The organism is Peribacillus sp. Bi134, from assembly GCF_918698065.1.
Classification (GTDB): Bacteria; Bacillota; Bacilli; order Bacillales; family DSM-1321; genus Peribacillus.
Genome location: NZ_CAKKLN010000011.1, coordinates 1 through 57,671 on the forward strand (window position 1 = coordinate 1; position 57,671 = coordinate 57,671).

Annotated in this window: 58 protein-coding genes and 2 pseudogenes; 24 read left to right on the plus strand and 36 right to left on the minus strand. The window is 41.0% G+C overall.

Annotated elements, in window-relative coordinates; translation table 11 throughout:
* The 6 genes and pseudogenes from LQ188_RS22755 to LQ188_RS22780 form a co-directional block, all read right to left on the minus strand.
* Positions 1-777: pseudogene (locus tag LQ188_RS22755) on the minus strand (hypothetical protein); the annotation flags it as partial.
* A 168-nt stretch (positions 778-945) separates the two neighbouring features.
* A complete protein-coding gene (locus LQ188_RS22760) occupies positions 946-2,142 on the minus strand; it encodes an MFS transporter (protein WP_230178422.1) in 1,197 nt (398 codons plus the stop codon).
* 138 nt (positions 2,143-2,280) lie between these two features.
* Positions 2,281-3,243, minus strand: coding sequence for a sensor domain-containing diguanylate cyclase (locus tag LQ188_RS22765; protein WP_230178423.1), 963 nt, complete (start codon positions 3,241-3,243; stop codon positions 2,281-2,283).
* 240 nt (positions 3,244-3,483) lie between these two features.
* Positions 3,484-4,278: a DUF4097 family beta strand repeat-containing protein gene (locus tag LQ188_RS22770; RefSeq protein WP_230178424.1), complete on the minus strand. Its 795-nt coding sequence runs from the start codon at positions 4,276-4,278 to the stop codon at positions 3,484-3,486.
* Positions 4,271-4,825, minus strand: a complete 555-nt coding sequence (locus LQ188_RS22775) for a DUF1700 domain-containing protein (RefSeq protein WP_101225494.1) — start codon at positions 4,823-4,825, stop codon at positions 4,271-4,273. The genes LQ188_RS22770 and LQ188_RS22775 overlap by 8 nt, the downstream gene beginning before the upstream one ends.
* Positions 4,822-5,142 (minus strand): PadR family transcriptional regulator, encoded by a 321-nt coding sequence (locus tag LQ188_RS22780; RefSeq protein ID WP_101225495.1) that lies wholly within the window; start codon positions 5,140-5,142, stop codon positions 4,822-4,824. The genes LQ188_RS22775 and LQ188_RS22780 overlap by 4 nt, the downstream gene beginning before the upstream one ends.
* A gap of 236 nt (positions 5,143-5,378) precedes the next feature.
* Between LQ188_RS22780 and LQ188_RS22785 the strand changes: the two genes are divergently transcribed.
* The gene (locus LQ188_RS22785; RefSeq protein ID WP_101225496.1) at positions 5,379-6,437 is read left to right on the plus strand and encodes a DUF2157 domain-containing protein; all 1,059 of its coding nucleotides are present in this window, start codon (positions 5,379-5,381) and stop codon (positions 6,435-6,437) included.
* A complete protein-coding gene (locus tag LQ188_RS22790; RefSeq protein ID WP_230178425.1) occupies positions 6,430-6,966 on the plus strand; it encodes a GDYXXLXY domain-containing protein in 537 nt (178 codons plus the stop codon). Before LQ188_RS22785 ends, LQ188_RS22790 begins: the two co-directional genes overlap by 8 nt.
* A gap of 82 nt (positions 6,967-7,048) precedes the next feature.
* On the opposite strand, the gene LQ188_RS22795 is transcribed toward LQ188_RS22790, so the two are convergent.
* From LQ188_RS22795 to LQ188_RS22810, 4 genes are all read right to left on the minus strand, one after another.
* Entirely contained in the window at positions 7,049-7,528 is a 480-nt protein-coding gene (locus LQ188_RS22795) for a C40 family peptidase (RefSeq protein ID WP_101225498.1), read from the minus strand.
* A 198-nt stretch (positions 7,529-7,726) separates the two neighbouring features.
* Complete coding sequence (locus tag LQ188_RS22800; RefSeq protein ID WP_101225499.1) at positions 7,727-7,999, minus strand: phage holin; 273 nt, start codon at positions 7,997-7,999, stop codon at positions 7,727-7,729.
* Between the two features lie 430 nt (positions 8,000-8,429).
* On the minus strand, positions 8,430-9,608 hold the full coding sequence (locus LQ188_RS22805) for an LL-diaminopimelate aminotransferase (protein ID WP_230178426.1): 1,179 nt from the start codon (positions 9,606-9,608) through the stop codon (positions 8,430-8,432).
* A gap of 61 nt (positions 9,609-9,669) precedes the next feature.
* Positions 9,670-10,560, minus strand: a complete 891-nt coding sequence (locus tag LQ188_RS22810; RefSeq protein ID WP_230178427.1) for a TIGR01777 family oxidoreductase — start codon at positions 10,558-10,560, stop codon at positions 9,670-9,672.
* A gap of 219 nt (positions 10,561-10,779) precedes the next feature.
* Here LQ188_RS22810 and LQ188_RS22815 point away from each other — a divergent pair, with 219 nt between their 5' ends.
* The 8 genes from LQ188_RS22815 (at position 10,780) to LQ188_RS22850 (ending at position 17,644) form a co-directional block, all read left to right on the plus strand.
* Positions 10,780-10,980 (plus strand): hypothetical protein, encoded by a 201-nt coding sequence (locus LQ188_RS22815; protein WP_230178429.1) that lies wholly within the window; start codon positions 10,780-10,782, stop codon positions 10,978-10,980.
* Between the two features lie 117 nt (positions 10,981-11,097).
* The gene (locus tag LQ188_RS22820) at positions 11,098-11,511 is read left to right on the plus strand and encodes a GNAT family N-acetyltransferase (RefSeq protein ID WP_230178430.1); all 414 of its coding nucleotides are present in this window, start codon (positions 11,098-11,100) and stop codon (positions 11,509-11,511) included.
* A 275-nt stretch (positions 11,512-11,786) separates the two neighbouring features.
* The gene (locus LQ188_RS22825) at positions 11,787-12,257 is read left to right on the plus strand and encodes a DinB family protein (protein ID WP_230178433.1); all 471 of its coding nucleotides are present in this window, start codon (positions 11,787-11,789) and stop codon (positions 12,255-12,257) included.
* A 399-nt stretch (positions 12,258-12,656) separates the two neighbouring features.
* Positions 12,657-13,241: a YjgB family protein gene (locus LQ188_RS22830; RefSeq protein ID WP_230178435.1), complete on the plus strand. Its 585-nt coding sequence runs from the start codon at positions 12,657-12,659 to the stop codon at positions 13,239-13,241.
* Between the two features lie 234 nt (positions 13,242-13,475).
* On the plus strand, positions 13,476-15,065 hold the full coding sequence (locus tag LQ188_RS22835) for an S-layer protein (RefSeq protein WP_230178436.1): 1,590 nt from the start codon (positions 13,476-13,478) through the stop codon (positions 15,063-15,065).
* A 299-nt stretch (positions 15,066-15,364) separates the two neighbouring features.
* Positions 15,365-16,189: an amino acid ABC transporter substrate-binding protein gene (locus LQ188_RS22840; RefSeq protein ID WP_230178438.1), complete on the plus strand. Its 825-nt coding sequence runs from the start codon at positions 15,365-15,367 to the stop codon at positions 16,187-16,189.
* Positions 16,173-16,877 carry an amino acid ABC transporter permease gene (locus LQ188_RS22845; protein WP_101225507.1) on the plus strand — a complete coding sequence of 235 codons (705 nt, stop codon included), beginning with the start codon at positions 16,173-16,175 and terminating at the stop codon, positions 16,875-16,877. The genes LQ188_RS22840 and LQ188_RS22845 overlap by 17 nt, the downstream gene beginning before the upstream one ends.
* A gap of 29 nt (positions 16,878-16,906) precedes the next feature.
* On the plus strand, positions 16,907-17,644 hold the full coding sequence (locus LQ188_RS22850; protein ID WP_101225508.1) for an amino acid ABC transporter ATP-binding protein: 738 nt from the start codon (positions 16,907-16,909) through the stop codon (positions 17,642-17,644).
* 74 nt (positions 17,645-17,718) lie between these two features.
* Here the strand turns inward: LQ188_RS22850 and LQ188_RS22855 are convergent, their stop codons facing one another.
* Entirely contained in the window at positions 17,719-18,894 is a 1,176-nt protein-coding gene (locus LQ188_RS22855; RefSeq protein ID WP_230178440.1) for an MFS transporter, read from the minus strand.
* A gap of 329 nt (positions 18,895-19,223) precedes the next feature.
* On the opposite strand from LQ188_RS22855, the gene LQ188_RS22860 reads away from it, so the two are divergent.
* Together LQ188_RS22860 and LQ188_RS22865 are read left to right on the plus strand one after the other, a co-directional pair.
* Positions 19,224-19,934 (plus strand): response regulator transcription factor, encoded by a 711-nt coding sequence (locus tag LQ188_RS22860; RefSeq protein WP_101225511.1) that lies wholly within the window; start codon positions 19,224-19,226, stop codon positions 19,932-19,934.
* Positions 19,931-21,319 (plus strand): HAMP domain-containing sensor histidine kinase, encoded by a 1,389-nt coding sequence (locus LQ188_RS22865; protein ID WP_101225512.1) that lies wholly within the window; start codon positions 19,931-19,933, stop codon positions 21,317-21,319. Before LQ188_RS22860 ends, LQ188_RS22865 begins: the two co-directional genes overlap by 4 nt.
* Positions 21,320-21,364: 45 nt before the next feature.
* Here the strand turns inward: LQ188_RS22865 and LQ188_RS22870 are convergent, their stop codons facing one another.
* From LQ188_RS22870 to LQ188_RS22890, 5 genes are all read right to left on the minus strand, one after another.
* Entirely contained in the window at positions 21,365-21,718 is a 354-nt protein-coding gene (locus tag LQ188_RS22870) for a YxeA family protein (protein WP_101225513.1), read from the minus strand.
* Between the two features lie 5 nt (positions 21,719-21,723).
* Positions 21,724-23,643 carry an ABC transporter permease gene (locus tag LQ188_RS22875; protein ID WP_230178442.1) on the minus strand — a complete coding sequence of 640 codons (1,920 nt, stop codon included), beginning with the start codon at positions 23,641-23,643 and terminating at the stop codon, positions 21,724-21,726.
* Positions 23,630-24,397, minus strand: a complete 768-nt coding sequence (locus LQ188_RS22880; protein ID WP_230178443.1) for an ABC transporter ATP-binding protein — start codon at positions 24,395-24,397, stop codon at positions 23,630-23,632. Before LQ188_RS22880 ends, LQ188_RS22875 begins: the two co-directional genes overlap by 14 nt.
* 158 nt (positions 24,398-24,555) lie before the next feature.
* The gene (locus LQ188_RS22885; RefSeq protein ID WP_034305497.1) at positions 24,556-24,846 is read right to left on the minus strand and encodes a DUF3817 domain-containing protein; all 291 of its coding nucleotides are present in this window, start codon (positions 24,844-24,846) and stop codon (positions 24,556-24,558) included.
* A gap of 203 nt (positions 24,847-25,049) precedes the next feature.
* Complete coding sequence (locus LQ188_RS22890; protein ID WP_230178444.1) at positions 25,050-26,114, minus strand: C45 family peptidase; 1,065 nt, start codon at positions 26,112-26,114, stop codon at positions 25,050-25,052.
* A 157-nt stretch (positions 26,115-26,271) separates the two neighbouring features.
* On the opposite strand from LQ188_RS22890, the gene LQ188_RS22895 reads away from it, so the two are divergent.
* Positions 26,272-27,663: a hypothetical protein gene (locus tag LQ188_RS22895; protein WP_101225517.1), complete on the plus strand. Its 1,392-nt coding sequence runs from the start codon at positions 26,272-26,274 to the stop codon at positions 27,661-27,663.
* Positions 27,664-27,830: 167 nt separating this feature from the next.
* Here LQ188_RS22895 and LQ188_RS22900 read toward each other — a convergent pair whose 3' ends face one another.
* The 3 genes from LQ188_RS22900 to LQ188_RS22910 are packed head-to-tail and all read right to left on the minus strand — an operon-like array spanning position 27,831 to position 29,757.
* Complete coding sequence (locus LQ188_RS22900; RefSeq protein WP_230178445.1) at positions 27,831-28,619, minus strand: ABC transporter permease subunit; 789 nt, start codon at positions 28,617-28,619, stop codon at positions 27,831-27,833.
* Complete coding sequence (locus tag LQ188_RS22905) at positions 28,616-29,521, minus strand: ABC transporter ATP-binding protein (protein WP_230178446.1); 906 nt, start codon at positions 29,519-29,521, stop codon at positions 28,616-28,618. Before LQ188_RS22905 ends, LQ188_RS22900 begins: the two co-directional genes overlap by 4 nt.
* Positions 29,518-29,757, minus strand: coding sequence for a PLDc N-terminal domain-containing protein (locus LQ188_RS22910; RefSeq protein WP_230178447.1), 240 nt, complete (start codon positions 29,755-29,757; stop codon positions 29,518-29,520). The genes LQ188_RS22905 and LQ188_RS22910 overlap by 4 nt, the downstream gene beginning before the upstream one ends.
* 221 nt (positions 29,758-29,978) lie before the next feature.
* Between LQ188_RS22910 and LQ188_RS22915 the strand changes: the two genes are divergently transcribed.
* A complete protein-coding gene (locus tag LQ188_RS22915) occupies positions 29,979-30,524 on the plus strand; it encodes a helix-turn-helix domain-containing protein (protein ID WP_101225521.1) in 546 nt (181 codons plus the stop codon).
* Between the two features lie 144 nt (positions 30,525-30,668).
* On the opposite strand, the gene LQ188_RS22920 is transcribed toward LQ188_RS22915, so the two are convergent.
* On the minus strand, positions 30,669-31,229 hold the full coding sequence (locus LQ188_RS22920; protein WP_230178448.1) for a thioredoxin family protein: 561 nt from the start codon (positions 31,227-31,229) through the stop codon (positions 30,669-30,671).
* Positions 31,230-31,432: 203 nt separating this feature from the next.
* On the opposite strand from LQ188_RS22920, the gene LQ188_RS22925 reads away from it, so the two are divergent.
* Both LQ188_RS22925 and LQ188_RS22930 read left to right on the plus strand, forming a co-directional pair.
* A complete protein-coding gene (locus LQ188_RS22925) occupies positions 31,433-32,293 on the plus strand; it encodes a GRP family sugar transporter (RefSeq protein ID WP_230178449.1) in 861 nt (286 codons plus the stop codon).
* 18 nt (positions 32,294-32,311) lie between these two features.
* Positions 32,312-33,097 (plus strand): glucose-1-dehydrogenase, encoded by a 786-nt coding sequence (locus LQ188_RS22930; protein WP_230178521.1) that lies wholly within the window; start codon positions 32,312-32,314, stop codon positions 33,095-33,097.
* Between the two features lie 386 nt (positions 33,098-33,483).
* Here LQ188_RS22930 and LQ188_RS22935 read toward each other — a convergent pair whose 3' ends face one another.
* Entirely contained in the window at positions 33,484-34,974 is a 1,491-nt protein-coding gene (locus tag LQ188_RS22935) for a peptide MFS transporter (protein WP_230178450.1), read from the minus strand.
* Between the two features lie 324 nt (positions 34,975-35,298).
* On the opposite strand from LQ188_RS22935, the gene LQ188_RS22940 reads away from it, so the two are divergent.
* Positions 35,299-35,523: a hypothetical protein gene (locus LQ188_RS22940; RefSeq protein ID WP_054399041.1), complete on the plus strand. Its 225-nt coding sequence runs from the start codon at positions 35,299-35,301 to the stop codon at positions 35,521-35,523.
* Positions 35,524-35,609: 86 nt separating this feature from the next.
* On the opposite strand, the gene LQ188_RS22945 is transcribed toward LQ188_RS22940, so the two are convergent.
* Together LQ188_RS22945 and LQ188_RS22950 are read right to left on the minus strand one after the other, a co-directional pair.
* On the minus strand, positions 35,610-36,479 hold the full coding sequence (locus tag LQ188_RS22945) for an anti-sigma-V factor rsiV (RefSeq protein WP_230178451.1): 870 nt from the start codon (positions 36,477-36,479) through the stop codon (positions 35,610-35,612).
* The gene (locus tag LQ188_RS22950) at positions 36,464-36,979 is read right to left on the minus strand and encodes a sigma-70 family RNA polymerase sigma factor (protein WP_230178452.1); all 516 of its coding nucleotides are present in this window, start codon (positions 36,977-36,979) and stop codon (positions 36,464-36,466) included. The genes LQ188_RS22945 and LQ188_RS22950 overlap by 16 nt, the downstream gene beginning before the upstream one ends.
* Positions 36,980-37,164: 185 nt before the next feature.
* Between LQ188_RS22950 and LQ188_RS22955 the strand changes: the two genes are divergently transcribed.
* The gene (locus LQ188_RS22955) at positions 37,165-38,571 is read left to right on the plus strand and encodes a polysaccharide deacetylase family protein (RefSeq protein ID WP_230178453.1); all 1,407 of its coding nucleotides are present in this window, start codon (positions 37,165-37,167) and stop codon (positions 38,569-38,571) included.
* 100 nt (positions 38,572-38,671) lie between these two features.
* Here the strand turns inward: LQ188_RS22955 and LQ188_RS22960 are convergent, their stop codons facing one another.
* Positions 38,672-39,391 (minus strand): YebC/PmpR family DNA-binding transcriptional regulator, encoded by a 720-nt coding sequence (locus LQ188_RS22960; RefSeq protein ID WP_053536610.1) that lies wholly within the window; start codon positions 39,389-39,391, stop codon positions 38,672-38,674.
* 262 nt (positions 39,392-39,653) lie between these two features.
* Here LQ188_RS22960 and LQ188_RS22965 point away from each other — a divergent pair, with 262 nt between their 5' ends.
* The gene (locus LQ188_RS22965; RefSeq protein WP_230178455.1) at positions 39,654-40,379 is read left to right on the plus strand and encodes a DUF4261 domain-containing protein; all 726 of its coding nucleotides are present in this window, start codon (positions 39,654-39,656) and stop codon (positions 40,377-40,379) included.
* Between the two features lie 68 nt (positions 40,380-40,447).
* On the opposite strand, the gene LQ188_RS22970 is transcribed toward LQ188_RS22965, so the two are convergent.
* From LQ188_RS22970 to LQ188_RS23000, 7 genes and pseudogenes are all read right to left on the minus strand, one after another.
* The gene (locus LQ188_RS22970; protein WP_230178456.1) at positions 40,448-40,627 is read right to left on the minus strand and encodes a hypothetical protein; all 180 of its coding nucleotides are present in this window, start codon (positions 40,625-40,627) and stop codon (positions 40,448-40,450) included.
* A gap of 237 nt (positions 40,628-40,864) precedes the next feature.
* Positions 40,865-41,590: pseudogene (gene eutC / locus LQ188_RS22975) on the minus strand (ethanolamine ammonia-lyase subunit EutC); the annotation flags it as partial.
* Positions 41,591-41,622: 32 nt separating this feature from the next.
* A complete protein-coding gene (locus LQ188_RS22980; RefSeq protein ID WP_230178457.1) occupies positions 41,623-42,987 on the minus strand; it encodes an ethanolamine ammonia-lyase subunit EutB in 1,365 nt (454 codons plus the stop codon).
* An 18-nt stretch (positions 42,988-43,005) separates the two neighbouring features.
* A complete protein-coding gene (locus LQ188_RS22985; protein ID WP_230178458.1) occupies positions 43,006-44,412 on the minus strand; it encodes an ethanolamine ammonia-lyase reactivating factor EutA in 1,407 nt (468 codons plus the stop codon).
* A gap of 18 nt (positions 44,413-44,430) precedes the next feature.
* Positions 44,431-45,702: an ethanolamine utilization protein EutH gene (gene eutH / locus LQ188_RS22990; RefSeq protein ID WP_230178459.1), complete on the minus strand. Its 1,272-nt coding sequence runs from the start codon at positions 45,700-45,702 to the stop codon at positions 44,431-44,433.
* Between the two features lie 146 nt (positions 45,703-45,848).
* Positions 45,849-46,433 (minus strand): response regulator, encoded by a 585-nt coding sequence (locus LQ188_RS22995; RefSeq protein WP_230178460.1) that lies wholly within the window; start codon positions 46,431-46,433, stop codon positions 45,849-45,851.
* 9 nt (positions 46,434-46,442) lie between these two features.
* Complete coding sequence (locus LQ188_RS23000) at positions 46,443-47,816, minus strand: sensor histidine kinase (protein WP_230178461.1); 1,374 nt, start codon at positions 47,814-47,816, stop codon at positions 46,443-46,445.
* Between the two features lie 286 nt (positions 47,817-48,102).
* Here LQ188_RS23000 and LQ188_RS23005 point away from each other — a divergent pair, with 286 nt between their 5' ends.
* Positions 48,103-48,222, plus strand: a complete 120-nt coding sequence (locus LQ188_RS23005; RefSeq protein WP_048686276.1) for a DUF4023 family protein — start codon at positions 48,103-48,105, stop codon at positions 48,220-48,222.
* Between the two features lie 49 nt (positions 48,223-48,271).
* Here the strand turns inward: LQ188_RS23005 and LQ188_RS23010 are convergent, their stop codons facing one another.
* The 4 genes from LQ188_RS23010 to brnQ form a co-directional block, all read right to left on the minus strand.
* Positions 48,272-48,970, minus strand: a complete 699-nt coding sequence (locus LQ188_RS23010; protein ID WP_230178463.1) for a hypothetical protein — start codon at positions 48,968-48,970, stop codon at positions 48,272-48,274.
* A 218-nt stretch (positions 48,971-49,188) separates the two neighbouring features.
* On the minus strand, positions 49,189-51,105 hold the full coding sequence (locus LQ188_RS23015) for a VWA domain-containing protein (protein WP_230178465.1): 1,917 nt from the start codon (positions 51,103-51,105) through the stop codon (positions 49,189-49,191).
* Positions 51,106-51,120: 15 nt separating this feature from the next.
* On the minus strand, positions 51,121-51,987 hold the full coding sequence (locus tag LQ188_RS23020) for a MoxR family ATPase (RefSeq protein ID WP_230178466.1): 867 nt from the start codon (positions 51,985-51,987) through the stop codon (positions 51,121-51,123).
* A 441-nt stretch (positions 51,988-52,428) separates the two neighbouring features.
* Positions 52,429-53,760, minus strand: a complete 1,332-nt coding sequence (brnQ, locus tag LQ188_RS23025) for a branched-chain amino acid transport system II carrier protein (protein WP_230178467.1) — start codon at positions 53,758-53,760, stop codon at positions 52,429-52,431.
* Between the two features lie 349 nt (positions 53,761-54,109).
* Here brnQ and LQ188_RS23030 point away from each other — a divergent pair, with 349 nt between their 5' ends.
* Positions 54,110-54,676 (plus strand): sugar O-acetyltransferase, encoded by a 567-nt coding sequence (locus LQ188_RS23030; RefSeq protein ID WP_230178468.1) that lies wholly within the window; start codon positions 54,110-54,112, stop codon positions 54,674-54,676.
* A 43-nt stretch (positions 54,677-54,719) separates the two neighbouring features.
* Here the strand turns inward: LQ188_RS23030 and LQ188_RS23035 are convergent, their stop codons facing one another.
* Positions 54,720-55,364 (minus strand): SDR family oxidoreductase, encoded by a 645-nt coding sequence (locus LQ188_RS23035; protein WP_101225542.1) that lies wholly within the window; start codon positions 55,362-55,364, stop codon positions 54,720-54,722.
* A 358-nt stretch (positions 55,365-55,722) separates the two neighbouring features.
* Between LQ188_RS23035 and LQ188_RS23040 the strand changes: the two genes are divergently transcribed.
* The 3 genes from LQ188_RS23040 (at position 55,723) to LQ188_RS23050 (ending at position 57,460) form a co-directional block, all read left to right on the plus strand.
* The gene (locus LQ188_RS23040; RefSeq protein WP_230178469.1) at positions 55,723-55,986 is read left to right on the plus strand and encodes a CD3324 family protein; all 264 of its coding nucleotides are present in this window, start codon (positions 55,723-55,725) and stop codon (positions 55,984-55,986) included.
* A gap of 145 nt (positions 55,987-56,131) precedes the next feature.
* Positions 56,132-56,767, plus strand: coding sequence for a FusB/FusC family EF-G-binding protein (locus LQ188_RS23045; RefSeq protein WP_230178470.1), 636 nt, complete (start codon positions 56,132-56,134; stop codon positions 56,765-56,767).
* A 123-nt stretch (positions 56,768-56,890) separates the two neighbouring features.
* Entirely contained in the window at positions 56,891-57,460 is a 570-nt protein-coding gene (locus LQ188_RS23050; protein ID WP_230178471.1) for an MEDS domain-containing protein, read from the plus strand.
* Positions 57,461-57,671 lie beyond the last annotated feature (211 nt).

Genomic DNA, 57,671 nt, shown 5'->3' on the forward strand with positions numbered 1-57,671 from the left:
CCCCAAAAGCCCCCGCCCCCCACCATTAAGTGAAAGGTACTCTCCAAAAATCCGATAATATGAAGCTGATAAAATCGTAATCGGAATGAATAAACCCGCTAGCGTCAAGAATGCAAAAGAGGTCTGTTCAATTTTCAGTTTCGAAGCGATGAAGGCCATCCCTGCAAAAATGACGGATACCATTCCAATGAAGAGAACTTTCAGGACCGCATTCAGATCCCCCCATGAAGTGGTTGCTAAAATCAACCCGCCAAACAGAAGCAATATGACCCCAGTGAGCAGGATGACAGAAATATTCCGTTCCCTGATTTGCTCAGGTGTTTTCTTCGGCCTTGCCGGTTTTACCGGTTTCTCCCGCTTGATGGCCTGCTTTTGAATAACCGGTTTCCTATCAGTGATCTCCTTGACAGGTTCAAGGCTCTCCTCTAAACCGGATTCAATGTGAGCATACCCGGCCTTCTCATCTTTCATTATCGATTCGTTCAATCCACTGGATTCCTGAAATTGCAATGAAGATTCTTCGATCAGGCTATCCTGAATCCTCTTATCGGCACTTTCACCGATTACCGTTTCAGTTCCATGGGTGGATTTCTTCTTTTCTTGCTCTAAGCGCTTTTGTTTATGGAGGGCTAATTGGAAATGCCGATTGTATGCCCTGCTAATCCGGATATATTCTGATTTAGGGATGAGCCGCCTTTCCCATAAAACATCCAGCTCTTCTTGGAAAATACGCTTCCTTCTTTCTAATGTCATTTCTTCGTTTGAAGAGTCATTCATTCCAAGCTTCCCCTTCCTTCAAATAGACCTTCTATCATCTTATGTATAATCTCTTTTCGATAATAACAAAGTTTTTCCATTTTTAAAATATTTAGGATAATGCACCAAGGGTGTTCCTACTGACTCAAAAAAAAGAATGACTTCCATTGAAGCCATCCAACGTTTCTATTATATTGATTTTACTTTATCCTCGCTCCTGATAATGCATAAATAAACGATCATTGAAATGAAAATCGAGGCGGCTGCAGTGATATAGATGCTCCTATATCCGAAGAGGAAGCCAATCTGCCCGAACACGATGGCACCTATGCCCACTCCAAGATCGAAAAATGAAAAGTATGTGGCATTCGCCATCGCCTTCCGATTTGGTGCCGTCTTTTCAATCGACCATGCCTGCAGCGCCGGCTGGACAGAGCCGAATCCAAATCCATAAAGCACTGCCGCAATGTAAAGGACCGCTTCACTCGGCATCCATGCAAGCAGGAGCATCCCAGCCATGATGAGTACTGTTGAAGGCACGAATATGGCTCGATGTCCCCTTCGGTCATATAATCGACCCGCAAATAATCTCGTGACCATGAGGGCCATTGCATATACTAAAAAATACCACTGAATTCCATCCACACCTTTTTCCGCTGTATACAGGGGAAGGAAGGTTGCAATTCCACCGAACGTAACGGAAATGAAGAAAATGAGCAATGATGGCTGAAGGGCACTTTTTTCATATATATCAAACCTTTTGGCTCTGACAGCCGCGGAAGGATCACTTTCCACTTTTTGATACCGAATAAGTGATGCTGTAACAATGGCGAAAAATCCCAATAATGAACAGATCAAAAATAACTCTTGAAACGGAAGGACCGTAACTAGAAAAAGACCCAATGATGGCCCGAATGCCAGCGCTAAGTTACCCGATAATCCGTAATACCCCATCCCCTCACCACGCCGTTTCGCAGGGATTATATCGGAAGCAATCGTTCCTGAAGCCGTTGAAGAAAATCCCCAGCCGACGCCCTGTACAATCCGCATCATGAATAACAAGCCGATGCTTCCCATAAAACCGAAGGAACCCACTGACAATGCAAAAATGGCTAAACCGGCAAGAAAAACCATGCGCCTTCCCTTCGTCTCCAATAATCTGCCGGCAATCGGCCGAACGAGCAAGGCCGAAAAAGTGAAGATTCCAAGGACAGCCCCCACCAGGCGATCGTCACCGCCAAGCTGTTCCACAAACAGCGGGAGGGTCGGCATCGTCATTTGAAAACCCATGAAGATGCACATATTTGCCAAACAGATCATGATGAAATCACGTGTCCAGATTTTATCAGTCCCTCTTACCCGTTCATCCACTAAGGTTTCCCTCATATCCCTTCACCTTCTAATTATTATAGTCATTGCCAGTTTACTAAAATTGGTTAAAATAAGCGAATGATTTATTTCGGGTACCTAAATATATATATATAAATAAAAGCCCAGTATGACACTGGACTCCCCCTATATCTTTCATCTACCGGTCCGAACAAGTTTCTGTTCTTTTCTTCGCCGTTTATCTTGAAACATTTTTTGATCCGCTTCCATGAATAAACTATCCATATTTCCTTTTGAATTCGAACGGTAAGCATGCCCAAATGACATACTGATGTGAGGGCCTTTTTTTAGATCGTTTTGCAAAAGGATTTCTTCCATTAATAATTCACAAAGAGATTCCACTTCTTGCTTGCTTCTATCAATTAGCAGAATGGCAAACTCATCTCCTCCCACTCTCGCTAAAACAGCGATGTCAGAGAATATCCGTTTCAATAGATTTGCCGCTTCTTTAATCAATTCATCCCCTTTCTTATGGCCATGCGTATCATTCATATATTTCAGCTCATCTAAATCACACAAAATCATGGCAACCGGAGTATCAAAATCCAGATTGGATTTGGCAAATATATTATCAAAAAACTGTCGATTATGGATATTCGTTAATGGGTCATGGGACATTTGATACTCAATATCCTGTATGAATCTCACTCTTTCATCGATATTGCGAATGATTCCTTGAACGGCTACCAATTCATCTTTTTCATATATAGGTGTAGCATATTCCTCGAACCACAAAAAATCCCCCTCGATATTTTTCCAACGTTGAATGACCGGCTTAGTATAATCAATCCCACCATATATCTTTTCATTTAGGATTTCAAAGTCATCAGGATGAATCCTTCCGAAAGGGGAGGAAGGGTCATTGTATGCTTCTTCCAAGACGCCATGACCTAAAAGTGTATTGATGGATGGACTTAGATACCTGAACTTGGAACTTGGGTTTGTTTCGTAGCAGTAGATAATATCCTTAGTACTTTCCACTATATTAAAAACCTTTTTTTGCACTTCGAATCCTTTCTTCCGATAGTCCTTTTCCCTTTTCTTGCGAGTGAAGATCGTACGTTTAAATATATCCAATGACAATTTATTGAATTTCATTCCACAGCCCCCATACTTTTGAAGTCATTTTCATTAAAATCTTTCCTTAGATTTGATGGCGGACTTATACTCATTACTTTTAACATAATTATCCTTTATATATTATAATTCCAAAACATCTAAAGGAAAAACTTTAAATGTTTTTCCTTATCTCCTTAAGTAAATGGGAAAGCTTCTAGCAATGGCCGCATAATTGAAAAAAGCCGATTCCAATTGAATCGGCTTTTTCATGCTTCATGACTATTTCGTTATCTCGATTTTTCCATTATTCGTTTCCAATTTCACTAAGTTTTCACCTTTGCCAATGACAGTATCTCCCTCATACTTACCAAGGATATCCACTCTCCCATTGTCAACATGAACATCGAAAGTTGTATTTGTCGGTTCATTCTCCGTTTGGATCATGATTTTACCATTATTACTTTCGAAATCGATCTCCCTATCCAAGTCTTTCGTGACCAATGTGATTTTACCGTTATTCGATGACCCAACCAGTTTTCCCTCCACATTATTAAGCTCTACTTTTCCATTAGCAGATTTCACTTCAACTTTTTCGGTTATTATATCATTTAATTCTACCCGGCCATTTTGAGACCTCACATTTAGATCTTCACTTTTCAATCCTGATATTTGCAATTTTCCATTATCGGATTCGACGGCAAAGGATTTATAAGATTCATCAGGCACATACACCTTTAAATGTAAGGATTGAATATGAAAACCAAAGCTAAAGGTACGTCGATCTTTTAATTGTACCGAAAGCTTCTTCCCTTCCACATCTGCGGTGAAATCCAACTTGGAAACATCCATCCCTTTTGAAACCGACTCTATCCTTGTCTCCTTATCCTTGGTTGGAACGATCTCTACAGCTGCATTGTCAGTGTCGATCTGAATGTCCGTTACGATTTCCGAAATCGTTTTTTCCTCTGTAGTCGTTTCCTTATCCGTCACTTGGGAAAACGTAAACAGACATCCTATTACTCCGATCAATAACAATACAAGTGCAATGATCGATAATTTTTTCACATTAATCATTTTTCAAACCGCCTTTCACAAGAGAAGCGTTAAATTTTAAATAGCGAATGAATCCTTTAGTTAAAGCACTAGTAGCGACAAACATTCCCATGGCAATGAAAATGCCAATCCCGCATAATCCCAATGCGAAGAAAAGATCGAATAATTGAAAGTTACCTATCGCAAGGTTAAAAAGAACGCCAAACGGAGCTAGAATGAACGCTATCGCCGAAGCCCATCCTGCAATGACAACTCCGATCAATGCTATAAATGGTCCCAAAACGATCACTAAATTAAAGAATCCCAAACCAATGACTGCCCAAACTGCCCGCATTACATTACCTGCTGAAGTAGTTTGCTCGACCTGACCAAGACGATAGGATGCCATCAGTTCCTTGGAAATCTGTTTAGGATTCCCAAGAGATTTGGAGATTTCCTGCTCTGACTTCCCTTCTTCCATTCCAATTTCGAAATACTCTTCGTAATCTTGAAGGATATCTTCCCGTTCCTCTAAGGAAAGTCTGGTTAAAGAGGCATTCAATTGTTTTAAAAATTGTTCTTTATTCATTGGTTCACACCTTCCTTGATTAATTGATTGACCCCATTGGAAAATTCATTCCATTCCGTCAACAGCTCTTGAAGGTATCTCCGGCCTTTGTCGGTTAAAGTATAATACTTGCGCGGAGGCCCTTCTGTTGATTCTTGTAAATATGTCGTAAAATACTCTTCCTTCGTCAATCGTCGTAAAAGTGGATATACCGACCCTTCCGATATTTCAATTTGATCCGAAATCTTCTGTACAAGTTCATATCCATAACGATCCTGCTTATCCAATAAGACCAGGACACACAGCTCCAGAACACCTTTCTTAAATTGCACATTCATAGCACCATCACTCCTTCCAAGAGTCCTTCAGTATAGTTCAATAAACAGTACTGAACACCGAACAATACATCTTATGTAAATAATTTACCACACGGTACTGTTCATTGCAAGGTACTATAAATAATATTTTTTTGGTACTACATGCGTTCCAATAAGGGTAGAAGAAAATTAGCATTATATTCAAAGCGGCAAGAGAATACGATGTATAATAGTAAAATGTGGAAGGAGGAGTTACTTTGGCCAACAAAGAAATAACGAAAAAGCAATTCGAGTTTCTTGAACATGAATTTAATTACCTTGAAAAGGAAGGAGTCATCTCCCAGCAAGAGAAAGTGAGGATGTTAGATTCCTATGACGTAAAAGGTAATTTGAGCTTCATCACTATTTTATTATCCATTGGGGCACTTCTTTTAGGTTTAGGCGTATTGACCTTCGTAGCCAGCAACTGGATTTATTTAAGTAAAGCGGTTAAATTCCTGCTTATCATTGCATGCCTAATCGGAGTGAACTTTGCTGGCGTGAAGGTGCAGGTACGCTTTCCCAAAACGTCACGAAGTCTGCATTATGCAGGTATTCTGATCTTTGGTTCAGGGATTTTTCTAATTGAGCAGATGTTTAATATCAGCATCAACTTCAACAGTTCCTTTTTATTATGGGCGATCGGTACGGTATTCATTGGATACTATTTGAAGGATGTCTTCGTTCTCCTTTTTACATCTTTCCTGCTTTTCATTTATATTAACGGAAGTATATTCGTTGATGAAACAGCTTATCCGCTTGCCATTCTTGTATTTCTGCCGGCTTTATACATTCTGTTAAAGAAATTCGATTACCCTAAATATCTGACCTTTTTCATTAACGCTTTAGCCATCAATACAATTGCCTTATTTCTTATGGAATTCGTGCCTAAGCTGGAGTTTGAAAATTCGAATACGATTGTCCTTTCCATTCTGTTTGTTCTGGGAATCGTGCTTGCCTATATTCCGGTAAGAGCCAAATTACAAAACATCACCCACATACAAGGGCATATCTTACATGGTATTACTGCACTCTTCCTTACCTTTGATTTTTCAATCTGGTTCCCTTTAGCTTATTTCGTTTTTCTGCTTTATCTCATTCTAAAAGGCAGTTTGACCAGCATCGTGATAATATGTGTACTGATCTTCAGATATTACATCTATTCTTTTGACTTCCTGCCAAAATCACTTACATTCATCATCGGCGGAATCATGCTTATCGGTTTTGGCTTCTTCTTCGAAAATCAACGAAAAAAAGGAGGGGAGCTCAATGAATAATCCATTATTCCGGCCACTTATCGTATTTTCCATTCCAGTCTTGATTCTGTTAGTCTTGGCGTTTCCTCCGGTCTGGACAACAATGACAGGAGATGTAATCAAGATCAAAACAGCCCCGGTCGACCCGACTGACTTGTTTAGGGGAAGCTATGTGGCTTTGAAATACGAAATTGAATCCGTTAAGCCATCACAGGTCGATGACTCGATTAAAACCGAGTTCCATACAAGAAATATGGGGGATTTTAAAAAGGTATATGTACGTTTAAAACAAAATAAGGATGGACTTTACGTTGTCGATTACGTAACGAAAGAAAAACCCGGCAAAGGCGTTTACCTTAAAGGGAAATTGGAAATCCCATATGACCTGCACAATGCTGAAACCATTCAGATCAGATACGGTTTGGACAATTATTTCGCATCCGAAGAAAAGGCAAAGGAAATGGAGAAGGAAGCATTGACCAATCCTTCAGTCGCCGTCGTAAAGGTTCGTAATGGGAATGTTGTTTTAACGGATATCATCATTGAATGAACCCGGAAATGACTAGCAAAAAGAGCATCGGTTTTACGATGCTCTTTTTATTGCTGGACTTTTTTCATATGAACATCAGATGTTACTTAATGACTCGCTTTGCCCCTATATATTTTTCTTTCCAATACTTATCACTCATTTTGACGACCTTGACCCCTTTGGTGGTGGTCCCGATAAATGTACCATTTCCATAATAGATTCCTACAAAAGAAACCTGCCCTTTCTTACCTGTCGCATAGAAGACCAAATCTCCCGCTTTTAAATCTTTTTGCTTAACGGCCTTTCCGATTTTATACTGTTCCGCACTCGTTCTTGGAATCTTCATTTCTGTCGCGGCATTTTTATATACATACTGGGTTAGACCGCTAGCATCAAACCCTTTTGGGGTCGTCCCCCCATATTTATAATTGCTTCCCACCTGCTTCTTTGCCAAAGCGGCAACTTCATCGCCATAATTGATAGAGGCTGAAGCATTAGCCGGATTGAATATGAATGCCATCAATAATGCTCCGATCAAAACTATGGCTGCAAGCCATTTTGAAACTGGTAAACTATAACTCATCCTTTTTCCTCCCCAAACTGAAAATGAACCACAATTTTAAATGTATGCTGCATTTCGGTTTTCAGACCAAAATCATTTTAATTGGTGTGATCATCATTTCTGCAAAAAAAAACAAATAAACAGATAACGCCGTTGTGTAGCAAGTTACGGTGTTATCTGGTATATTCTACTCTTCAATAGATGAAAGAATAGTGCCCATTACTTAGGCTCATCGTATTGTCGTGCATTCTCACTATCGCTTAGACCTTTAGTAGTATGATCGACCACACCGCCGACCCCAAAGAATGTAAGCGCTATGAAGTTAATGATGCCTAAAGCCCCGTTCAATGCATCATCAGTAATGGTAAAGCCTATAGGGGTAATGAAATTGTTTATGAACGCGGCAACCATCTGCGCCAATAATAAAAGCCCAGGAAGGAGTACCGTGAATATAAACGTTGGATTCTTAAAACGCACTTTCCAGTTGATCATTGCTTTTCCCCCTCTCTATCATATTAAGTCCGAAATAGTTGCAGACTTACTATATATTATGCGGCTTGTCCTTTTTACGTTCGGAAATTCCATAAATAATCTATCTCTCTAGTTTCCCATTAACATGAAAAAGCCCATCAGTGGATGGACCTTCTCTTAAACTATCAAATAGTTTTAAAAAACGATAGAGCGCCTCACTTTAACAAGTAAGTAACAACTTTCTCAAGCTCTATATACTCCTTTGCGTGCCAGTTGATTCCTTCCTTTACTTAAATAAGCTTCTGCCTCTATAGGTAATTTGGAAGTCACCGTCCGCTTACCTTTTCTCTCAATCTCCCCCGGAAATGATACTGGCGGCAAGTCCTCTGCCAGCCAAAACCGTTTATACTGCTGAGGCAATTTATAACCTGATTATATTGAACGCTTGATCTCAAACTCCAATTTTCCCCTCCAAAAACAATCCGATCCGTTTTGCAGCTTCTGTCAATCTTTCGGCCGGCTGGACCAAGGCCATCCGAACATACCCTTCACCCTGCTTCCCAAAAGCATCGCCTGGAACGACCGTGACCCCTGCTTTTTCAATCAATGCATAGGAAAAATCACGTGATTTCCAGCCAGCAGGAATTCTGGCCCAAATAAACATGGTAGCTGAGGTTTTCGGCACATGCCACCCCCCTCTAGCAAGACCTGATATCAATGCATTACGTCGGGACTCATATTCCTTAACCTGTTCGGACAGCAGCGAAAGATTGGAAGTCAGTGCCATCACGGCAGCTTTTTGGATAGGATAAAAAACTCCATAATCGATGTGTGATTTCAACGTTCCCAGGATGTTCAGCACCTCTTGATTACCCACCGCATACCCAATGCGGCAGCCGGCCATGTTAAAAGTTTTGGAAAGTGAGTTAAACTCGATCCCCACTTCCTTGGCACCAGGAATGGACATAAAACTAATTTGCGGATGATCATCAAAAATCAATTCGGAATAAGCAAAATCGTGAACCACCATGATCTCGTTCTTTTTCGCAAACGATATGACTTCCGCAAAGAAAGCTTCATCAGCAAGGGCGGTGACAGGATTTCCTGGATAACTGATGATCATCATTTTGGTCTTTTTCAATATTTCTTCCGGAATTCCGTTGAGCTGCGGCAGGAATCCATTTTCGGCAGTAAGCGGCATCGGATAAATGATTCCGCCGGCAAGCTCTACACTCGCTTCATAAATTGGATATCCCGGATCTGGCACCAACACATAATCTCCAGGGTTTATCATCGCCGTTGCCAAGTGTGCAAGGCCATCCTGCGATCCCATCAGTTGGAGGACTTCCCTTTCTGCATCCAGCTCCACCCCATAACGCTTCCGATAAAAATAACCGACTGCCTCATGGAATTCAGGCGTACCTTTTAACGTATACCCATAGGAACTCGGATCCTGCGCATACTTCACAAGCGTATCCACTACGAAATCAGGCGGTGGTAAATCCGGACTTCCTACACTCAAATCGATAACATCCAGCCCACGTTTCATTGCATCCTGCTTGCGTTCCGCCAACTCTGAAAATATCCCTGTTGTGAATCTTCCGACTTTTTCAGATGGAGTCATATTCATTCTACAATTCCCCTCCATTAATGATTTATATCTATCATTATAGCAATCAATCTCGAGTACTTTAAGAATTCATCAGTATCTGTTCCAGAGCCTCATCAAGATGAGGGAATTTAAATGCATACCCCGCCTTTTCCAATCTCTCAGGTATGACCCACCGGCTTTTTAATATCAATTCTGTTTCGGTACCCATAAAGAAAGCCCCCATTTCAAGCATGGGTGTTGGACAGGGCAGTCCAATCCTAATATTCATGAGCTTTCTCAAATGAGCCATCAATTCACGATTTGTAACTGGATTCGGAGATGAACAATTAAACACCCCGCTCAAATCCTGATTCTTTCTCAGAAAAAGGACAATGTTAAATAAATCTTCTAAATGTATCCAACTGAATTTCTGATTTCCTGATCCTTGATGGCCCCCCAGACCAAATTTAACCAAATTCCTATATGGGGTCATCACTCCCCCATCTCCCAATACAATGGCGATCCGTAAAGCAATTTGTCTCGTCTTGGGTAATCGGAAATCGAAAAATGAGCGCTCCCACGCTTTCGCCACATCTACGGAAAAGCCTGAACCGATTACACCATCCCCCTCTGTCATTGGTTTATCCTCAGCATGCCTGTATATCGTTGCAGTACTCGAGTTTATCCATAATGAAGGAGGATTTTCACATTGTTCAATCGCCTTACCTAGCACTTCAGTCGTATCGGTTCGTGAATCCAATATTTCTTTCTTATTCTTGGCATTGTAGCGGCAATTGACCGTTTTTCCTGCTAGGTTTATTAACATATCCGAATTATCGATCGTTTCCCTTATTCCTTCTATATCTTCCCAGCCAGTATGCGGGGTTTGCCTGGAGATGATCCTTACCTCATACCCCAAATTCCTGAAATGCTTTTCAAAGTATTGACCGACAAAACCAGTCCCGCCAGCTAGAACCACTTTCTTTAGCATATATCCAACCCGCTTTCTTTTATGAGTGAATAGGTCCAATGATAACCAGTTCAGCCCTTATTGTGAATTACTTCACAATTATACCATATTATTACATCGACTGGTATCACCACTACATAACGTAAACGTGTTCAACAAATGGTGTACTTGTCCAAGCACAAAGGAATAATACACATAAATTAGTAATGTGAAAATTTATTAAACAAAGGGATGATTGCAGTGTCAAACAAAAAACTAAGAAGAACTGGTGAATCCGATAATGCTGGTTCCACAACTGGCGGTTCAGGTAATGGCAATTCAGAAAATGGAAATAGCAGTGTTAGGACTGCCTTGAGAAGAATCTTAAAAGATTTATTAAACAATAATGGAGGTACTTCAATCAAGGAACCTATTTCAATCAAGAAATTCAGAAAAGATTAAGAGATTTCTTTTTTGAGATTAACATGGAAACCCTTTGGAATATTCTAAAGGGTTTCCATATTAATAAACAATAATATGATCTCCGCTTTTTGGTTTAATAGAGAAAAAGGAGAAGTTATGATGTATTTTCGAGACTGGAAACCTAAAAAAGATATCAAGACTTTAACGGATATTACAATAAGTAATTTTCGGGTTTCGTCTGATACAGTGCATGAAATTTTGCAAAAGTCCCATAAGGTACTTGTAATTTGTAATGATAAAGGTAAAATAATGGGATTTCTTTGTTATAATCTTTATTTATATAAATTCGCTCATGTTAATTATGTAGTCCTTGACAAGAAATATAGAGGAAAGGGAATTCTGCAATCCCTTTTACCGAAATTAGTGGCTCATGCGAGAGAAAAAGGAATCCTTGCAGTGTCCGGTTTGGTAAACAGAAATAACCCTGAAGCATTGCAGAAATTTAAAGACTTTGGCTTTAAACCAATTTTAACTTATCAAGATGACATTCTAATTCAATCCTTTTTATAACAAGGGCCTCCTGCCCCAGCTTTGCGTAATTAAGAAGATAGATTGTGAAAACATGGATTAAATATGAAGCATGTGTTCCTCCATACAAAACTAATGAAACCGCCTGTAAATTCTGCACGAACTCATGGGCATTTTCCCTGTACTCTCATAAATAATAGTAAAAAATTCGCTACCTCAAGTAGTTCATTGAATTTTCTATTTTTTCAAATGAATCCCATTATTTTCACCATCCATTCGTGTATAGTGAATGTATACCTGCAAAAAGGGGGATCTTTATGAAATCGATAGAACTTATCATCTTGAATCTGGAAGAGGTTAGAAGAAGAAACATTAAACTATGGACTTCAATACCTAAAGGCACACTACATTGGAAGCCAGACGACAAGGCAATGAGCTGTTTAGAAATGGTTAGACATGTCCTTGATAGTGAGCATTACTACCATTTATCCATTAAAAATCAAGGCAGCTTACCCGTTTATGAATCACCATTTGAAAAACAGCCGCTTATCTCTGTCGAAGCCGAATTAAACTTTGCGGAACCTTACAGGCGTGACTTTTTGGAAACAATCCTATCCTTCAGCGAGGACGACTTATCCACTATTAAAATTGACCGCTCCGATATTGGGTATATCAGGGATTTAGGAGATATGTTGCTAAGGATCGCTTATCATGAGTCTGTACATACTGGTCAATTATTGGACTACTTAAGAACTGCTGGAGTTCCTAGAATTAGCGTTTGGGATTAACTGCATCATTTTCATAGGGTAATTCATCACGGTGAAGCACCCAGACTGTAGGCAAACTCGATGAAAATCGTGTTTGCCTACAGTTTTTTTATTGCTTGTACAATTTGGACATTGATTTTCACTCCAGGCACTTGCTCCAATTAACTTAGTTTTAAATTCCCCTGTACTTTATTGTTTTAAAATAGACTGGATTGTTTGATTATCGTGGAGCATCAGGGAACATATGAGCTGCATCTGCGGCAAAGGCTTCCGGTTTTCCAACTTTCTCAATCAATTGTTCAACAAGTGGCTCTAAGTTTGACTGTCATGTGTATTTCCAGGTGTTACAATCATTGATCATCAAGAAAATGTTTCATGTAAGAAAATTGTGGAAAAGTAATGGTATAGGAGGGATAAGAAATGTTATCTAAAAAACCAGCGGCCAGAATGGTTAGCGCCGTTATTCTAACCGGCTCCCTTTTAGGGGCAGGTGCATCGTTTCCAACAGAACCGGTTGGGGCTGCATCCACAATGGATTCCGCTTCTGGCATAGCTAAGGAACACGCTCTTACCACCTTACACGAAATCTACAACAAAGCTTTTTCAGGGGAAATGCCTTATACTGCCTTGGGTTTGAAAATTGATGAAAACACCCAAAAAGAAGTATATGACACATTTGGTCCTCCCCCTGAGCCAGGTAACACAGATGAAACTTTTGACTATTACCATGCAGAAATGGGGCATCCAGGATTTGCATTTGCCTATAACGATGACAAAACCATCTCACAAATCCGATATTTTGGGACAAATGTAGAACGGGACCATAATCTAGGAAGCATCACTCCTAAAGTTTTAGGAAAACAACTCGGCAGTGCTGACGAAATACGCCATATTTCCAGTACGAATGAAGACAACTACATTTACAAGACAGGGAACTATGAACTGCAATTCATTGTCGGTGAAGATCAAACTGTGGATCATATCAATCTACTCGAAGCTAAATAATATAATTGTCGCAGGCTGTAGAGAAAGAAAATTTTCTCTACAGCCTTTTTTGTTTCATGCCCTCCCCTTCTTTCTTCTTCTTCCAAACCGCTGTCAGCTTCCCGTAACATATTATGGAAGCAACCCGGCCATTTAATTTACAAAATCCATACTCCCCCCAAACGGGCTCTTAATATTTTCACAATAAAATTAGCTTGTTCAACATTATTTCAATATATGGAGGGTGTCCGAAAGATGATTAATAAGTTCAGGGCTTTCACAGGAACGGTTCTAAGCATAGCCATCCTATTTCAGGGTCTTCCGGTCGCGGTTGCTGCAAATGATTCAGCAGACACTCAGACAAATCCGGGAGGCAGATGGATGAAGGGGGAATATCATGCCCATACCACTCAGTCCGATGATGCCGAGGGCTCACAGAGCCTTGAGAGCTTGCTAAATAACGCATTTGATAAGTATGGTATGGATTGGATGGGAATTTCCGACCACTTGAGGATGTCTTCAAGGGATGCTGAGGGAAATTTGATTACAGGCGGGCCGATACCGCTATCTCAGGGAATCATACAATATCAAACCCCGAAAATGGAGCAATTGCAAAAAGAGGGCAAATTTAAAAGTAAAGTCATCTTTTCAGGCTTCGAATGGGATATGCCCACATACGAGCATGTCGGCATAGGAATTTTGGGAGACAAGCCGGGCTCACCGAAAAGTCTGAAAGCTGGCAATCAGTTCGAATATCTGTTCACCAACCAGGATGAAAAGATGTTTGATCCTGATGATGTAGCCGTCTGGAAAGCACAGGATCAAAGAGCCAATAAGACATCCAAGGATGCTCGAACAGCATTGGCATGGCTCGAGAAAAATTATAAGAATACAAGTTATGCCATATTGAACCACCCATCAAGAAAAAGGGTGTACAACATATCTGATTTTCGCGACTTCAACAATATAGCCCCGGATGTCATGTTCGGGTTCGAAGGTATGCCAGGTAACCAGATGGAGCCGGATAGAGGCGGTTTAAATCTGACAACACCGGAAAACAGGACCTACGGCGGTTCCGATCACATGCTCGCTAAGGTAGGAGGTGCTTGGGATGCCCTTCTTGGGGAAGGTCGTAAGTTCTGGAACTTTTCCAATTCAGACTCCCATTTTGAAATCAGTGAAAACCGCCTTTACTCAAGCGGCTACTGGCCAGGTGAATATTCCAAGAATTATACATGGGTAAATGGTTCATCGATGCAATCCGTCCTTGATGGCATGCAATCAGGGAAATCCTTCTCCGTTTTTGGTGACTTGATCGACGCCCTTGATTTCCAAGCTAAAAACGGAAACAACAAGGCAGATATGGGCGGGGATCTTAAAGTTAAGGAAGGACAGATGGTCAAGATCACCATCCGATTTAAAAGCCCCCAAAAGAACAATAACGGGGACCAGGTCAAGGTGGATCACGTGGATCTAATTTCCGGGGAAGTAACCGGGAAAGCAGTACCTGGAACACCTGCTTATAATAAAGCCACCAATGATACGACAAAAGTGGTTAAACGCTTTACAAGTAAAGACTGGAAAACCGATCGCGATGGTTTTCATACCATCACTTACAAGTTCAGAGCAAATAAGGATCAATATTTCCGTTTGCGCGGCACGAATCTCGGGGAAAATGTCTCTGGAGAAACGATGGACGGTGAACCGCTGATCGATGCAAAGACTGAAATCGAGGATAACGAAAAACGCTTTTCAGAAATAAACAAACGTAACTATAAAGACCTTTGGTTCTATTCGAACCCTATCTTCGTTAGTGTAGAGGATAAAAATCATAAAAAACGTTAAGTTAAAAAGAATCCTGAAATAGTTCTGGACAGTCCAAAAAGCCCCTCTCCGCTTAGCTAATAGTTGACGTGGATAAGGGGCTTTTTGTCTCCTTAGAATGGATATCGGTTCAGCTCCTTCCCTGGTTGACGATACACCTTTCTTTTACTTTTATTTTCACTTTAATGCGTGAAAAACCGTATAATTCACCAAGTTTCATTAACACTAATGATATAAGTTATTTTCATTGACTTTTTTCCTTTTCTTGTATAGTATCACAGAGTATCAATCCCTATCAGATTACTAGGAGGTTTACCCAAATGAAAAAAATGGTTGCACTTTTATCGCTATTGTTAGCTTTCACGGTTGTACTTACCGCTTGTGGTACCGATACAAAAAATGAGGCAAACGATACCGACAATAAATCTTCTTCACAAGAAAGTCTATATGATAAAGTCAAAAAAGATGGCGTATTAACTGTTGGAACAGAAGGTACATATCCTCCTTTCACATTCCACGATGATTCAGATAAACTAACGGGGTTTGATGTTGAAATTGCTAAAGAAGTGGCAAAACGCCTTGGAGTGAAAGCTGAATTCAAGGAAACACAATGGGACGGCATGTTTGCAGGCTTGGATGCAAAACGTTTTGATATGATCGCAAACCAAGTGGGCATCGATGAAGACCGTCAAAAGAAATACGATTTCTCTGACCCATATATTCAATCAGGGGCCGTATTACTGGTACACAAAGATAATACGGATATTAAATCCTTCGATGATTTAAAAGGCAAGACCTCTGCACAATCTTTAACGAGTAACTACAATGACTTAGCCAAATCTCATGGTGCTGAAGTTACAGGTATTGAAGGATTTTCTCAATCCGTACAGCTTATTGGTTCTAAACGTGTAGATGCCACGATCAATGACAAATTATCGTACCTTGATTATAAAAAGCAACACCCGGATGCACCTATCAGAGTGGCTGATGAGGAAGAAAGCGGAGTTGCAAGTGGTTTAATGTTCAGAAAAGACAGTGGCAAATTAGTGGAAGAAGTAAACAAAGCACTTAAAGCAATGAAAGACGACGGCACGTACGCGAAAATCTCGGATAAATGGTTTGGTGAAGATGTTTCTCCTAAGTAATATTTTCACCGACCCCGAGCGTATGAACCAGCTTGTTTCCATCGCTCAAACCTCCCTCTATCCTATGATAGAGGGAGCTATTCAATATACGATTCCACTAACATTGATCACATTCGTTCTCGGCCTTATTCTTGCTGTACTCACAGCATTGGCAAGATTATCTTCCATAAGGATTCTTCAAATAATTGCGCGTGTATATGTGTCAATCATCCGCGGGACACCTTTACTTGTGCAATTATTTATCATTTTCTATGGACTTCCAAATTTAGGTGTAACAATCAATCCTTTCATATCGGCCATTATAGGATTCTCTTTAAATGTGGGAGCATACGCTTCAGAAATTATCCGAGCAGCCATTTTATCCATACCAAAAGGGCAATGGGAAGCAGGCTATTCAATCGGGATGACATATACCCAAGCTTTAAAGCGCATCATTTTGCCTCAAGCTGCGCGGGTATCCATTCCCCCATTATCCAATACGTTCATTAGCCTTTTAAAGGATACATCGCTTGCCTCACTCATTCTGGTAACGGAATTGTTCCGTAAAGCTCAAGAAATCGCTGCAAAAAACTATGAATTTCTACTACTTTACATAGAAGCAGCTGCTTTATATTGGATTTTGTGTACCATACTATCTTTCATTCAAGGAAGTTTAGAGGACAGACTTAATCGTTATGTAGCAAAATAAGAACCGCAGTAGTTAAAGGAGATTTTAAAATGATCAACATTAAGAATCTTCATAAATCGTTTGGTGACCTTGAAGTATTAAAGGGCATCGATTTGGAAGTGGAGCAAGGTAAAGTCATTGTATTGATCGGTCCTTCGGGTTCAGGTAAAACAACCTTTCTTCGGTGTTTGAATCTCCTTGAGGTACCCACGGACGGGACGATTGAAATTGATGAAACCATAATGGACTTCAAAAAATCCGTTAAAAAAAATTCAATTACATCTTTTCGCAGTTTAACAGGGATGGTTTTCCAAAGCTATAACCTCTTCCCCCACAAAACAGCATTGGAAAATGTAATGGAAGGACCCATCATTGTAAAAAACATAGCCAAACATCAAGCAAAGGAAACGGCTGCTGCCCTGCTTACAAAAGTCGGCTTAGGTGAGAAAATCGATTTTTATCCGTTTCAATTGTCCGGCGGACAGCAGCAACGAGTCGGAATTGCAAGGGCCCTGGCCATGGAGCCAAAGGTCATGCTATTCGATGAACCCACTTCCGCTTTAGATCCCGAACTAGTTGGAGACGTGTTACAGGTCATGAAAGACCTGGCGAAAGAAGAAGGCATGACAATGATCGTGGTAACCCATGAAATGCGTTTCGCCCGTGAAGTCGCCGACGAAGTCATTTTCATGGATGAAGGAAAAATAATGGAGCGGGGAACACCCGAGCAAATCTTCACAAACCCTAAAGAAGCGCGCACACGTAAATTCCTCAATCTGATTCAATAAAAAAACGGTGCTATTAAAGCACCGCTCGCAGCCCCCCCATTTTTTGAAATGGGGTTTTTTTGCCCACCATCAAATTAATGAGATGCTGGGACCTGTCTAGTCTGTGTCCGTGCATGGTATAACTGAAAAAGAAGCAAAGCAAAAACGGAAAGGATCGCTCCCGATATAAATGGTAAATCAATCGAAATTGAAAATAACCAACCGCCGATCGGAGGACCTGCAATCCTGCCGAACGAGTCGAAGGAAGATAACAGTCCAGTGACACTGCCATGGCCCGTCATGGAACTTTTGGTCAGTAACGCCGAAATTGCCGGACGGATGAACCCATTTCCCACTCCGAAAATCGTCAGGAAGATCGCCGATGTCCAAAAGCCGGAAGAAAACAGGATGAGTATGAACCCAGCTGCCGAGATGATGATTCCCATTCGGATGACTGCTCCTTCTCCATATTTCTTTGTCATCCTACCCACTAATCCACCTTGAACGATTGCACTGCCAACTCCCATGATCATAAAGATATAGCCTAATTGGACAAGACTTATATCAGCCTTTTTGGCTGCAAAATAAGCAAAAGTCGTTTCTAGTCCTGCCATAGAAAGAGTGACGATCAATTGCAGAAAGAACATGGTTTTAAGTGGCCCTCTAAAGGCTTTCCACATTGATTCTTTATTTTTTGACTGCTGGGCCCTCTTTTCAACTGTATGTGATTCCTTCAGTATCGCAATCACTAAGAATAAAGTAATCAAAGAGGTAATTCCAGCAATGTAAAAAGGTAAATTCAAACTTGATTTGGAGAATACCCCTCCAATCGCCGGACCAAAGATGAAACCAAGCCCAGTAGCGGCCCCGATGATCCCCATCCCTTTTCCGCGATCTTCCGGCGTCGTGATGTCAGCCACATACGCCATTGCGGTTGGCATGTTTGCCGATGACAATATCCCGCCAATAATCCTTGCTACAAATAATACCCATAAGGAATCTGCCGAGGCCGTGATAAAAAACGAAAGAGCCAAGCCAGCAATCCCGATTATCATGACAGGCTTACGTCCTATCCGGTCAGATATACGTCCCCACACCGGGGCAAAAAATAATTGCATTAATGAATAAACAGCCATTAAAAGTCCAAGCTCAGTAGGACTGCCACCAACCTTTTCTGCAAGAAACGGAATGATGGGAATAATGATCCCAAATCCGACCATGACTAAAAACATCACTAAAAAAAGAACGGGTAACACTTTTTTTGTTTCCATTATTTTTTTCTCCTTTTACTCTTCCACATTCGCTGCATAAGCAATGAATTCCTGAATCATATTACTTAGCATAATCTTCCTAACAATACTTTAAACAGTTTATCATACAACCTTTACCAAATCAGTATGAAGCACGATCTTCTTACCCAAACCACCTTAACTAAATACAGAACAGATAACAGGATTCCTGATCTGAACATAAATTTTTCATGTAATCGCACTTTCGTGAAAATAATGGATGGGTTCGTTAAAAAACTTTCCCTCCCCTTATTTTTTGTTAAAGGGTACTCTATACTGTAGGGTATGATTGATGTTTAGGAGGTAAAAGAATGTCTAATGATCAGTGGATTTTAATTATTGACGATGAAGAAGATTTGGCACGTCTCATGGAGACGGTTTTACATAAAGAAGGTATGCCGAATATTGTTACGGCGGGGACAATTGCGGATGGGTGGGCAAAGTTTCAGGAGTTCAATCCATCACTAGTCTTGCTAGATATTATGCTGCCTGATGGTGAAGGCTATGATTTATGCAAGCAAATTCGGGAAGTGTCGAATGTGCCCATTTTATTTTTGTCGGCAAAGGATGAGGAAATTGATAAGCTTTTAGGGTTGGCGATTGGCGGGGATGATTATATTACCAAGCCATTCAGTCCGAAGGAAGTGGCATATCGGGTAAAGGCGCAGCTGAGGCGTGCGGGCTTTTCAGAGGAAAAAGCTGCTCCGAAAAAATTTCAAGTTGGTCCTTTTGAGCTTAGTGCAAATGAAAATGAAGTGAAAAAGGATGACAAAACGCTAGAGCTCACAGCTAAAGAAATCGGACTGATGAGCTGTTTTATGCATCACCCAAATCAGATTTTGAGCAAAGAAACTTTATTTGAACATGTATGGGGCGATGATTACTTTGGCTCTGATAATACAGTTATGGTTCATATTCGCCGTTTACGCGAAAAAATCGAGGCAGATCCTTCAAACCCTTCTTTTTTAATAACCGTTAAAGGACTTGGTTATAAATTACAAACCAAGGGTGAAACAAGATGAAGTGGAAATTGACACGGCGCTTTTTAGGATCCGTTGTGACAATTGTTGTAATCGTAGGGATAGTAAATACAATTTTACTTTTATGCTTACTCTTTGTTCATTTCGACACGGAAGAGGAATCTGCGGAAAACTTTAGCCGATCTTTTTCACAATATGTAGAACTGATAGATGACAAACCAATGGTAAATGAAGATGGGCTGGAAAAACTGCGGAACAATAACGCCTGGATACAATTTTTGAATGATAAGGGTGAACAAGTTTCTGCCTATTACACACCTCAAAAATTGCAAACCGTATATTCTCCTGTTGAAATCGTCCAAATGTATAAGTATAAAGAAATTGATGCAGAGACGACTGTTTTCGTCGGCGAAGCTCATGATTTCAGCTATTTTGTAGGGGTTAAAGATCGAGGAATAGGCCGATATGTAATGTCCTATAATTATGTTCACATTTTAAAGTACATCAACATCATACTTTTACTGTTTTTAACCGTGGATATTATTATCGCCCTAGTCATTGGACTATTATTTGGTAAAAGATTAACGACACCACTTAACACTTTAATAGAAGGAATACAGCAGCTTCGCGAAAGACGTTTCAAAAAGATGAGTATACCAAAAGGCGTTTATGAAGATGTATTTCACAATATGAATGAACTATCTATAAAGTTGGATCAGTATGAAAAGGAACGTGATCAACTCGACCAAATGCGTGAGGAATGGATTAGCAATGTTTCTCATGACATGAAGACGCCTCTTGCTTCCATCCATGGATATACAGAATTGATGAAAGATAATGCCACTGAATTAACACCACAGGAATTGTATGAGTTTACATCCATTATTAATAGACAGTCCGTATATATGAAAGATTTATTGGATGACCTCAATTTAACGATGCGTTTGCGCAACCAACGACTTCCTTTGCAATTTGAAGTTGTTGATATCGTTGGGTTTATAAGAGAAATGACGATCGAGCTTTTAAATGATTCACAATTTGGTGATAAACAGGTTGAGTTTGTGGCAAATGTGGATAAAGCAACACGTAAAGTGGATAAAAAATTACTGAAACGGGCGATTTTTAACTTTATCTACAATGCGCTCGTACATAATGATGAAAATGTCGTCGTGAAAATACAAATTGATGATATTGGTCCACAATCGGAACTTCATACCAAAATTACCATTGCTGATAATGGCCGCGGTATTCCCGACAAAGACTTGGAACAGGTTTTTGAACGCTACTATCGAGGTACGAATACTGCCAGTACACATGGGACCGGTTTAGGAATGGCCATTGCAAGGGACATTATTCTGGCTCATAAAGGTAAACTTGATTTGACTAGCGTTGAAAATAAGGGAACCACAATTACGATACTTTTATAATTATTTAAAGGGCTGTCCATAATTTACAGACAGCCCTTCTTTCATTTATTTTGTTCGTGCTTTTTTTGGAATATCCTCAAATTTCACTTCATCATATGACGAAACCTCATCACCATTTTTCACGTACATCTTTAAGTAAGCGTCTTTTCGAAGATTTTTTTGTGCCGTGAATTCAAGTGGTATCGTTTCACCATCTGCATTTTTGGCGTCCAGTTTATAAGAATAGTAAGTCATCACTGAACCATCATCCAGTTTGGTTTCATGTTGTACCCCATCCTCTGTAATTTGCAAATAATAATTATCGGCATTCATGCGGTTAAAGTCCATTTTAGTAAGTGCGAAGACACCTGCCGCTCCCAATATAAACAAAATGCCAACTACCATAATAAATTTCTTCATCTCGATCATCCTTCTGTTTTATTATTTTGTGTGATAATACGATTATAGGAAGCTACCGTTAAGATATAATACAGACCGTAAATGACCGTATAGGCGATCATCCAGATCAACACAGGTTTTTCCAGGTCCATCATCAATAAGCCCGAGAAGGCTTTTAAAGCAACCGCACTGTGTAATAACCCCACTGCCAGTGGAACGAAAAAGATTACAAACACTTGTGATGCAATGGACTTCCGCATTTCTTTTGCGTCAACGCCCATCTTATGGAGCATATTGTATTGTGATTTATCTTCCTCAGCTTCCGTTAGAACTTTAAAGTAAATGATACTGCCTGTTGCCGCTAAAAAAACAAGACCAAGGAAACTTCCGATAAAGAGCAATGAGCCTACACCTTCAATGCTTGTTTGAAAATCTTGAGGGGCACTGGAAAATAGCGCTTCTTCAGGCAATTGTTTTGCAATTTCCCCCGATAAATCAGTGGAAGCTTGATCAACTCCGATAACACGATAGTTTAGGGCTTCCCCTTCTTTTTGCAATGATTTAAATTGATCATTCGATACAACCACTGCAATGCCTGCTGTTTTGGCATTTAAAACTGTTTGTGTTTTAAAGCTTTGGAATGTGATTGCCGTGTTGTTTTCTGTCCTGATCGTCTTGTCCCTGTATTCAGGTGAAAATCTTTTGTCATATCCAATATCTAAAATGACTGCTTTGCCATTATTCACAAGCAATGCATCCTTACCTTGTACTTCTGCTAATTTGTTATATGTTCTTTCATCGATTATCGTGTAAATCCTTTTATCAGAGCTATCGAATGCTGATCCCTCGCTAAGTTCTTTTGTATTAAATGTGACAGATAGTGCTTCGACATTTTCATCATACTTTGTATCTGGCAATATAGCGCTGACTTGCTGATCGCTTTTTGCATCCGTTTGCTGATACATGAAGGTGTTCGGATCAACGGTCATAACTTGGTCATTCGCGTTATAATAAAGGCCATAAACCGCACCGCCAGCCGTTACCGTTGTAGCACTTAACACTGCAATTACGGTCAATGTCCGTGCATTACCCCGAATACGATATAGCAGCTGCGAGATCGTCATCAGATGCAGGCCTTTCCATAGCCATTTTTCATTTTTCTTAATCACCGCTAACACATAGCCTGTCACGCTATGAAACAATAAAAACGTACCGGCAATAACAGTTGTCAAAATGATGAGTGCCGTCATCAAAAAGCCGACTTTTTCCCATACTTTAGAAGTAAATAGATCTTGCATCGCCAACCAATAACCCATGACAATCAGAAAAATTCCCAGAATGGCTACAATCATCGATGGCTTCGGAGCCGCTTCCCCTTTTTTCGTTGCATGGAAGAGATCGATTAGTTTAAATTGATAAATCAACCGATAGCCCTGGAATGATGTCACCAAGAAAATAATCAGAAATACGATTGAGGTGTTCAAAGCAGCAGATTCCGAAAATGTAAATGGTGCTATGACATCATAGCCCATTAAATAGATCAAAATCGTCATGAACCCTTTTGAACAAAGAAATCCAAGTAAAATCCCCACAACCAATGAAACCAAGCCTAGCAATAGGTTTTCAAAGAAGAGCATAAAACCGATCTGACGATTACGTACGCCAAGCAATGCATATAATGCCACTTCTTTTTTACGTTTTTTCATGAAGAATGAATTGGAATAGGCAATAAAAATGGCAACGAAGAAAATCAGGATGACCGCCGCACCACTCATTAATGAATCCAATTTCTGTGATGAAGCCGTTTGTTCTGCAACTGTGTCACTATATTTTAATGTTACAAATGTAAAATAGATGATAATGCTAAATACCATGGATGCGATATATAAAAAATATTGGGAGAGGTTTCGAGCAATATTCTTCCTCGCCAGACTAAATAACGTCATCTACCTCACCTCCAATTGTTGCAAGGACATCCATAATTTCTTGGAAGAAAGCTTTACGTGATTGGCCACGACGATATATTTCTGTTGAAAGCGTACCATCCTTGATGAAAATGATCCGCCGGCAGAAGCTTGCGGCATATGCATCATGTGTCACCAACATGATGGTGGAATTATTATTTTCATTTAGTTCACTTAAGCTTTCCAGCAGACCTGTTGCTGATTTTGAATCAAGTGCACCTGTGGGCTCATCTGCCAGGATCAATGCAGGCTCTGTCACAAGTGCCCTGGCTGCAGCTGTCCTTTGCTTTTGCCCGCCGGAGATTTGGTATGGATATTTAGCTAATAAGCTTTCAATCCCAAATACTTTAGCAATACGATTCACCAAGTTAGTAATTTCTTCCGCTGGAATTTTTGCAATCGCCAGTGGTAATAATATATTTTCCTTAACAGTCAATGAGTCAAGCAAATTGTAATCCTGGAAGATGAAACCAAGATTATCACGTCTGAAATCCGTTAAGTCTACCCCTTTCATATCGTGAATGCTCGTATCATTCATGAAAATTTTCCCTTCAGTCGGCGAATCAATGGTTGCCAACATATTGAGCAACGTCGATTTCCCCGCTCCAGAAGGTCCCATGATTCCTACAAACTCCCCTTCATGAATCTCAAAAGATATATTTTCCAACGCTGTGAAGGCAGCGCTTGATTTACCATATGTTTTTTTTATATTTTCCACTTTTAATAATGGTCCCATTTGTTTCACCTCTTCAGTATTGTTGATACTTATACTTTACATGCCCATTCTTACAGCATCTTTGTGCCAACCTTACAGCAAGCTTAAATCCATAAAAAAAACGCCTGCCATTTAAATAGGAAGACGTTTTTTTATGGATTTTTTGAAAGTAAAAGTATTTAACTTTGCTTCAGAAGCCTGCGATCGATTACAAAATTACCAAATGGAATGAATGAAACGATGAAAATCATCGCCATTTTTAAAAAGGACCATTTTGATATGATGCTCACATAAAGTAATAAAAGTCCAAATACAACAAATAAGAAACCATGGATGCTGCCTAAAATGAGTGTTGCTTCCCCAATATCCAATATGTACTTAATGGGCATACCAATGGCAAGCAATAAAACATATGAGATTCCCTCAATTATTGTAATAAACCGAAACCAACCAATAGCTGTCGAAAACATTCGCTCATCCCCTTATTCATTGTACAAGTACGGCACACAAATCCAGCTTCTTGTCCCCAATCCAAAATCTGTTACTTCATCATATTATATTACTGTGCCATCCACTAATAAATAGTACCAGGTTTGCCTAAAAATAGAACAACAAAAGCCCAATCCAAGGATTGGGCCTGTTAACAACAAGGTTCAAATTTACTTAAAGACGTTCAATTTCGAAACCAATTCGCTCCCTCATCCATATGCACGAAGGGAATATCCGTATCAATTACACCGTTGATTCGTTTTAACTCAACATCTTCCCCTTCGAGCCATTTTGCAAAATCTATTGAAGTCGGCTCCTGGTTCCCTCCCAAGGCAATCCAAGCTTTCATCTCCTTAGGTAAATAAGCGGATGTATGAATCGTTCCTGCCCAGCTGCTATATAAATCCGAGAAGACACCTTGATTGGTATCATTAAACAACCTATAAGCATCGTAGGCAGATGAAAGTCTTCCCTCCTGATCTTGGATGATCTCCAATCGGCGTTTTGAATCGATAAGATGGTTACGGTTTTCATTTTTCATGATTTCAAAGTGATTTGTACAGGCATTTGACGTGCGCACCTCTACATTTCTCGGGGAGGTTTCAACGATATAGGTACTTCCGCTTTTATCATAGACGACGTAAGTGAAAGAATGACGATGCGGGATTTCCTTCAACATCGCGACCGCTTCCTGAACGTTCGCACAAGATTCAACAATCAGTCTGCCAATCATGCAACAGATGAAACCATCTCCAGGGTTCTTGCGATTCATGAAGTTATAGCCTATCACCAAACCTTTTTCATTCATTCCATCCATTCGACCAGTCCCTCGCTGACTCGGGCCGATGCTTGAATACCCTTGATCGGTTGGCTGGAATAAGACATAGCGTCCTTCATAGGTCTTTGGGTGGTAATCATAATTGCGAATGAGATAATCATCGCCTGTCATGATGGAACAGCCCGAACGAACATAATCCAAACGGTATCCACCAAACTCTTGCAGCACGCGGTCAATTGGCCATTTCAGCGCTTCTTGCAACCCCAGTAATTCTTCCCAAACTCCAGGGGCGAATTGTGTAATGGCTTTCTTGACCTCTTCTTCTTCAACCGTAAACCGAGGCTGCCTGATCTTCCACTGATCTTCACGATTTTTTACCGTTAGTGAATCTTTTAATTCCTCCCCTTGCATGTATCCAAACTCATAATGTGTACCCCGAAATTGTATGACATCACTATATATTTGCTTCACGGCTTATCCCTCATTTACAGTAGTTGCTATTCAAGTTAAGAATACTTGAAGTATTGTTGAAAATAAAGAAGATAAGCCTTTAAATTTATGAAACAACTCACCACCCCGTACCTCCCTCATAATCTGTAACTAGGCACATTTATGAGGGGGACGGATCATGGAGATGGAATTAACGGCACTCCATTGGATTTATGTTGTATTCATTGCATTGATAATCGGGTTTATGGTAAAACGTCGTGATACTACCCTCATCTGCATAATTGGTATTTTCCTTTTGGCTTTAGTGGCTACAGGCAGTTTAGCCTCTTCCATAAGCGGGATATTCAACAGCTTCATTTTCGCAATCACGGAATTAATGTCCACGATATTAATCATTTCAATCATCGTTGCCATGAGCACGGTTTTAACGAAGTCGGGCATTAATGATGTCATGATTGCACCGTTTGCGAAATTCATTAAAAATCCTACACTTGCCTTTTGGGTAATCGGAATCGTCATGATGATGATATCCTGGTTTTTCTGGCCATCACCTGCCGTTGCCTTACTTGGGGCTGTTCTGCTCCCTGTTGCTTTACGGGCTGGTTTACCTGCTCTTGGTGTAGCGATGGCGATGAACCTATTTGGTCACGGAATAGCATTATCAGGGGATTTCATCATTCAGGCTGCCCCTAAACTAACGGGCGATGCGGCTTCCATACCAGTCGGTGATGTCATCGCTGCGAGCATCCCACTTGTCATTACAATGGGGGTCGTCACCACCCTCTCCGCGTTTATCCTTTTAAAGCGGGATATGAAGCTGGGAAAAATCAATGCGGCGGATAATGAGGGGATCGTCCAAGATCAGACAATGAATGAAGATTTGCTTACATTGAGACAAAAGAGGTTTTTTGCCATTTTCATTCCGATTGCCTTTCTGTTGGATGTTGTGGCATTGTCGATTTTGAAGTTGCAAGGCGGAGATGCAACGGCATTGGTTGGGGGTACTGCCGTTTTCATTTTGCTGATTTTATCCCTTGTCGCACATAAACAACAAGGTCTTGAAAAATCAACGGCCTATTTGATTCAGGGTTTTCAATTTGGCTTTAAAGTATTCGGACCCGTCATTCCGATCGCCGCATTCTTCTATCTAGGTGATTCTGGATTCAATCAGATCATCGGTGACTACTTACCAAAAACATCCCTCGGCATCGTCAATGACCTTGGTGCCGCCTTGGCAGCCTCCGTTCCTTTAACGAAAGAAATAGCCGCCGTCACATTAACGGGCATCGGTGCCATCACTGGCTTGGATGGATCGGGCTTCTCAGGCATTTCTTTAGCGGGATCTGTCGCCAAACTTTTTGGCACGGCAATCGGTGGCGGAACCGCCACCTTGACTGCACTCGGGCAAATAACCGCGATTTGGGTTGGCGGAGGTACCCTGATTCCATGGGCACTGATACCTGCAGCTGCCATATGTAACGTCAGTCCCTTTGAACTTGCCCGCCGGAATCTGCTTCCGGTAACCATTGGTTTAGCAGTGACTACAATTGTCGCGATGTTTCTCATTTAATCGATTTGCGCCGATTTGTGTGGACTTTACATTGAAAAAGGACTGAGTAAAAAATCAGTCCTTTTTCATTTCAATCATCGATATAACTGTGGAAGTCCGTCGATATATTCCTATTTTCTGAGGTATAACTGTAGATTTCGTCGATATATTTTTCCTTCATACCCAACTTATTCGTTATTGAATTTCTTTTTTGAAATCCATATGTTCGTTACCAATATCGCTACTGCCGTCAACTCAAGTGCCGCTAATGCACCCCAAATCGCTTGTGAATTGACTGTGCCTAAAATCAGTACTTCCATGGCATGTTTACTCATGCTTGCTGGATTCACATTGTCCATTACGGGACTTAATCCAACTATGATTCTACAGCCGAGGAGAAATACTATCGAAATTAATGCAATAATACCCTGACTATTAAAAATGGTACTGATCATCGTCGTGAATGAAACGATAAATAGGATCCACAGCAGATAGAACAGCAAAGCCACTATTAAATCCGCAAAATCAACACTCGTAAACAAAAAAACTGCATACAGATATGAAACCAAATATCCCAATGCTACACTGAAGGCAACAAACAGATAATTGGAAATGATTTTCCCGCTTATATATGATCCAACCGTCACGGGCCTTGTAAGAATGAAAGCCAGCATACCATTTGCTTTATCGGATTGTACGACTCCCATCATGGAAACGATGATGATCATGACCCCTAGCTGATCAAATTGAGACCCTAAGGTACTGGCAAGAACTTCGCCGCCTTTTTGGGCTGCCATGCTTGGATCAATGGTGATTCCTTGGGTCCCGCCCAGTGCCTCTAATATTGAAGGTAAATAATAACTTACGACTGGTTGAGTTATTCCTAAAAATATAAATACAAGCGGCAGCCAAATCACTTTATATTCACGTACCATCTGAACAAATTCCTTTTTAGCTAAAACGGCAAAATCACTCATCTTTCCACCACCAATTTTAAGAAAATCTCTTCCAATGTATCGTTATCTATTTCGAACCTTATAAGATCAACATTATGCTCCAGAGCATTCGCAAGTAACATATTCTTGTTTGAATCAATATTTTCCACTTCTATCTTCAATTTATTTCCCATCACCTCTACACCTTTGACAAAGTTCAAGCTTTTAACATGTTCAATCCATTTTTGACTTCTTGAGGTTATGTCGACATTGATTTTATTTCCGCTATTCCTGGTTAATAATTCAGACATTGTAGTATCCTCAATTTTTTCACCACTTTTTATAATGACAAACCTCTCACATATCTCTTCTGCATCGCTTAATATATGCGTCGATAATAAAATGGTCGTATCTTTCTTTATCTCTTTTATGATATTTAACACTTCTCTCCGGCCGATCGGATCTAATGCCGAAACCGGTTCATCCATGACAATCAAAGCTGGTTTATGTAACAGCGCCTGTGCAATTCCAAGCCTTTGTTTCATTCCGCCTGAAAAAGTCCGCACCTTTGAATTCTCTTCCCCGCTCAACCCCACTTTCATCAATATCTCTGGAATGCCGCTTAATAATTCTTCCCTCTTGATACCCGAGAGCTGCCCCATGAATGTAAGGGTTTCTTTGGCAGTCATCCATTGAAAGAAGTTGGGATATTGTGGTAAGTAACCTATTTCCTTTTTCATTTTTGAAATTTCCTTACCATCAAGCAATACTTCTCCCCTAGTTGGATCAATAATATCTGCAATGACTTTTATTAGTGTCGACTTACCAGCCCCATTGGGCCCAATCAATCCAACACATTCCCCAGATTGCAGTTTCATTGAAAAATTATTGACCGCTGTTTTTTCTTTGAATTTTTTTGTAACATTTTTAATCTCTAATTTCATATTCTGTCACTGTCCTTTCTACCAATAACGAAGTACAGAATTGGACCGATAGTATTTGCAAAAATAATGATGAGTGTCCACAATAAAACATTTTTCCGCATCTTTCGATTTCTGTATAAATCAATTAATGCAATAAGGATTAAAATCATCCCAATAGCAATTACCGGTAAAATAATCGGCAGAATAGGCATGAAATCAATATCTTTCAATTCGTTCCATCCATAATGCAATTTCATATATACCACTCCTTAATAACAAATTTTATTATCATTATCAGTAATGATAACATTTAAATTGGTATTTTTCACCTATTTTTTTCTTGATAAAATATTGTTTGAGGTTTTATTGTTATTTATAATGATAATATTATCATGTTAGATAATATATGATATTTATTAAGCTTTATTGCATGAAGACATTACAATTGAAATTTCATTTCCAATGTGAGGAGAATAAGATGATTAATAAAGCCGAAATTTTAATGCATCCTGTAAGAATGAAGATTACCCAAGCTTTAATGAGAAACAGGGAAAATGGTTTAACACCATTAGAAATGTTAAAAATCATTAAAGATGTACCCCAAGCAACATTATATAGACATATACAGGTTCTATTTGATTCAGGGGTCATCCGAATTGTAAAAGAGAAAAAAGTGAGATCCGTTTCCGAAAAATACTATGTTTTAAATGAAGAAGAAGCGCGACTTAGCGGGGAAGAATGGAAAAAATATTCTAATGAGAAAAAGGTGAACTACTTTTCTTATTATCAATTATCCCTTATGACTCAATATCAAAACTATCTTACTAAATTAGAAGAAAGAGATTGTGCTGAAGATGGTTCAACCTTTTCCCTTTTAGAACTAAAGCTTGATGATGAAAGCTTTATTAACTTTCAAAATGAATTGAACGATTTAATGGTAAAATACTACAACGCTACGAATCAAAGTGCTAAACAAGACTCTCCTATTCGAACAATCGGCGTTACAATCATTCCGGAATCATAAGTAAATGAAAAGGCTGTTCTCAAACCTTGGACTAAAAGAACCATGAATACTATAGATTCACCAACCAAAATGGTTGCAGTCTCCGTTTTGAAACAGCCCTTCATTATGGAAGAAACTCCAAGGTTAAAAAGGATATCCCCGCTGTCAGCAGGTTCCCAATGCTTCCTTGATACTGCTGTACACTTCGTCCCACAGGTGTTTTTCTTCAGCAAAAGCCGCAGTTATCTTCTTGATGACTGCTTTTTGCGCTGCCTCGAAACGTTCATCATCCTTGGCCGGCAGGTCTGACCTTAACTCCATTACATACTCTTGTACCTTTGGTGCACGTGGTCCCCAAACAGCTTTTTCTTCACCATTCTTATCAATGAATATAAAAATGGGAATTGAACGCGCTGTTCCATTCGTTAAATATTGATCCATCAGTTCAAGATTTTGGTCTCGTAAAACCATCCGAGTTTCAATATTTGCCTCTTCAGCTATATTCAGCAGTATTGGAATGTTCATCATTGCGTCTCCGCACCAGTCTTCAGTAATGACAATGGCTCGAAGTTCCTTCGTCTTTAATTCATCGAAAAAACCTTGGTCCTCTGCAGAAACGGAAAAACCCTCCTGAATCGATTGTAAGTTTTCTTTATGAACTTTCATCGAAGATACAAATTCTTTAGCGGGAATCCCCTTTTCAAACCATTCATTCAGTGTCGTCATACTATTTCTCCTAACTGTTTTTAAGTTAAAAGTACCATAAACCCCTTATTTTTTCATTGTTTCCACCCTGAAAAATAAAATTCCAAATTGGTAAATTAAAACCATGTTTTCTTTCCCGTGTAAAGGGAAAACTCTAAATACATTCAATAGCTTACTAACTAACTATTTTATATTCATTAAAACATTGTTTTCTAGTTTAGGAGATGAAATTTGTGGAAGGTTTTCTCTTTGCGCTACTCCCTGCATTGACATGGGGCAGCTTAGTGCTTGTTTCCGAAAAACTCGGAGGCAACTCTTATAATCAAACACTTGGCATTACAATCGGTTCATTACTGTTCGCCATCATGATGTCTTTCATCAATCCTCCGGAATGGAGCAGTACAGTGTGGATTGTCGGTATCATTTCCGGGATAGGCTGGGCATTCGGGCAGTTATTTCAATTCAACAGCGTCAAGGAAATCGGGGTATCGAAAACCGTTCCAATCTCAACAGGGCTGCAAATTCTAGGAAATACATTTTTTGCAGTTATCATTTTCAGGGAATGGAATGACAGGATGACAATCATCATCGGCATTATTGCAATAATCTGTTTGATTACAGGTGTCTTGCTGACGAGCTACGGCGATGGTGATAACAAAAAAGCCGGAAGCATGAAAAAAGGGGTTTTTTATCTTGCCATTTCAACGGTGGGTTATGTTACATATGTCATTGTCGTCAGATGGAATGAGGTTGACGGATGGTCGGCGATCCTGCCGCAAGCAATTGGCATGTTCCTGGCTGCCCTGCTCCTATCCATCAAACATAAACCGTTTAATAAATATGCCGGAAGAAATATTCTAACCGGAATGATGTGGGCAGTCGGTAATATCGGCCTCCTGCTCGCCAATCCAAAAGTGGGCGTTGCAATCGCATTCTCATTTTCCCAAATGGGAATCGTCATTTCCACTTTAGGCGGCATCTTTCTTTTAGGCGAGAAAAAATCCAAAAAGCAAATGGTCTTCGTCATCACCGGGTGTGTACTCGTAATTGCTGGCGGCATCATGATCGGCTTTACAAAAGAATAGTCAAAGGAGCGATAAATGATGTATGACGATTTAGAGAAAAAAGTGGTAGTGATCACTGGGGCGGCAAAAGGGTTAGGAAAAGCCATGGCCGAAAGGTTCGGTAAAGAAAAAGCACATGTCGTATTAAATTATCACACTGAAAATGGCGACCATAAGGAAATCATCAAAACGATTGAAGCGGCAGGCGGGAAAGCCGCAGCCATTCAAGGCGACGTTTCAAAGGAGGCGGATGTGAAGAAATTGCTTTCATTCGCTGTGGACACCTTTGGCACAATCGACATCATGATCAACAATGCTGGTATTGAAAATGAAGTGCCTAGCGAAAAATTGACTCTTGAAGATTGGCAGAAAGTCATCGATGTAAATCTAACCGGAATGTTCCTGGCAAGCAGGGAAGCAATCAGTTATATGCTCGATCATGGCATAAAGGGGAATATCATTAACATGTCTTCCGTTCATGACCGGATCCCTTGGCCTCATTTTGTCCACTATGCAGCAAGTAAGGGCGGAGTGAAGATGATGACAGAAACCCTTGCACTTGAATATGCTCCTAAAGGGATTCGCATTAATAATATTTCACCTGGGGCAATCGACACACCCATCAATGCCGAAAAATTCAATGACCCAAAAGCTAAGCAAGAAGTCATCGACCTGATACCGATGGGATATATCGGAAAACCGGAACAAATTGCGGCTTGTGCCGCTTGGCTAGCTTCCTCCGAATCTAGCTACGTAACGGGAATGACCTTATATGCTGATGGCGGAATGACCAAATACCCAGGATTCCAAGCTGGAAAAGGCTGAACTTAACTAAAGAAAAGAACCATTGTAATGACTAAAAAGAATAAAACCAATAAGAAAACCAATGGTGAAAGGACGCGTTTGACCCAATAAAGGTTCTTACAACCGGAAAAAAGAGCAATCCTATAAAGGATGCTCTTTTTTTCATATTCGCTTATTTTTACCTGGCAACAGTATCATATTTCGTTTTATTTCATTTTAGGATATTGTATTTTCTTTATCACGGATATCGGGCCCTTCCCAAGCTTAGTGTTCACTATGAATCATATTAAAAAGAATTTAAAGGATTGAATCATAACCGTGAAAAAAATCGATCACATTTCAAGGACGAATAAAAAAGATGATCCCATTTAATCTGAGATCATCTTTCCCTTACTGCCGGCTAAGTGTTAGCGAATGCCTTTCATGTAGCCTTGAATCTTTGGTGATAAGGCCATCAGGACAAGTCCAAGGACCATTGAGGCAACACCGATCACTCCAAAATAAGCCATTTCGGTTTGAGGTGTGTAGAATCTGACGATTTGTGCGTTCAGTGCTTGTGCTGCTGCACTTGCCAGGAACCACAGGCTCATCGTTTGTGCCGAGAATGCGGCCGGAGCCAATTTTGTAGTAGCTGAGAGTCCTACAGGAGATAAACAAAGTTCTCCAAGTACTACAAGGAAATAACTAAGTACAAGCCATAGCGGATTGACTAATGCGTCTGATCCACCGAAATAAACAGGAAGCAGGATCACCAGGAATGATAAACCGGCGAACAGTAAACCGATTGAGAACTTTTGAGGAATGGTCGGCTGACGCTTTCCTAGTTTAATCCATAACCATGCGAATACTGGTGCAAGGGTTATGATGAACAAAGGGTTCAAAGATTGGAACCATGCCGGGTTTATTTCTATTCCAGCAAAATTCAACTGTGTCCGTTTATCTGCATAGTTTGCCAATATTGTTGCACCTTGCTCTTGAATCGCCCAGAACATGACAGCTGCTATGAACAAAGGAATATAGGCAAGCAAGCGTGAACGTTCAACAGAAGTCGTTTTCGGGCTGCGATACATGAAAATGAAATAAAGGGTCGGAATAACGATTCCTAGAATACCTACAAGATTAATAAAGGTTTCAATCGTTAAGATGCCTGCAGAAGCCGTGATGCCAATGATGGCAGCTATGATAAGTGCAGCTATACCCAATTTAGTGAATACTTTTTTCTTTTCATTCTGTGATAATGGGTTAGCAGGAAAAGTTCCAGCCAAGCCCAGGTTCTTTTTCTTTGTTGCAACAAAGACGATGAGTCCAATTAACATACCAATTGCGGCTATGCCAAACCCAAGGTGGAAGCTGTAGTTCATGACTGATCCAACAATGAGTGGTGAAAGGAATGCACCCATGTTGATACCCATATAGAATATACTGAAACCGGAATCCCGGCGTTCATCATTTTCTGCGTAAATTTCGCCGACAATGCTGGAAACATTCGGTTTTAATAAACCAGTACCCAGAACAATGAGTACCATGGAAACAAAGAACATGGAGAGATTGCCTGGTACAGCAAGGACAATATGCCCGAGCATGATCAAGATACCACCGTATAATACGGCTTTTGAAGTCCCGAAAATCCTATCGGCGAGCCAGCCGCCAATTATTCCTGACATATATACTAAAGATCCGTAGATGGATACAAGGGAAAGGGCTGTGGTTTCATCAAGGCCAAGTCCCCCTTTAGAAACTTCGTAATACATATAGTAAACAAGAATGGCCCTCATGCCATAGTAGGAGAAACGCTCCCAGAACTCAGTAAAGAAAAGGGTGAAAAGTCCTTTAGGGTTTCCAAAAAAACCTTTTTGAGGTACACTATCCACAATTTTCTGTTTATTTATCGTTGCCATACCTAGCCCTCCTTTTATTATTGTATAATAACATTTAATTTTCTCTATTGTAAACAAATATTTAGTATATTTAAATAATTAATTTCTAAATAAATAGAAGTGCCCTTCCACCATGCAAGCCAAAGTCCGGATTTTGTACTAAAAAACAGTCCATATAATCTAATAGAAAGCGGCCATCAATGATATATTACCCTAACTTCACTAATGGTATTACTTTGGTAGCCATGCACATATTAATGAGAATCAAAATGGCAAATTTTGAATAATCAAACCATTACCGTTATATTCACCGTATAATAGATATAAAAACGAGGAGGCTCCATAATGTTCGGGATCATAACCGTCGTGATGATTTTTTCCATTCCTATAATCGCCATACTGACAAGCCATTTCGAAAAACAGTCAAAAAACAAACACAAGATGCTACAAGTTGAATTGGAACTTGAAAAACTTAAACATGAAAACTTCCTTATGGAGACGGAAAAAATGAGACTGGAACTGGATCAGATGAAATTCGAACAAAAAAGAGACGAACCAAGGTTACTGTAATCAAGTAACGTTGGTTCGTCTTTTTCGATGGGTATTGTGCCGTTTTAAAAACCTTCCGCCCGTCATAAGCATTATAATAGGCCATTTTAATGGATATATTGATCGCCAACAAGAAGGTCTGACAGCACCTTTGTCGGGATGATGAACTCGACGGCCCCCATATATCCCGGCGCAGCTTCGTAGCTGTTAAAGGCAATGACTAGCTTGCCATCTTCGTTAATATAAAAGTTTTGGTTTTCATCGATGCCTTTAAACGCAGTAAGGTCATCTTCTTCGATCCAATATATCTTTTCCGGATCCTCAGCCATTTGCCGCTTCATCTGTTCCTTGATGTTTTCGCTGATCACCTGAAGATAACGATTATCTTTAAATAAGCTATTTAAAGTTAATAGCACTTCGTTTTTTTTGTCGACTGTATCGAATTGACTTTCCGTGGAACTGGAGGCCTGAATCGTATCCGTATAACGCTGTACAGATAATATCGTTTCATTATCCGTCAATATCACATATCCGCTTTCCACCGAGATATTGCCCTTTTCCCCTTCCTTCAGGTTTGACATGGAGTCCGTGAATTCCTTATAAAGCTGCTTGCTTTCCGCTAAATATTTATCATTCAAGCTATTTTCGAGCTTTTTATTCTCCAGACCGGATATAGCAGGCGTTTTGATTACTGCCGAGGAATTATTCGCTTCTTCTTTCCATTCGACGAAAGTAATCACTTTGATGACCTTATCGACTATCGGAATATCACTCATGGCTTTCGCCGCTGCCGGACTGATGTTTACGGAAGCTGTCACGATCAGAAGCGCGGCAGCCGCTGACACGAGGATATTCCTGCCAACCCTCGGCTTCTTCCTTGGCTTTTCATTCAAGGCTGCTTGAACGACATCATTCAATTCCTTTGGTATCGGTATTTTAAGATATTCTTCCCGCAGATCTTTTAATTTTTTTTCCATCTTTTCGTTTCCTCCCGTTCAGTCATGTTGATCCGCAATAGTTGCAGCGCTTTATATAATCTCGTTTTAATCGTGCTTACGTTCTCTTCCAGAACTTCCGCTATTTCGTCCAGCTTCAGGTCCTCAAAGAAACGGAGGACGACTACCGTTTTGTACTTGACTGAAAGTCCTTCCAGGGCCATTTGCAAATCGAGGTCAGGATAGTGATCCTCCTCACCACGGCGCAAGTATTCTATTGTTTCGTCATCGGCGACGGTCAGTTTCTTTTCCTTCCGCAAAACATCCAGTGCCGTTCGGACGATGATCTTATATAACCAACTATCTATAGAAGCAGCGTCTTTAATTTTACTGCTGGAGGCTAGCGCTTTCCTGATTGATTCCTGCACGATATCAAGGGCATCATCTTGGTTTTTGACATAGTAAAAAGCAAGTCTGTACAAATTATCTTGCCGTTCGGTTATCCGGGCCGCGATTAATTGATTCATATCTAGATTTTTCATTGCATGATAGAGCTCCTTACATTTAAATTCCGTATCCTAGGTACATAGAATAGACGTTGGTGGAGCCATAAAAGTTTGAAAATGAGCAAGGAAATATATAAATATAAAAAAATGAAATTTTTTACAAACTTTTAAGGCTTTTGGCGCGTCTATATAGTAGAATGATTATCGAGGTGGAGTGCATCATGAGGAAATTAAATTATAAAAAAGTCTTTATTTTTCTATTTTGTCTAACAGCTGCTGTGGGAACATTGGGGTTAGCCATCAAAAGCCTTGCTTTTGATAAGAAAAGAACCGTTTCGGCCTATACAACCGATAAGAATTACCCAGAAGCGGATATTCAAACGTATGTGAAAGATAATACGAAAGGCGGATATTCAGCCAGCAGGCCCGTTCTGAATTTAGAAAATATCGACAAGCAGCTAGAAGCCTACATAAAGAAAGAAATTAAGGATTATGAAAAGAAATGGAAAGCATCCGACGGAAAAGCTTCCGAGCTTAACCTCACCTATACGATCCTCCATTTCAGCAAACAGACCATTACGATTTCCTTCGATAAATATGAGCAAGTGGAAGGAAAGAAGCAGTCTGGAACCCAGATCTTCACTTATGATATTCCATCTCAGCAAAAGCTCTCCATGGAAGACATCTTTGCCACGGATACTGATTATTTATCCGTTTTATCCGATATTGTTTTTGAAGAGTTAACGGAGAAGGAAGAAGAAGGCATTTCAAACAGTCTCATTAAAAAGGAAAACAAACTGAAGGCAGCCAACTTCAATTCTTTTTCAGTCTTGAAAAATACGCTTGTATTCTACGTTAAGACTGATGATTCAACCAAGACCCATACAATAGCCATCAAGAAGGAACTTTTTAAAGATAGTTTGCTAGATTCATATCAAAGTCAAGATTTGAATGAGGATCGTGTAAAGGAATGGCAGCCGAAACATATCGTTGCCAAACTGCCCGTGCAAAATGAATGGATCGACCCTTCAAAAAAGGTCATTGCCTTGACGTTCGATGACGGGCCGCATCCAAGTCATACCATGTCCATTCTTGAGAACCTGAAAAAGTATGATGGTCACGCGACGTTTTTCGTGCTTGGAAGCCGCGTTCAGCACTATCCGGAAGTTCTTCAAAAAATGCTGCAGCAAGGAAATGAGATCGGCAACCATTCATGGGATCATCCGCAGCTGACACGCTTAAGCAAGAACAAAATCGAAGATCAAATCGAAAAGACCCAAGACGCTGTAGAAAAAGCTACAGGTGCTGAGCCAAATCTCGTCCGTCCCCCATATGGAGCGATTAACAATAATGTCCGTGAATACATGGAGGATATGAAAGTCACACTTTGGGATGTCGATCCCGAAGATTGGAAAGAACGCAATGAAAAGAAAATCGTAAATAAGGTGATGAGTAAAGCCAAAGATGGCAGAATCATATTAATGCATGATATCTACCAAACTAGCGCCCAGGCTGCAGGAAAAATCATCAAACAACTGCATGACCAAGGCTTTCAACTGGTCACAATCTCGGAATTGGAAAAGGTAAAGAAGGATCGTGAACTTACCGGAATTACCATAAGTGAATAATCAAAAGAAAAGAGCCTGTTTCGTGATTCGGAACAGGCTCTTTTCTTTCAAATAAAATAAAGCAGGCCTTTGATCATATAGCAAAGGTCTGCTTATTATTTCATTCACCAAGATCTACATTATGATAAACTTGTTGAACATCTTCCAAATCTTCCAATGCATCAATCATTTTTTCGAACTGTGCTTGTGCATCTTCTGGAAGGGTTAGGTCATTTTGTGCAAGCATCGTCAGCTCTGCCACTGTAAAATCGCTGATTCCTGCATCCTTGAATGCTTGTTGTACAGCATGGAATTGTTCAGGCTCGGCATAAACGATGACACTTTCTTCTTCTTCAATGATGTCACGTACATCAACATCCGCTTCCATTAACAGTTCAAGAACATCATCAGCCGTTTTACCTTCAATCCCGATGACAGCCGTTGCATCGAACATATAAGCAACAGATCCGCTGACACCCATATTCCCGCCATTTTTCCCAAATGCGGCACGTACATCAGATGCCGTCCGGTTCACGTTGTTTGTCAATGCATCCACGATGACCATTGAACCATTTGGACCGAATCCTTCATAACGGAGTTCGTCATAGTTTTCTTCCGAACCGCCTTTGGCTTTTTCAATCGCACGGTCAATGATCGCTCTTGGGACATTGTACGTTTTCGCACGCTCAAGTACGACCCTTAATGCCTGATTGGATTCTGGATCTGGTTCACCTTGTTTTGCCACTACATATATTTCCCGTCCGAATTTAGCATAAATCCGACTAGTATTAGCATCTTTTGACGCTTTTTTTTCTTTAATGTTATTCCACTTACGACCCATTATATTCCACTCTCTTTCATCATTGATATATATGAATAGATTATTAAGATACGGCCCTAGGAGAAAACCCACAAAGGGGGAATTCCTTTGAAGATAGGCTATACGTTTACTAGATTATATTATACATCAATTGTATAATTTTGAAAAAGTCCTGCACATCCCTCACTGGCATTTATCGGTGCTTGGCACTATTTTTTATGAAATACTATGGAAAACATCAGCAGTGGTATAGTATGAAGTGATCGGAAAGGAGAGATGATCCATGAAGGACAACCAAATCATCATCGGGATACCCGGTAAATGGAAGGACCGGACAGAATTGATTCAAACGGTCGCTTCCCAAAGCGAAGGGTATCTGTTAGCCGGGAATGTTTTTCATAACAGTGATAAGAACATTACGTTTCAGGCGGAGGTCCATGATTATGAACCCACTTTAAAAGAGAGCTTTTCTTACGCCAGTAAAGACGCCTTTTCAGAGAATGCATTAGAGGAAATCAATGACCATACCTTTACCGTTTATATAATAGCCGATGTATCCGATACCGGAACTGTTATCGATTTGATCGATGCCGGGGCAGCGATCCTAAAGGCAGGCGGAATGGCAGTGAAAATAGAAACCGCTGGAATTGCCCATTCAAAGGAAGATTGGCAGCATCTTCATCATAGCCCGGATATTCTCTCGGTATATGCCCATTTTGTCACGATCATCGGAGAGGAAGACTATTATTGTTCATTCGGAATGAAAGCCTTTGGTCTTCCGGATGCCGTGACACTTAACACAATGAGTCCGAAAGAGGCGGCTGCTCTGCTTAACACATTTAATTATTACCATGTAGGTGAACGGCCTCTCTTTAAGAATGGCGAAACGTTTAGCATTCAGCAAGATGCACCAGACTTTATATTGACGGGCCTTCAGGACTTTAGATATGAAGAAGAACATCCCTTCTACAACCCGTTTGGATTATGGAATTTAGGGACAAGTAAATAGAGGAGCGATTCGCTCCCCCCCAGACTGCAGGCAAATTCGAATAGATCGGGTATGCCTGCAGTTTTTATTTAAAAGACGTCAGTCGTTTTCAGAATCTGCTCCCTGTCTGCCAAGTCTCCTCGACGCATCTCGGCTAGCCAGCTTTTCGGCAGGAGTGTCGCAAATTTCTTCAATCCAATAAGGATTACAGTAAAAAAAACATCAAGGATACCAGCTTGGTTCGGAATAGACCATCCTGCAGTTTTCATTTTAAAAAACGTCTCATTTGATTGGAACGGAAGGTACGAGACTCCTGCGGACAAGCGTGGCCAAGGGAGACCCCGCAGGCGCGAAGCGTCGAGGAGGCTGCCGGACCGCCCGCGAAAAGCGAGTGCCTGGAGAGGAAATCAACGTCCTAGTCTTAATCATCATCCGGAATGAGACCATCCCGAACCCCCTTTTGCCGACAAACTGAGTGGAGTAATTCGCTTCTCCATTTTATTTTGTCAACCGAGTTTTTCACGCTTTTCTTCTTCATGTTCCTTCTTCACGAGGGACATGCCGCTCGCTTGGTATTTGAGGATCTTTTGAATGACCGTGCCAAGATGTGCCCCAGCTTCAACAGGAGGAATCCCTCCTTTATGGATGTTGGAAATGACCATCCTCTCCGCTTCAATGGTGCCCAAACGTGGTTTATAGCATATATAAGCGCTCAATGATTCAGCACTGACCAGACCAGGCCGTTCACCGATCAACAGGACAATGACTTCAGGTCCAAGGATTTCACCGATATCATCCATCACGGCAACCCGGCCCTTTTCAATATAAAAAGGTGTACCTGTATCCAGACCTGCCACTGCCAAAGATTGTTTGAAAGATAAATAGACGTCCTCCACATTTTCTTCGATCGCCTTGGCACTTAAGCCATCGGAAATGATGATTTGAACCGTTGGGGCCTTTATGCATTTGGCTTCTAACACCCGCTTTGCTTCATCCGAAAGCTTCCTGCCATAATCCGGACGCCGTAAATAGACTTCCTTATCATCGGCCTTCGTTTTCACCTTGAATAAATCCAAGCGCTTCAAAAGAATATCACTGACTTCACCATATACAGCATCGACGGCAGCCGCATGGTCAAAACGAAATTTCAGCCAAGAATCCGTTTTCGGCCGGGTGCCTGACCTGCCTACACCTATCCGTGCTGGGGTTTTCGCTATCAAGGCATCCAAATCTTCCTTATGATTCATTCCCATTTCATCCACTCCTAATGGTTAAATATAGTTGGATCACCGGCACGCTTCGTTAATTTTCCATTCTCCATAATCTCCATCTTCTCCAGCCAAGCTTCATATAATGGGGCAGGCCGCTTATCCATCGTTTGCCTCAAAGTCGCTATATCGTGGTAACTCAAAGACTGATAGTTTAACATGCAGTCATCCCCCATCGGAGTTGCGATGATGAAATTCACACCAGCAGCCGTTAAAAGTACACCCAAGTCCTCGATATCATTTTGATCAGCCTTCATATGATTCGTATAGCAAATATCCACACCCATCGGCAGTCCATGCATTTTTCCCATGAAATGGTCTTCTAACCCGGCTCGGATGACCTGCTTGCTGTTATATAGATATTCAGGTCCGATGAATCCGACGACCGTATTGACAATGTACGGATCAAAATAGCGGGCAAATCCATAGTTCCTGGCTTCAAGCGTCACCTGATCGATTCCGAAATGCGCTTCAGCCGATAACTCGGAGCCTTGCCCCGTTTCAAAATAAAGATGCTGCGGGCCTGTGCCGGTCCCATAGGCCTTCGCTATCTCATTAGCTTCTTCGAGCAATTGTACGTTAATTCCAAAAGAGCGATTGGCCGTTTCCGTTCCGGCTATGCTTTGAAAGATCATATCAGCAGGCGCACCTTGCTGTACGGCCTTCATTTGCGTGGTCACATGCGCAAGCACACAATTTTGGGTCGGAATGTTCCATTTCTGGATGACATCCTGTGTCGCATGAAGCAGCCGCTTTACGCTTTCGACCGAATCATCTACAGGGTTGATTCCAATGAGTGCATCCCCGATTCCATAGGAGAGGCCTTCTTTTAAAGAAGCCAGCATGCCATCCACATTGTCAGTCGGGTGGTTAGGCTGAAGGCGCGAAGCAAGCGTTCCTTTGTATCCGATCGTGCTATTATTCTTGGTGAGCACTTCGATTTTATTGGCTGCATGGATCAGGTCGAGGTTCGACATCAATTTGGCTGCCGATGCAATCATTTCACTATTCAATCCCCTGCTTAATCGCTTTAAATCCTCGCCGGTCGTGTCGTCACTCAAAATATATTCTCGCAGCTCGGCAACGCTCCAATTCTTCACAGATTGATAGATGGTTCCATTGATGAGACCATCTATGATCCGCGACACCTCATCCTCTTCCGGGGAGAGCAGGGGATAGTTCCTAATGTCCGCCAAAGTCAATTCGCTAAGCACCGCTTTCGCCGCAATCCGTTCTTGGACAGAATCTGCTGCAATTCCCGCAAGTCTATCTCCTGATTTCTCTTCATTCGCTTTGGCCAGGACTTCTTTCAACGATTTGAATTGATGGATTTCCCCAAAGTATTGAGTGGATAATTTCATCGTATAATCCTCCTTTTCCTAACTGTGAAAGGTTAGCGTTTTTACTACAACCGGAACGACTCCTGTCCGAAGCAGCCTTCCTATATCCAAATAATCACCATGTTCCACTTCTGTCTGATCAATGCAGATGACCGGCAGATCCGGTTGGTTTGCTAGAATGGTTTGACCAAGTGCCTTCCCATAATCACTATCCATGACAACGATCAGAGGCTGCTGCCGATTCGGTTTTTGCTTCAGTGCCTCGGTGAAAGCGACTGCGAGCCGGTGAATGTCCCGAAATGATTGATAAGGTAAATTCGTTAAATAAAAGGCAAAATTCAGCCCCTCCTGCAAGGCGTCGTATATTGTGATCGCATCCTGAACAGCTTGTGCCATTTTCGCGGTTACATCATCAAGCCCGCCATGAAAATCGACCCGATAGACTGGAATATTACGAACTGGCAGATGAGAATCATTCACCTCGATGGTTGCTCCGCTGATTTCAGTTGTATGTGCGCCTGCTCCAAGTACAGTCGCCCGAACCGTTTCAACGGGCTGTTCCCACTCCCATGCGGCCAATTCTTCACTTTCCTTGATAGAGGCCGCAAGCATCATGCCGATATCCCGGAAGCTTTTGTCCTCCCGTTCTACATGATAAATGCAATCACTGACACCGCCCGAGAACATCAACACTTCTATTCGTTCTGTCCAAGATGGCCCCTTCCCAACTAATAGAAGTTCATCTTCTTTTGTGAAGGAGCCAGCCAAAAACCTCGAAAGCACCTTCGCCATTTCATTTGCGATGATTGACCCTTCACCATTCAAAGGAGAGTGCCCTTTTGATTTCAGCCATTTTCCTATTGAAGGAGCAACCTTCACCTTCGCTCCGTCCCACTCCACCAAACGGCCTCCTATATGCAGTGTGCAGGTTCCGCAAAGCATGCCTGAATGGTATACGGCAATATTCGCGGTCCCCCCGCCAATGTCTATGTTCGCTACAGTCTTTCTTGTCTTGATGGAATGTTGATAGGCACCGGATCCCTTGGCGGCAATGATTCCCTCCAAATCCGGACCGGCTGCCGCTACAAGGAATTCCCCCGCCGCTTTAGATAACCGGTACACCATTTCTTCTGCATTTTGTTTGGTTGCCGTTTCCCCAGTGATGATGACAGCCCCTGTTTGTATGTTTTCAATCGTGATTCCTGCTTTTTGGTATTCACTTTCCACCATTCTTTGAACAGCAGGTATGTCAATTACCGTCTCGGATAAAAGCGGGGTCCTGAAAATGGGACTTCGATACAGAATTTCCTTATCGGTAATTTCGATTTTTGGCACCTGTCCGCCACCCGCCACATTCCTAAGCGAGAGCTCGCTGATAATAAGTTTCGTCGTACTGGTGCCAATATCAATTCCTGCACTGATGATTCGTTCCACCTGTTCATTCATTAAAATCACACCCCAGTTTTACACCACTTGGATTTCATTGCTGTTTTCTTCTTCGTTTTTCGTTTTATATTCATTAATGCCGATAACTCCTGCTGCACGATCCTTTTCTTCTAATTCCAAAGCTTTCGGAACGGACAGCCAGTAAGCAAGACCGATTCCAATCGCTCCGGCAGATAGCTTACCGACAATGATCGGTAATATTAAGGAGGGCTGAAAGTTGGCTGTGAATGATAAATGATCGCCCAATAGGAAGGCCGCACACACAGCGAAGGAGATGTTTATGACCTTATCCTTCGGCGGCATATCTTTAACAAGCTTGAACATTGCTAATATATTGGCTACCGTGGCTAATATCCCTGCACTCCCAGCTTTACTCAACCCAATTTTCCCTCCCATCGCTTCCAAAGGCTTGCCTGCATATTTTTGAATCAGGTAAATCATTGGAAATGCACCTGCCAGCATTATCCCGATATACCCCGCCGTTTCCAGGGCACGGAACTGGTCTGCCTTATCGGCCATGATCGGATGGAAACCCCAAGCACCAAATACTTTGGAAAACAATCCCGTGAAAATTTCAACGATCGAAAACACGAGTACTAGTTTAATCGCGGCGTCCAATATTTTTCCAAACCACATGAAACCTTTGATCATCAAATCCGGTAGGAAATAAAGGCCTAACGCGAGCAAGACCACAAAAATAAGAAGAGGGGAAAGATTCAGGGCAATTTTCAAATAGCTCAACGCGAATTCGTATGTAGAATCCGCATTCGTGGAAATCACTTCGCGGATTTTCGAATTCGTTGCCACCACCAGCACGCTTGAGATAAAAGCGCCAATGGGAATCGTCAGGATTCCTGACATGACACCAAGTGCCATGTATTTATGATCACGCTTCTCCAGCAACGCAAGCCCCATTGGAATTGAGAATACAATCGTTGCCCCAGACATAAAACCGACAATCATCGCCATGATCCAGCCTTCATACGATTCCTTCAGCTCGGCCGCTAATTGGTAGCCCCCCATATCCGTCGCCAAAATCGTTGTTGCGGCGAGGGCGGGATCTGCACCGATCGCAGCGAAAACCGGGCCGCATACTGTATTGATGAACCATGATAAATAAGGGATCGAGGCCATGATTCCAGCTGCCGGGATAAATATATGGCCAACGGTATGCAAACCTTCCATGAACTGTTTCCCCAAGCCTTGCTCACTGTCTTTAATCGATGCAATAGCACCGACAACGGCACACACCATAATGATATAAATAACGAATTTACCTACCATCTCCATACATATTCCCCCTGAATTCCGATTTGATTTGGCCTATCGACTTTTAAAAAAAGGGTATAAAAAAGACGCCTCTTATAGCCCAAACTTAGGTTACCCGGCAGAAATGCCTGCCTACAACCAATTTGGTCCATCAAAGCGCCATTGCTTCATCTATTTACTTGTTTTTGATCATTTGCAATGATTCGTCGTGCCACCGTCTCCATGGAAAGCTGCTTATCCATGCTTAGCCTTCTCAGCTTATTGTAAGCGACTTCTTCCGTTACATTCTTCCTTTTCATGATGATACCTTTTGCCTTTTCAATGACTTTACGATTTGTGAGAGTTTCATCCAATTGAGCATTTCGTTCCTGATACTTCTTTGTATTGGCTGCTTGCAGCAAAGCTATCTCCACTGCCGGAATCAGATTCGCCTCCGTAATTGGCTTTACAAGATAACCTACGATATTCGCCCGCTTCGCCTCATCGATATATTCACGCTGACTGAATGCGGTTAAAAGCAGGACTGGAATCTGAAAGGTATTGGATATCACATCGCTAGCCTTGAGCCCATTCATTTTAGGCATTTTGATATCCATCAAAACCAGATCCGGCTGTAGTGCATGTGCCAATTCAATTGCCTTCTCGCCATTACGTGCATGTCCAACCACATCGAAGCCTGCATCCTTGAGCATGATCGTTATATCAAGCAGAAGTATCGATTCATCCTCCACGACCAAAATCCTCTTGACCACTTCTCCCACCTACCTCTTGTATGGAAATCTTACAGAAGCCAGGGTACCTTCTTTAATCCGATGAATCGAAAACTCCCCATCCAAATCGTTTTCCACCGTCATTCGGATGATATCCAGCCCCAAAGAAGGTTTCATAGCAGGTGTATACCCGATGCCATCATCTCTTACTTGAATTTCCAATACAGGATCATCCTTTTGCAAGCATACGGTAATCTTCCCTTCCGAACCTTCCTTGAAAGCATGCTTCACACAATTATGGATGAGCTCATTCACCACCAGCGCGACAGATATGCCAATGTCGGAATCAATGGAATGAAGCTCACCATTATATTCAATGCTTAGGCATTGACGGGCATGACCCTCCGTATGAACAATCATATCGCCTATTTTCCTAATAAGCTCCAGCAGATCCACATGTTCGACCTCACTGCTTGCCAAAATAATTTCATAAACCGACGAGATGCTTAACACCCGGTTCAGACTGACCAATAAATGAGGCTTGATTTCTTCAGGGGCCCCTATCCTCATTTGCAGCCGAAGTAAACTGGCCACTGTCTGCAAATTATTCTTCACCCTATGATGAATTTCACGAATGGCTACTGATTTGCTAATCAGCTCTCTCTCTTTATCCCGCAGTTCAGTCAGGTCCCGAATGATGATGAACGTTTCATTGGAATTCTTATTGCCCAAATGGAATTTCTTTATTTGGAAAATCTTTTTACCAATGTTCATTTCCTTCATTAAAATGTCCTCTTTTGAAGCAAGAACATCGGCAAAGCCAGGAAAATATTCGAAAATGGATTCACCTAAGACACATTCCGTCATGCATATTTCCGATACTAGGTTAATGGCAGAAGGATTCGTATAGACAAGTCGATTTTGATTATTAATCAGGAAAATGGACTCCTCGATAAATTCAGGAACTAAGGAATTCTGCTGATCTTGCCTATCAAACTGATTTGAAGTTTCAGGTTCTTCATCTATCACCTTTTCCATGATCAAAACGGCGATGACCCGATTGCATTCCCCCTTGATTGGAACGACACTTTGCTGGACCATTGCTCCCTCTTGAGTCAATGCCCGATTCACGAACATGTCCTTTCCGGTACGCAATACATAAAATACGGCCGGTTCAAAAGCCTCATAGGCAAATTTTCCGACAACCGGATGATCGTAAACAGAATTCACGGAATGCCCGCATGCCTCTGCCACGACAATGGCATGCTTCCCTTCACGCACCGGACAATCAATAAACACATTCGCTTTATTCAAATTGGCTATCAACGATAAATTCGTTGATAGGTTTTCAAGAATTTGAATATCACTGTCCTGTAAAAGAGTATGCAACTCACATAAATCTCGGACAGTCATTGTCCTTTCCATAGGCAAAACTCCAATAAACGTTTATTCATGGATATTATTATTGATTATTATAGATATCGACCCTATTTTTGTCAATATTCAAAATATTCTAATGTAATGTATTCTAACATAGATAACGATATTTAAGACGATTGATCCACATTCTTATCAACTCACTTGTGGAACAAAGTTACCATCTTAAGTCCATATATTACTACATTTGCTTTTTGCAAGGTATTCAGATCCCTCATGAATTCTACCTCTTCTGGTTATAGTAAAAAAGAAAATAACGAAGGAGGTACATTCCATGAAAAGTTCAAAGGAGTTTGTTGAAAGCATTCAAGAGCAGCAAAAAAAGGAAGAAGGCAATATGCGCCGTCAAGGTAATGGGAATCCCGCTCAGAAATTACCGAATAAAAAACATTAATGAAGACAATCTTCAAAAGATCCCAGCCTTAATATAGGCTGGGATCTTTTCAGTCTGATGCACTTTTTTTCTTCATCTCTTCGATTTCTTTTGAGAATGTTTCTTCTATCTCTTTTTTATTTCCATATAAAAAGAGGTTATCCCCTAATTTGATTTTATACTCATATAGCTTTTTTCTGATTTTCACTTCTCCGCTTTCAATAAATAAAATATTGATGTCGGCTCCATGTGATATGACATCATAGGCTTTGACGTCGATGAACTCCGAGTCCTCATAAATATCGATCTCCATGACCACGTCTTCATCTTCTAAAAATAGGACCTCTTCTATCGGGTGTTCCCATAATTCATAATGATTGTACATTTCACTTTTCATCTTATTCGATAATCTATTATTCAGGAATGGAACTTTCACTAAAACGGTTAAAACCAGCAGTATTCCAATAATGATGCTTAACTCCATCAAGCGTAAATCATCTGTAAGCAATGTACTGATCGATGAAATGATGACAGCAAGCGAGAATGCACCAAATAAAATTAAGAACATGCTTATTTTCCTTCGAACGGGGTGATCGATAATGGATTTTGACTCGTCAGTTGTAAAACCAGTGCCCGTCAGCATGGAAATAACCTGAAATCTTGCCACTGTGCTTTTTAATCCAGTCAATTTCATCAAGGTGACCGATATTTCAATAACAAGAACAATGATTATAAAATAAAGCAGCATAAAAAGTAAATTCATCAACATGATCACTTCCTCATCTATGGTTTACCCCAATCCCGTCAAAAGAAATCGCATTCGTTGTCTTTTCAAGTCTCCACCAATATATTCACTTAATGCAAATAACTGACATGAAAACAAAAAACACAGTAAGATCCCATTGAATCTTACTGTGTTTTATTCCTTTATTCTAATCGGATTCCTATTTCCGTTCTAATCTTGCTTTTCAGGGGAAACCCGATTTCTCAAATGGTCTTCAGCAGCAATTTTTTTAACAGCGGTGTAAATTGCTCTGGCAATTCAGCTACACTCGGAATCATTAGGCGTTCTTTGCCATAGATGTTTTTCATCGTCATCTCTTCACTTTCATCGATGCCTCCATCGGCTAAAAACAGGCCGATGACTTCGATGCCTTTTTTTCTGGCTTCCGAAACAGCAAGATGTGTATCGACAATGCCATTTTGATCATAATCGGCAGCTGCCGGCTCACCATCGGAAAACACGAGCAGGAAACGGTTTTTTTCGCGTCTTTTTTCCAATTCCATTGCGGCAACCCTGATACTGTATCCGTCCCGGTTATCTTCCTCAGGTTCAAGCTGCATGATTTTAGCTCCTGAGTTTAGATAAAGAGAATCAGAATGGGATTGAATCACATGGAAGTAGTTTGGCTGATATCCTTCTCTCACTTCATTTGCATCTTCCCAAAAGCCTACTATCGAGTGGGGGATCCTTAATTTCTTCAGTACTTCATGAAACAGGACCACCCCTCTTTTCGTTTCATCCATTTTGTTATGCATGGATGCCGAGCAATCGATAAGCAATGTGAATACGGCATCCATTTCATTTGAATCCTGGTTCTTTTTATAAAAAACCCGAGGATTCTCTTCAAATACAAGCGGCAGTAATTTCTTTGATAAACGGCCAAAAACCAAATCTTTTCTAGGTGCGTTCTTTTTATTTTCCAGTGTTTTTTCAATTGTACTGGAGAGTTTTCTCTTAAACGGTTCGATATCCGCAACAAACTCACGGTAGCGCTTCTCTTCCGTAAGTGTTGGTACTTTTGCTTCCTTGATTACCTGAACCACGTCTTTATTTTCTTCACCAAATGGATGTTCACCGCTTTTGCCCATATTGGTTTGTTTCTTCTCCAGCGTTTCTTGCTGATTGTATTCCTTTTGTTGACTTTCACCTGATGAACCCTGGATCGAAGCCAGTGCTTGGTCGGCATCTTCCGCTTCCCGGGCACCTCCGCCCATCAGGCTTGTTTTCGTTCCCTGCTCCAATTCAAATTGGAGAAACGTCGAATTACTCTCGCCGTTCTTGTTCTCCCGATGCCAAGTCGAAAATTTTTCATCAATGAACTCACTTTTTTCTTCGTCTGCATCATCTGTATCATCGTTCAACAGTTCCTCATTTCTAGTCAGTTCATCAAATAAGGTATTTGCTTTATACTTTTCCACACTTGCAATGGGGAAAATGAAATATTCATTCATCGTATCCTCGTATCCATCATTGACACGGAAAACGATTTGCTCGCAAATCCTTGTGATATCACTGGTTTTAGTGGCTTCAAAGACCGAATGGATGAACGGTTTGAGCTTCTCCAGTTCTTCCAGCTGCCTTTCATTGGCTCTTGGAAAAATCGGATCCGGCCTGTCAGATTGAAGCAGTAAATATATGAGGCAGTATAATTCATCCAGTGCAAAACTTCTTGTGACATTCGTCGCCAATTGGCTTTCGAAATATTGTTTAAGGTAAGCCCCCCTTACCGAAAACCATTTTTTCGTGCCTGGCCTTTCTTTCTTCACCAATTCTTCCAATCGCAAATCTTCCAGCAAAGCGAATAATTGGGCTGCAAACTTCGGAAGTGAACTTTCCCCGACGCTGTCCTGGTACTCCTTCATGCTCTGGATTGTCGTATGATGCAGCGTGCCTATCGTTCTAAGGAGCACGTCCGTTTTCAATCCCGCTTCCTTCACTTCCTTATTGCCATTTTCCCAAAAATGGCTAGCTGTGACCTTATTCTCGATCAGATCAATGAAGGAGCCATAATTGTATTCGAATTCCAGCTCAGGAATGCCGGATAAAACAGTCGAGAGATCCTGAAGCTGTAAAAAAAGAGCCGTATCTATTATTGAATCATTGAACCGGATATACTTCATGAGGCATTCTCCTAGTTAGAATAATGTGTCAGCCAAGTTCTTCACGAACTCACGCTCCCGTTCCTCGTCCAACTTATCCACAATGGAACGAAGAATCGCCCGTTTCGCCGGGATCAACACACTCAGATCGCAAGCATCAAGCAAAGCCCTGATCGATGCCGCATCTTCAGCCACCTTCCCTTGATTCACGGCATTTATCAAATCACTCGACAGTTTAACGAACAAATCAATACTTTTTGGGTCCTCCAGCTTTGTATTGGTTTCTATCAATTGCTTTAACTGCTCCCCTTCGATATAAGGAACTTCAATGACGACAAACCTATTTTTTAGCGCTTCATTCAGCGGCACTGTTCCGACATACCCTTCGTTGATTGCAGCAATCACATTAAAGCCTTCTTTTGCCGTTATGACTTCATTCGTGAACGGATTCGTTATCGTCCTTCTGTAATCAAGCACGCCATTGATAAGCGGCAGAGTTTCCGGTTTTGCCATGTTGATTTCATCTATATATAGGAAGTGACCGTGATTCATCGAATTGGTCACTGGTCCAGGTACGAATTCTATCACTTGTTTTTCCTCTTTGTAAGCCAGCGTCTTGAAGCCCAATAAGCTTTCTGCATCCAAGTCGACTGAGCAGTTGACGCTGAACATCGGCTGGTTGAATAAGTTCGATAATGTCTCGGCAAACTTTGTCTTTCCAGCCCCTGTCGGACCCTTCAAAAGGATATTCTTTCCCATGCTCAAGGCCGTGATGGCATCCACCATCAACTCCATCTCGGGAGGCAGATATCCGCCGCTCCTGATCAATTCCTCAAACTGAGAAGGATTCTTTTTGCTTGCTTGTAATATATTTGCTATTTCTATTGGTAGTCGATTGATCATTATGTTCCTACACCCCTTTCTGAACATTTTAAGGCTCTTTCCCATTAAAAACAAACACTAAGAAAAGGAGCTGTCATCAAGACAGCTCCCAAACTGTGGATAAACTCGGAATAAAACGAGTTTCCCCTGCAGTTTTTCATTCTGAAATCCGCTCCCTTACTCCGATACCAAGACTCATCAAAGCAAATTGCGTGTCACAGATTTCTTCAATCCAATAAGAGTTTCATAAAACAATAAAAAACCATAGAACTAGTTCGCTGCAGTTTTTTATGTAAAATACGTTCCTGCCTGATTTCTGAAATCCGCTCCCTTTCCGCGGATGCCCAGCCTCATCAAAATAGGGGCGGGGTAAGACCATTCCGAACTCACTTTTGTAGACAAACTAAGGAGTTGTCAGCAAGACAGCTCCTTTCAAGATTCGATGTTAGAGAATGATATCCCTTAATAGGCTTCCTTAGGGTCGCCTTTCAATAGGTATACCATATAGCCCAATACACCGCCGATGATGGCAGGAATCACCCATCCCACCCCTACACTATATAGTGGAAGGTATTGAGTGAAAAGGTCCGAAACGGCATCTAGTTTAATGCCTGATGCCACTATTCCATCCATTATGCTGATGATGGCCGTTAATAATAAGCTTCCTAAATATACCTCCGATTTCCCTTTGAATAAGGAATGGAAGAACGTTAGGACAATCAAAACGATCGCCACGGGATAAAGCGCCGTTAACACAGGCACTGTAATGGAAATGAGCTTTGTCAAACCTACATTGGCAACAGCCGCACTGAAAACGGAGAAGATGACGACATATGATTTATACGATACAGCAGGCAGTATTTTATTGAAATACGTAGCACAAGCCGTTATCAAACCGATGCTTGTCGTCAGGCAAGCAGCGATCACAATCAACCCTAACAACACGGCACCAGCCGGTCCGAAAAAATGATTCGAGGCTTGAGCCAAAACGTCTCCGCCATTACCCAGTTGACCGAGTTTTTCCACACTTGTTGCCCCGACATAAGTTATGGACGCATAAACGATCACCAACAAGGTGGCAGCAATTAAGCCGGCTTTCAAACAGAAGCCTAACACTTCTTTTCTTGATGTTATCCCTCTATCTTTGATCGCGTTGATGACGATGATCCCAAATGCAAATCCGGCCAGCGTATCCATGGTCAAATATCCTTCTTTAAACCCCTTGAAGAAAGAATTATCTGAATAATCAGCCGCTGGTGACTGGATTTCACCCATTGGGTTAATAATGGCGACCACAATGAGAATCCCGATGAAAATCAATAATAAAGGTGTTAATATTTTCCCGACGATATCGAGCATTTTTGATGGATTGATGGATAACAAACAGGCAATTCCAAAGTATATGATCGTGAATATCAGCAATGGTAAAAAACCGACATCATTAGATAGGAAAGGTTTAATCCCTATTTCGTAGGACACACTCCCCGTTCTTGGAAGCGCGAAAAGCGGTCCCAAAGATAAATAAAGAACGACTGTGAAAATGATACCGAATAACGGGTGTGCCCTGCTTGCAAGCGATTGAACATCATTTTTCCCCGAAAAACCAAATGCCAATATTGTAATGAATGGCAATCCAACACCAGTAATGATGAACCCTAAACTGGCCGACCACAAATTGGTCCCCGCGGATTGACCGAGCATGGCAGGGAAAATTAAGTTTCCTGCTCCAAAAAATAAAGCAAAAAGCATTAATCCTGTTACAATGACAAAAGATAGCGGTGCTTTCTGTGACATATAGAGCCCTCCATTGATTTGATTATCTTAACGAAGAAAAGTTGTCCATCAATTTCCGGTAAAAAGTGACATGAACTTCGAACCATTCTACTTATCTGTTAAAATGGACCTTCATGAAACTATGAATCATCCATAACTCTTCTTACTATAAAATTCGGCGGAACGTTTGTCAAAGCTATTTCATTCATTATTCGGAAAAATCTTTCTTTTCTTACTTCTTTCCAAGAAAACGAGAGAGGCATTTAGATTCAACAGAAAATTTGAGTAAAAAGTACCGCAATTTATTTTGCAGGAAAAATGTTTTAATATTTAACCAAACTATAAAAAAACAAGAATATAGGAGGTAAACATGAATACTGAAAAAGAAAAGATGGTGAGCGGGAAACCTTACATGGCCGCTGATCCGGAATTAATCACAGATAGGGAAAATGCCAGAAAGTTGACCCGGTTATACAATCAGACAACGGAAAGCGAAGGGGACGAACGAACTGCACTGCTGAAACAGCTTTTAGGTTCCACTGGGCTAAATGTATATATTGAACCCACTTTCCGTTGTGACTATGGATACAACATTTCTGTCGGGGAAAACTTTTATGCTAATTTCGATTGTGTCATTTTGGATGTTTGTGAAGTGAAAATTGGCAGGGACTGCATGTTGGCTCCCGGAGTGCATATCTATACAGCCACACATCCGCTGGATCCCTTTGAACGCAGTTCTGGAGTGGAATACGGAAAGCCGGTTACGATAGGGGATCATGTATGGATTGGCGGAAGGGCCATCATCAATCCCGGCGTTACAATAGGGAGTCATTCCGTCGTCGCTTCAGGGGCCGTCGTAACAAAGGATGTTCCTGAAGGCGTTGTTGTCGGTGGAAACCCAGCGAAGGTCATCAAGCATATTGAAGGAATTAAATAAGCAGAGCCCACTCCCCCTGAGTGGCTCTGCCTCCTTTTTTTCGTTAAATTTTCTTCAATGCTTCCGCGATTGCAATATCGCCAGAGATTAAATCAAAAGAACGCTTGTAGGTATTTTCTTCAGTCAATGACGCAAGAATCGTTCGAGCCACATCTTCACGGGCAATCGAACCTCTTTCCAATTCCTCGGCGGCTGTCACTTTTCCCGTTCCCGGTTCATTCACCAGACCGCCAGGCCGAATGATCGTATAATTTAAATCGCTTTGTAACAATGCCCTATCCGCATAGTGCTTTGCCACATAATACGGTTTGATCGCTTCATTCCAGTTTTCGCGATTATTGGCCTGAAAAGCACTCACCATAATGAATCGGTCGATTCCCAAGCTTTCTGCCGCTTCAATCGTTTTAACTGCACCATCCAGATCAATCAACAGCGTTTGATCAGCACCGGTGCTTCCTCCGGACCCTGCTGTAAACACGACGGCATCACAGCCTTTTGCCGCATTCGCAATCTCATCCACTGATCCAGTTAAACTGACGACCGCAGATTCAATTCCACTTCTCTCTAAATGCTTACTTTGCTCTTCTTTGCGAACCATCGCCCGTACACTATGATCCCGGCTATCTTTTAATAAATCTACAAGCTGTTTACCGATCTGCCCGTTTGCCCCAACTACGAATACTTTCATAAAGGTCAGCTCCCATAATGGTTAGTTTGGTTTCCATTAAAATTATTTCATGGACTCAGAGCATTATCAAACAATCAGCCCGCCGATTCTGCTTTAACATTGGAAAAAGTTTGGCAACCACCCTTATATATTTTATAATAAGAACAATACGTGTTCTTCGGAAACACAAAGGGGAGGTGTAAAGATGGCAATAAGAATGTTAATGCCACCTTCTGCAGCGTCTCATGCAAAGCCTAGTATTGGAGGCGATACTTTGCATGGGGTTGAATTAAGCTAATCTTAATCGCCCGCCTTATCATTTCTAATATTCGGCTTTGCACCTTATTTCATTCTAATAAAGAATAAGGGGCTGGCAGAAATGAAATATGTAAAAGCGACGGCCGTTTTACCTGAAAAGCTGATCGTTGAAATTCAAAAGTATGTGCAAGGTGAAACCATATATATCCCTAAACCCGAAAAGGCCCATCACAAATGGGGAACCCGTTCGGGATCAAGGGAATTGATCGATGACCGGAATGCCACTATAAAATATGCATTCAAGGACGGGCATACCATCCATCAATTAGCAGAGGAACATTTTCTCTCCGCGGAAACCATCAAGAAAATCGTATATTCTAAATAAGGATTACACGGGTAGCACTGATAATGATATCAGTGCTATTTGTATGCAGAGTATGTTTCTTAGCCGTTTTCCCCCTTTTAAAGCAGATGCAATTTATGTAAAGTAAAGAGAAACGGTAACACTTGCAGAAACAGGAGTGAAGAAAATGGAACCTTTTATCAGGAGCGAGCAGTATAACTTCATAAAATCCCAAACACAAATTCTCATAAATGGACACGCGACTGCCAACGATAAGGATGTGATCAACACCCTGAAAACAGTCGCCAAAGAAAGAGTATTAAGCTTATTCAGTGACTTGAACGAAGAGCAAAAACAACTGCTGGACCCAGTGGATACCATCAAAGATCCCGCACAAGCCGAAGCCTTTCTCTTACAGGTGAAGCCATTTGTGATCCCATTTAAAGAAGTAACCGAAAAAACGATAAAAAAACTATTTCCTAAAGCAAAGAAATTAAAAACCCCTTTGTTGGAAAACATCGATTTGAGAGAGATCTCATACCTAGGATGGGATGATGTCGGATCCGGAAAGAAATTTATCATTGCCCCCCATCATCATAAACTCACCGGATTGCATGGAACCATTAAACCTGCCAACAAAAAAGGGATCTGTGCCATATGCAGCCGCTTTGAAGAAGTAGGGATGTTCATGTCTGAAACAAAAGGAACCGTCCAAGGTACATTCATTAAAAAAGGGAATTACATTTGCCTGGACAGTATGAAATGCAACCAGAACATAAGCAATTTGGATAAAATGACCGACCTCATCGAGCGGCTGAAATAATACTGAAAAGCAATCCTTCAATGGCGAAGGATTGCTTTTTGTCCTTGTTAAAAAATTCTCATTTTGTCCTGCCTATGGAACTCTAGTATAATGGAAGCGATACATGAAAGAAGGAATGATATATTGAAAAGCAAAATGAATCAGTTGTTCGAAGACCAAAAAAATGTTCATGTGCTGTATTCCTATAATGAAATGGAAGATTACATTAAACAAGTTTTAAGTTATATTCAAGATGGCATCATGGCGGGAGATTACGTCATTCTTGTTGAAAATGACCGTATTTACCCCATTATTCATAAAGAGCTGAGCACTCGGTTAACAAAAGATCAAATGGAGCTCCTTCACTTTGTGAACAACTTCGATTTCTATTGTTCAAGCGGCAGTTATCATCCTCCTGCAATCGAAGAATACTTTAATAAAATGGTACAGCCCTATGTGGAAAATAAAATCTCTTTCCGATCATGGGCACATGTGGAATGGGCAACCCTGGAAGAGCCGCTGCACATCATAGAGGAATTTGAGAGAACAGTAGATGAAGCTGTAAATCTACTGTCGTTTCCATTAATTTGTGCGTACAAAGGTGACAGGATGCCAGACTACCTTAAAACCATATTGTTGGAAACACATCCTTATGTCCTAAAAGACGATGATATCATCATCTGTGAACAATACTTGCCACCTAGTTTGAAATAATAATACACAACACGCTTAGGAATCTCCTAAGCGTGTTGTTTCCGTACATTATTGAAAATTTTTGGGTTAGTTACTCTTTGGGTTTTGTGCTTTACATGTGAGTTTCGGCGCTTTACTCGTGAAATCAGGGCATTTACTCGTGAGTTTCGGCGCTTCACTCGTGAAATCGGTGCTTTTACTCGTGAGTTCCGGCGTTTTACTCGTGAATTCG

What these genes read in the sequence shown, in the direction of transcription:
- LQ188_RS22980 (WP_230178457.1), bottom strand. Translation starts at nt 42,987, where the DNA reads ATGAAATTATCCACTCAATACTTTGGGGAAATCCATCAATTCAAATCG.
- LQ188_RS23010 (WP_230178463.1), bottom strand. Translation starts at nt 48,970, where the DNA reads ATGTTGATGAATTTACTTTTTATGCTGCTTTATTTTATAATCATTGTT.
- LQ188_RS22920 (WP_230178448.1), bottom strand. Translation starts at nt 31,229, where the DNA reads ATGACGACACTGAATGAATGGTTTGAAAAGGGGATTCCCGCTAAAGAA.
- LQ188_RS22810 (WP_230178427.1), bottom strand. Translation starts at nt 10,560, where the DNA reads ATGCTAAAGAAAGTGGTTCTAGCTGGCGGGACTGGTTTTGTCGGTCAA.
- LQ188_RS22775 (WP_101225494.1), bottom strand. Translation starts at nt 4,825, where the DNA reads ATGAATAAAGAACAATTTTTAAAACAATTGAATGCCTCTTTAACCAGA.
- LQ188_RS22870 (WP_101225513.1), bottom strand. Translation starts at nt 21,718, where the DNA reads ATGAAGAAATTTATTATGGTAGTTGGCATTTTGTTTATATTGGGAGCG.
- LQ188_RS22840 (WP_230178438.1), top strand. Translation starts at nt 15,365, where the DNA reads ATGAAAAAAATGGTTGCACTTTTATCGCTATTGTTAGCTTTCACGGTT.
- LQ188_RS22830 (WP_230178435.1), top strand. Translation starts at nt 12,657, where the DNA reads ATGTTATCTAAAAAACCAGCGGCCAGAATGGTTAGCGCCGTTATTCTA.
- LQ188_RS23000 (WP_230178461.1), bottom strand. Translation starts at nt 47,816, where the DNA reads ATGGAAAGGACAATGACTGTCCGAGATTTATGTGAGTTGCATACTCTT.
- LQ188_RS22875 (WP_230178442.1), bottom strand. Translation starts at nt 23,643, where the DNA reads ATGACGTTATTTAGTCTGGCGAGGAAGAATATTGCTCGAAACCTCTCC.
- LQ188_RS22895 (WP_101225517.1), top strand. Translation starts at nt 26,272, where the DNA reads ATGGAGATGGAATTAACGGCACTCCATTGGATTTATGTTGTATTCATT.
- LQ188_RS22960 (WP_053536610.1), bottom strand. Translation starts at nt 39,391, where the DNA reads ATGGGTCGTAAGTGGAATAACATTAAAGAAAAAAAAGCGTCAAAAGAT.
- LQ188_RS22915 (WP_101225521.1), top strand. Translation starts at nt 29,979, where the DNA reads ATGATTAATAAAGCCGAAATTTTAATGCATCCTGTAAGAATGAAGATT.
- LQ188_RS22760 (WP_230178422.1), bottom strand. Translation starts at nt 2,142, where the DNA reads ATGAGGGAAACCTTAGTGGATGAACGGGTAAGAGGGACTGATAAAATC.
- LQ188_RS22905 (WP_230178446.1), bottom strand. Translation starts at nt 29,521, where the DNA reads ATGAAATTAGAGATTAAAAATGTTACAAAAAAATTCAAAGAAAAAACA.
- LQ188_RS22940 (WP_054399041.1), top strand. Translation starts at nt 35,299, where the DNA reads ATGTTCGGGATCATAACCGTCGTGATGATTTTTTCCATTCCTATAATC.
- LQ188_RS22880 (WP_230178443.1), bottom strand. Translation starts at nt 24,397, where the DNA reads ATGGGACCATTATTAAAAGTGGAAAATATAAAAAAAACATATGGTAAA.
- brnQ (WP_230178467.1), bottom strand. Translation starts at nt 53,760, where the DNA reads ATGTCACAGAAAGCACCGCTATCTTTTGTCATTGTAACAGGATTAATG.
- LQ188_RS22835 (WP_230178436.1), top strand. Translation starts at nt 13,476, where the DNA reads ATGATTAATAAGTTCAGGGCTTTCACAGGAACGGTTCTAAGCATAGCC.
- LQ188_RS22950 (WP_230178452.1), bottom strand. Translation starts at nt 36,979, where the DNA reads ATGAAAAATCTAGATATGAATCAATTAATCGCGGCCCGGATAACCGAA.
- LQ188_RS22930 (WP_230178521.1), top strand. Translation starts at nt 32,312, where the DNA reads ATGTATGACGATTTAGAGAAAAAAGTGGTAGTGATCACTGGGGCGGCA.
- LQ188_RS22910 (WP_230178447.1), bottom strand. Translation starts at nt 29,757, where the DNA reads ATGAAATTGCATTATGGATGGAACGAATTGAAAGATATTGATTTCATG.
- LQ188_RS22800 (WP_101225499.1), bottom strand. Translation starts at nt 7,999, where the DNA reads ATGATCAACTGGAAAGTGCGTTTTAAGAATCCAACGTTTATATTCACG.
- LQ188_RS22795 (WP_101225498.1), bottom strand. Translation starts at nt 7,528, where the DNA reads ATGAGTTATAGTTTACCAGTTTCAAAATGGCTTGCAGCCATAGTTTTG.
- LQ188_RS22860 (WP_101225511.1), top strand. Translation starts at nt 19,224, where the DNA reads ATGTCTAATGATCAGTGGATTTTAATTATTGACGATGAAGAAGATTTG.
- LQ188_RS23015 (WP_230178465.1), bottom strand. Translation starts at nt 51,105, where the DNA reads ATGAAGTATATCCGGTTCAATGATTCAATAATAGATACGGCTCTTTTT.
- LQ188_RS23040 (WP_230178469.1), top strand. Translation starts at nt 55,723, where the DNA reads ATGAAATATGTAAAAGCGACGGCCGTTTTACCTGAAAAGCTGATCGTT.
- LQ188_RS22770 (WP_230178424.1), bottom strand. Translation starts at nt 4,278, where the DNA reads ATGATTAATGTGAAAAAATTATCGATCATTGCACTTGTATTGTTATTG.
- LQ188_RS23045 (WP_230178470.1), top strand. Translation starts at nt 56,132, where the DNA reads ATGGAACCTTTTATCAGGAGCGAGCAGTATAACTTCATAAAATCCCAA.
- LQ188_RS22780 (WP_101225495.1), bottom strand. Translation starts at nt 5,142, where the DNA reads ATGAATGTGCAATTTAAGAAAGGTGTTCTGGAGCTGTGTGTCCTGGTC.
- eutH (WP_230178459.1), bottom strand. Translation starts at nt 45,702, where the DNA reads ATGGAGATGGTAGGTAAATTCGTTATTTATATCATTATGGTGTGTGCC.
- LQ188_RS22855 (WP_230178440.1), bottom strand. Translation starts at nt 18,894, where the DNA reads ATGGAAACAAAAAAAGTGTTACCCGTTCTTTTTTTAGTGATGTTTTTA.
- LQ188_RS23030 (WP_230178468.1), top strand. Translation starts at nt 54,110, where the DNA reads ATGAATACTGAAAAAGAAAAGATGGTGAGCGGGAAACCTTACATGGCC.
- LQ188_RS22945 (WP_230178451.1), bottom strand. Translation starts at nt 36,479, where the DNA reads ATGGAAAAAAAATTAAAAGATCTGCGGGAAGAATATCTTAAAATACCG.
- LQ188_RS22765 (WP_230178423.1), bottom strand. Translation starts at nt 3,243, where the DNA reads ATGAAATTCAATAAATTGTCATTGGATATATTTAAACGTACGATCTTC.
- LQ188_RS22985 (WP_230178458.1), bottom strand. Translation starts at nt 44,412, where the DNA reads ATGAATGAACAGGTGGAACGAATCATCAGTGCAGGAATTGATATTGGC.
- LQ188_RS22900 (WP_230178445.1), bottom strand. Translation starts at nt 28,619, where the DNA reads ATGAGTGATTTTGCCGTTTTAGCTAAAAAGGAATTTGTTCAGATGGTA.
- LQ188_RS22850 (WP_101225508.1), top strand. Translation starts at nt 16,907, where the DNA reads ATGATCAACATTAAGAATCTTCATAAATCGTTTGGTGACCTTGAAGTA.
- LQ188_RS22970 (WP_230178456.1), bottom strand. Translation starts at nt 40,627, where the DNA reads ATGAAAACTGCAGGATGGTCTATTCCGAACCAAGCTGGTATCCTTGAT.
- LQ188_RS22805 (WP_230178426.1), bottom strand. Translation starts at nt 9,608, where the DNA reads ATGAATATGACTCCATCTGAAAAAGTCGGAAGATTCACAACAGGGATA.
- LQ188_RS22885 (WP_034305497.1), bottom strand. Translation starts at nt 24,846, where the DNA reads ATGTTTTCGACAGCTATTGGTTGGTTTCGGTTTATTACAATAATTGAG.
- LQ188_RS23020 (WP_230178466.1), bottom strand. Translation starts at nt 51,987, where the DNA reads ATGATCAATCGACTACCAATAGAAATAGCAAATATATTACAAGCAAGC.
- LQ188_RS22845 (WP_101225507.1), top strand. Translation starts at nt 16,173, where the DNA reads ATGTTTCTCCTAAGTAATATTTTCACCGACCCCGAGCGTATGAACCAG.
- LQ188_RS23005 (WP_048686276.1), top strand. Translation starts at nt 48,103, where the DNA reads ATGAAAAGTTCAAAGGAGTTTGTTGAAAGCATTCAAGAGCAGCAAAAA.
- LQ188_RS23035 (WP_101225542.1), bottom strand. Translation starts at nt 55,364, where the DNA reads ATGAAAGTATTCGTAGTTGGGGCAAACGGGCAGATCGGTAAACAGCTT.
- LQ188_RS22935 (WP_230178450.1), bottom strand. Translation starts at nt 34,974, where the DNA reads ATGGCAACGATAAATAAACAGAAAATTGTGGATAGTGTACCTCAAAAA.
- LQ188_RS22820 (WP_230178430.1), top strand. Translation starts at nt 11,098, where the DNA reads ATGATGTATTTTCGAGACTGGAAACCTAAAAAAGATATCAAGACTTTA.
- LQ188_RS22965 (WP_230178455.1), top strand. Translation starts at nt 39,654, where the DNA reads ATGAAGGACAACCAAATCATCATCGGGATACCCGGTAAATGGAAGGAC.
- LQ188_RS22790 (WP_230178425.1), top strand. Translation starts at nt 6,430, where the DNA reads ATGAATAATCCATTATTCCGGCCACTTATCGTATTTTCCATTCCAGTC.
- LQ188_RS22865 (WP_101225512.1), top strand. Translation starts at nt 19,931, where the DNA reads ATGAAGTGGAAATTGACACGGCGCTTTTTAGGATCCGTTGTGACAATT.
- LQ188_RS22955 (WP_230178453.1), top strand. Translation starts at nt 37,165, where the DNA reads ATGAGGAAATTAAATTATAAAAAAGTCTTTATTTTTCTATTTTGTCTA.
- LQ188_RS22925 (WP_230178449.1), top strand. Translation starts at nt 31,433, where the DNA reads ATGAAATTTGTGGAAGGTTTTCTCTTTGCGCTACTCCCTGCATTGACA.
- LQ188_RS22825 (WP_230178433.1), top strand. Translation starts at nt 11,787, where the DNA reads ATGAAATCGATAGAACTTATCATCTTGAATCTGGAAGAGGTTAGAAGA.